The sequence below is a fragment of the Bacillus sp. FDAARGOS_235 genome (genome assembly GCF_002073415.2).
GTDB classification, from domain to species: Bacteria; Bacillota; Bacilli; order Bacillales; family Bacillaceae_G; genus Bacillus_A; species Bacillus_A toyonensis.
In genome coordinates this window covers 2,131,639-2,182,500 of sequence record NZ_CP020437.2, presented here as the reverse complement: position 1 = coordinate 2,182,500, position 50,862 = coordinate 2,131,639, and the positions used below count along the sequence as shown (strand labels likewise).

General features: G+C 37.3%; 54 protein-coding genes, 20 tRNA genes, 2 rRNA genes and 5 riboswitches (2 of these 81 cut by a window edge). Of the genes, 59 read left to right on the top strand and 17 right to left on the bottom strand.

The genetic code is table 11. The annotated features are described in order from the left end of the window. The 24 genes from A6J74_RS13240 to A6J74_RS13125 form a co-directional block, all read left to right on the top strand. A 23S ribosomal RNA gene (locus A6J74_RS13240) occupies positions 1-2,536 on the top strand (it extends 386 nt beyond the left edge of the window). A 101-nt stretch (positions 2,537-2,637) separates the two neighbouring features. Continuing rightward, positions 2,638-2,753, top strand: a 5S ribosomal RNA gene (gene rrf, locus A6J74_RS13235). A 4-nt stretch (positions 2,754-2,757) separates the two neighbouring features. Further along, a tRNA-Val gene (locus A6J74_RS13230) sits at positions 2,758-2,833 on the top strand. Between the two features lie 8 nt (positions 2,834-2,841). Beyond that, positions 2,842-2,925 (top strand) — tRNA-Tyr (locus tag A6J74_RS13225). A 12-nt stretch (positions 2,926-2,937) separates the two neighbouring features. Next, a tRNA-Gln gene (locus A6J74_RS13220) sits at positions 2,938-3,012 on the top strand. 4 nt (positions 3,013-3,016) lie between these two features. Next, positions 3,017-3,092, top strand: a tRNA-Lys gene (locus A6J74_RS13215). A 15-nt stretch (positions 3,093-3,107) separates the two neighbouring features. Next, positions 3,108-3,188 (top strand) — tRNA-Leu (locus tag A6J74_RS13210). A gap of 30 nt (positions 3,189-3,218) precedes the next feature. Further along, positions 3,219-3,293: transfer RNA gene (locus tag A6J74_RS13205), tRNA-Gly, on the top strand. Positions 3,294-3,309: 16 nt separating this feature from the next. Then, a tRNA-Leu gene (locus A6J74_RS13200) sits at positions 3,310-3,398 on the top strand. Between the two features lie 3 nt (positions 3,399-3,401). Beyond that, positions 3,402-3,475 (top strand) — tRNA-Arg (locus tag A6J74_RS13195). Positions 3,476-3,485: 10 nt separating this feature from the next. Beyond that, positions 3,486-3,559 (top strand) — tRNA-Pro (locus A6J74_RS13190). 15 nt (positions 3,560-3,574) lie between these two features. After that, positions 3,575-3,647 (top strand) — tRNA-Ala (locus tag A6J74_RS13185). 20 nt (positions 3,648-3,667) lie between these two features. Then, a tRNA-Ser gene (locus tag A6J74_RS13180) sits at positions 3,668-3,760 on the top strand. 56 nt (positions 3,761-3,816) lie between these two features. After that, positions 3,817-3,909 (top strand) — tRNA-Ser (locus tag A6J74_RS13175). Between the two features lie 20 nt (positions 3,910-3,929). Further along, positions 3,930-4,006: transfer RNA gene (locus A6J74_RS13170), tRNA-Met, on the top strand. Between the two features lie 3 nt (positions 4,007-4,009). Beyond that, positions 4,010-4,085 (top strand) — tRNA-Asp (locus A6J74_RS13165). Between the two features lie 8 nt (positions 4,086-4,093). After that, a tRNA-Phe gene (locus A6J74_RS13160) sits at positions 4,094-4,169 on the top strand. Between the two features lie 10 nt (positions 4,170-4,179). Continuing rightward, positions 4,180-4,252: transfer RNA gene (locus A6J74_RS13155), tRNA-Thr, on the top strand. Between the two features lie 6 nt (positions 4,253-4,258). Further along, positions 4,259-4,329: transfer RNA gene (locus A6J74_RS13150), tRNA-Trp, on the top strand. Between the two features lie 10 nt (positions 4,330-4,339). Further along, positions 4,340-4,416: transfer RNA gene (locus tag A6J74_RS13145), tRNA-Ile, on the top strand. 9 nt (positions 4,417-4,425) lie between these two features. Then, positions 4,426-4,500, top strand: a tRNA-Asn gene (locus tag A6J74_RS13140). A 1-nt stretch (position 4,501) separates the two neighbouring features. Then, a tRNA-Glu gene (locus tag A6J74_RS13135) sits at positions 4,502-4,573 on the top strand. A 132-nt stretch (positions 4,574-4,705) separates the two neighbouring features. Next, on the top strand, positions 4,706-5,125 hold the full coding sequence (locus A6J74_RS13130; RefSeq protein WP_000195540.1) for a CBS domain-containing protein: 420 nt from the start codon (positions 4,706-4,708) through the stop codon (positions 5,123-5,125). A gap of 476 nt (positions 5,126-5,601) precedes the next feature. Further along, positions 5,602-6,753 carry a DUF3965 domain-containing protein gene (locus A6J74_RS13125; protein WP_001203042.1) on the top strand — a complete coding sequence of 384 codons (1,152 nt, stop codon included), beginning with the start codon at positions 5,602-5,604 and terminating at the stop codon, positions 6,751-6,753. A gap of 240 nt (positions 6,754-6,993) precedes the next feature. On the opposite strand, the gene A6J74_RS13115 is transcribed toward A6J74_RS13125, so the two are convergent. Together A6J74_RS13115 and A6J74_RS13110 are read right to left on the bottom strand one after the other, a co-directional pair. Next, positions 6,994-7,326, bottom strand: coding sequence for a hypothetical protein (locus A6J74_RS13115; RefSeq protein ID WP_001137815.1), 333 nt, complete (start codon positions 7,324-7,326; stop codon positions 6,994-6,996). Between the two features lie 5 nt (positions 7,327-7,331). Further along, complete coding sequence (locus tag A6J74_RS13110) at positions 7,332-8,492, bottom strand: SH3 domain-containing protein (protein ID WP_001056042.1); 1,161 nt, start codon at positions 8,490-8,492, stop codon at positions 7,332-7,334. A 274-nt stretch (positions 8,493-8,766) separates the two neighbouring features. Beyond that, a riboswitch (TPP riboswitch) is annotated at positions 8,767-8,879 on the top strand. A 60-nt stretch (positions 8,880-8,939) separates the two neighbouring features. Beyond that, positions 8,940-9,043, top strand: a riboswitch (TPP riboswitch). A gap of 83 nt (positions 9,044-9,126) precedes the next feature. Here A6J74_RS13110 and tenA point away from each other — a divergent pair. The 18 genes from tenA to kdpDN all read left to right on the top strand — a co-directional run bounded on the left by tenA (position 9,127) and on the right by kdpDN (position 24,102). Continuing rightward, a complete protein-coding gene (tenA, locus tag A6J74_RS13105; RefSeq protein ID WP_000666915.1) occupies positions 9,127-9,822 on the top strand; it encodes a thiaminase II in 696 nt (231 codons plus the stop codon). Beyond that, the gene (locus A6J74_RS13100) at positions 9,791-10,540 is read left to right on the top strand and encodes an ABC transporter ATP-binding protein (protein ID WP_001256786.1); all 750 of its coding nucleotides are present in this window, start codon (positions 9,791-9,793) and stop codon (positions 10,538-10,540) included. Before tenA ends, A6J74_RS13100 begins: the two co-directional genes overlap by 32 nt. Further along, positions 10,540-11,292, top strand: coding sequence for an ABC transporter permease (locus tag A6J74_RS13095; RefSeq protein WP_002047254.1), 753 nt, complete (start codon positions 10,540-10,542; stop codon positions 11,290-11,292). Before A6J74_RS13100 ends, A6J74_RS13095 begins: the two co-directional genes overlap by 1 nt. Then, positions 11,289-12,290: an ABC transporter substrate-binding protein gene (locus tag A6J74_RS13090; protein ID WP_000670425.1), complete on the top strand. Its 1,002-nt coding sequence runs from the start codon at positions 11,289-11,291 to the stop codon at positions 12,288-12,290. The genes A6J74_RS13095 and A6J74_RS13090 overlap by 4 nt, the downstream gene beginning before the upstream one ends. A 10-nt stretch (positions 12,291-12,300) precedes the next feature. Next, positions 12,301-12,921, top strand: a complete 621-nt coding sequence (gene tenI, locus A6J74_RS13085) for a thiazole tautomerase TenI (protein WP_000787163.1) — start codon at positions 12,301-12,303, stop codon at positions 12,919-12,921. Next, complete coding sequence (gene thiO / locus A6J74_RS13080; protein WP_000333290.1) at positions 12,914-14,023, top strand: glycine oxidase ThiO; 1,110 nt, start codon at positions 12,914-12,916, stop codon at positions 14,021-14,023. Before tenI ends, thiO begins: the two co-directional genes overlap by 8 nt. Before the next feature lie 15 nt (positions 14,024-14,038). After that, positions 14,039-14,242, top strand: coding sequence for a sulfur carrier protein ThiS (thiS, locus tag A6J74_RS13075; protein WP_001049505.1), 204 nt, complete (start codon positions 14,039-14,041; stop codon positions 14,240-14,242). Between the two features lie 2 nt (positions 14,243-14,244). Beyond that, positions 14,245-15,015 (top strand): thiazole synthase, encoded by a 771-nt coding sequence (gene thiG / locus A6J74_RS13070; RefSeq protein ID WP_000932007.1) that lies wholly within the window; start codon positions 14,245-14,247, stop codon positions 15,013-15,015. After that, positions 15,008-16,027 (top strand): thiazole biosynthesis adenylyltransferase ThiF, encoded by a 1,020-nt coding sequence (thiF, locus tag A6J74_RS13065; RefSeq protein WP_001065430.1) that lies wholly within the window; start codon positions 15,008-15,010, stop codon positions 16,025-16,027. The genes thiG and thiF overlap by 8 nt, the downstream gene beginning before the upstream one ends. Positions 16,028-16,042: 15 nt before the next feature. Continuing rightward, positions 16,043-16,849 (top strand): bifunctional hydroxymethylpyrimidine kinase/phosphomethylpyrimidine kinase, encoded by an 807-nt coding sequence (gene thiD, locus A6J74_RS13060; RefSeq protein WP_000453552.1) that lies wholly within the window; start codon positions 16,043-16,045, stop codon positions 16,847-16,849. An 89-nt stretch (positions 16,850-16,938) separates the two neighbouring features. After that, positions 16,939-17,087: riboswitch (cyclic di-AMP (ydaO/yuaA leader) on the top strand. Positions 17,088-17,180: 93 nt separating this feature from the next. After that, positions 17,181-17,567, top strand: a complete 387-nt coding sequence (locus A6J74_RS13055) for a hypothetical protein (protein WP_000424095.1) — start codon at positions 17,181-17,183, stop codon at positions 17,565-17,567. Between the two features lie 13 nt (positions 17,568-17,580). Then, the gene (locus tag A6J74_RS13050) at positions 17,581-17,814 is read left to right on the top strand and encodes a hypothetical protein (protein WP_002109592.1); all 234 of its coding nucleotides are present in this window, start codon (positions 17,581-17,583) and stop codon (positions 17,812-17,814) included. Positions 17,815-18,076: 262 nt separating this feature from the next. Next, positions 18,077-18,222: riboswitch (cyclic di-AMP (ydaO/yuaA leader) on the top strand. 98 nt (positions 18,223-18,320) lie between these two features. Continuing rightward, the gene (locus A6J74_RS13045; protein WP_000887889.1) at positions 18,321-18,425 is read left to right on the top strand and encodes a SipW-dependent-type signal peptide-containing protein; all 105 of its coding nucleotides are present in this window, start codon (positions 18,321-18,323) and stop codon (positions 18,423-18,425) included. After that, positions 18,422-18,502 (top strand): K(+)-transporting ATPase subunit F, encoded by an 81-nt coding sequence (gene kdpF / locus A6J74_RS13040; RefSeq protein WP_000972378.1) that lies wholly within the window; start codon positions 18,422-18,424, stop codon positions 18,500-18,502. The genes A6J74_RS13045 and kdpF overlap by 4 nt, the downstream gene beginning before the upstream one ends. A 19-nt stretch (positions 18,503-18,521) precedes the next feature. Next, positions 18,522-20,189 carry a potassium-transporting ATPase subunit KdpA gene (kdpA, locus tag A6J74_RS13035; protein ID WP_000637779.1) on the top strand — a complete coding sequence of 556 codons (1,668 nt, stop codon included), beginning with the start codon at positions 18,522-18,524 and terminating at the stop codon, positions 20,187-20,189. A gap of 13 nt (positions 20,190-20,202) precedes the next feature. Next, positions 20,203-22,293, top strand: a complete 2,091-nt coding sequence (gene kdpB / locus A6J74_RS13030) for a potassium-transporting ATPase subunit KdpB (RefSeq protein WP_001247984.1) — start codon at positions 20,203-20,205, stop codon at positions 22,291-22,293. Positions 22,294-22,309: 16 nt separating this feature from the next. Then, entirely contained in the window at positions 22,310-22,891 is a 582-nt protein-coding gene (kdpC, locus tag A6J74_RS13025; RefSeq protein ID WP_001085547.1) for a K(+)-transporting ATPase subunit C, read from the top strand. Positions 22,892-22,947: 56 nt separating this feature from the next. After that, positions 22,948-24,102, top strand: a complete 1,155-nt coding sequence (gene kdpDN / locus A6J74_RS13020) for a KdpD-like non-kinase potassium sensor (protein WP_080609521.1) — start codon at positions 22,948-22,950, stop codon at positions 24,100-24,102. Between the two features lie 23 nt (positions 24,103-24,125). Here kdpDN and A6J74_RS13015 read toward each other — a convergent pair whose 3' ends face one another. Continuing rightward, a complete protein-coding gene (locus A6J74_RS13015; protein WP_000415973.1) occupies positions 24,126-25,307 on the bottom strand; it encodes an MFS transporter in 1,182 nt (393 codons plus the stop codon). A 139-nt stretch (positions 25,308-25,446) separates the two neighbouring features. Between A6J74_RS13015 and A6J74_RS13010 the strand changes: the two genes are divergently transcribed. The 3 genes from A6J74_RS13010 (at position 25,447) to A6J74_RS13000 (ending at position 27,222) form a co-directional block, all read left to right on the top strand. Continuing rightward, complete coding sequence (locus tag A6J74_RS13010) at positions 25,447-25,908, top strand: MarR family transcriptional regulator (RefSeq protein ID WP_080609519.1); 462 nt, start codon at positions 25,447-25,449, stop codon at positions 25,906-25,908. Positions 25,909-26,036: 128 nt separating this feature from the next. Further along, positions 26,037-26,891, top strand: a complete 855-nt coding sequence (locus A6J74_RS13005; protein ID WP_000892698.1) for a patatin-like phospholipase family protein — start codon at positions 26,037-26,039, stop codon at positions 26,889-26,891. A 127-nt stretch (positions 26,892-27,018) separates the two neighbouring features. Then, positions 27,019-27,222, top strand: a complete 204-nt coding sequence (locus A6J74_RS13000) for a hypothetical protein (protein ID WP_000432805.1) — start codon at positions 27,019-27,021, stop codon at positions 27,220-27,222. Between the two features lie 245 nt (positions 27,223-27,467). Here the strand turns inward: A6J74_RS13000 and A6J74_RS12995 are convergent, their stop codons facing one another. From A6J74_RS12995 to A6J74_RS12980, 4 genes are all read right to left on the bottom strand, one after another. Beyond that, positions 27,468-28,463 (bottom strand): ABC transporter permease, encoded by a 996-nt coding sequence (locus tag A6J74_RS12995; protein WP_001054978.1) that lies wholly within the window; start codon positions 28,461-28,463, stop codon positions 27,468-27,470. Further along, positions 28,447-29,934 (bottom strand): sugar ABC transporter ATP-binding protein, encoded by a 1,488-nt coding sequence (locus A6J74_RS12990; RefSeq protein WP_002105611.1) that lies wholly within the window; start codon positions 29,932-29,934, stop codon positions 28,447-28,449. The genes A6J74_RS12995 and A6J74_RS12990 overlap by 17 nt, the downstream gene beginning before the upstream one ends. Continuing rightward, complete coding sequence (locus A6J74_RS12985) at positions 29,931-31,043, bottom strand: sugar ABC transporter substrate-binding protein (protein WP_000732072.1); 1,113 nt, start codon at positions 31,041-31,043, stop codon at positions 29,931-29,933. The genes A6J74_RS12990 and A6J74_RS12985 overlap by 4 nt, the downstream gene beginning before the upstream one ends. A gap of 88 nt (positions 31,044-31,131) precedes the next feature. Next, positions 31,132-31,237: riboswitch (SAM riboswitch) on the bottom strand. Positions 31,238-31,328: 91 nt separating this feature from the next. Further along, the gene (locus tag A6J74_RS12980; RefSeq protein WP_000482720.1) at positions 31,329-32,630 is read right to left on the bottom strand and encodes an NCS2 family permease; all 1,302 of its coding nucleotides are present in this window, start codon (positions 32,628-32,630) and stop codon (positions 31,329-31,331) included. Positions 32,631-32,832: 202 nt separating this feature from the next. On the opposite strand from A6J74_RS12980, the gene A6J74_RS12975 reads away from it, so the two are divergent. From A6J74_RS12975 to A6J74_RS12965, 3 genes are all read left to right on the top strand, one after another. After that, the gene (locus tag A6J74_RS12975; RefSeq protein ID WP_001136297.1) at positions 32,833-33,699 is read left to right on the top strand and encodes an SDR family oxidoreductase; all 867 of its coding nucleotides are present in this window, start codon (positions 32,833-32,835) and stop codon (positions 33,697-33,699) included. A gap of 68 nt (positions 33,700-33,767) precedes the next feature. Continuing rightward, positions 33,768-34,529, top strand: a complete 762-nt coding sequence (locus A6J74_RS12970; RefSeq protein WP_000756371.1) for a L,D-transpeptidase — start codon at positions 33,768-33,770, stop codon at positions 34,527-34,529. A 103-nt stretch (positions 34,530-34,632) separates the two neighbouring features. Beyond that, positions 34,633-34,884: a hypothetical protein gene (locus A6J74_RS12965; protein WP_000834196.1), complete on the top strand. Its 252-nt coding sequence runs from the start codon at positions 34,633-34,635 to the stop codon at positions 34,882-34,884. 33 nt (positions 34,885-34,917) lie between these two features. On the opposite strand, the gene A6J74_RS12960 is transcribed toward A6J74_RS12965, so the two are convergent. The 9 genes from A6J74_RS12960 to A6J74_RS12920 form a co-directional block, all read right to left on the bottom strand. Continuing rightward, positions 34,918-35,133 (bottom strand): DUF1540 domain-containing protein, encoded by a 216-nt coding sequence (locus A6J74_RS12960; protein WP_001115393.1) that lies wholly within the window; start codon positions 35,131-35,133, stop codon positions 34,918-34,920. A 72-nt stretch (positions 35,134-35,205) separates the two neighbouring features. Further along, positions 35,206-35,661, bottom strand: a complete 456-nt coding sequence (locus tag A6J74_RS12955; RefSeq protein WP_000738448.1) for a thioredoxin family protein — start codon at positions 35,659-35,661, stop codon at positions 35,206-35,208. Positions 35,662-35,673: 12 nt separating this feature from the next. After that, positions 35,674-36,093, bottom strand: a complete 420-nt coding sequence (locus A6J74_RS12950; protein WP_000532269.1) for a disulfide formation protein C — start codon at positions 36,091-36,093, stop codon at positions 35,674-35,676. Between the two features lie 164 nt (positions 36,094-36,257). After that, complete coding sequence (locus A6J74_RS12945) at positions 36,258-36,506, bottom strand: YhdB family protein (RefSeq protein WP_001195459.1); 249 nt, start codon at positions 36,504-36,506, stop codon at positions 36,258-36,260. A gap of 117 nt (positions 36,507-36,623) precedes the next feature. Next, the gene (locus A6J74_RS12940) at positions 36,624-37,133 is read right to left on the bottom strand and encodes a PCYCGC domain-containing protein (RefSeq protein WP_000761017.1); all 510 of its coding nucleotides are present in this window, start codon (positions 37,131-37,133) and stop codon (positions 36,624-36,626) included. 45 nt (positions 37,134-37,178) lie between these two features. Continuing rightward, positions 37,179-38,288 (bottom strand): GerAB/ArcD/ProY family transporter, encoded by a 1,110-nt coding sequence (locus A6J74_RS12935; RefSeq protein ID WP_000840374.1) that lies wholly within the window; start codon positions 38,286-38,288, stop codon positions 37,179-37,181. Between the two features lie 13 nt (positions 38,289-38,301). Continuing rightward, positions 38,302-39,384 carry a spore germination protein GerYC gene (gene gerYC / locus A6J74_RS12930; RefSeq protein WP_000789833.1) on the bottom strand — a complete coding sequence of 361 codons (1,083 nt, stop codon included), beginning with the start codon at positions 39,382-39,384 and terminating at the stop codon, positions 38,302-38,304. Further along, complete coding sequence (locus A6J74_RS12925) at positions 39,381-40,886, bottom strand: spore germination protein (protein ID WP_000489316.1); 1,506 nt, start codon at positions 40,884-40,886, stop codon at positions 39,381-39,383. The genes gerYC and A6J74_RS12925 overlap by 4 nt, the downstream gene beginning before the upstream one ends. Positions 40,887-41,010: 124 nt before the next feature. After that, a complete protein-coding gene (locus tag A6J74_RS12920; RefSeq protein WP_000276986.1) occupies positions 41,011-41,607 on the bottom strand; it encodes a hypothetical protein in 597 nt (198 codons plus the stop codon). A gap of 234 nt (positions 41,608-41,841) precedes the next feature. Here A6J74_RS12920 and A6J74_RS12915 point away from each other — a divergent pair, with 234 nt between their 5' ends. Both A6J74_RS12915 and spoVR read left to right on the top strand, forming a co-directional pair. Next, entirely contained in the window at positions 41,842-42,402 is a 561-nt protein-coding gene (locus A6J74_RS12915) for a nitroreductase family protein (protein WP_002093832.1), read from the top strand. Between the two features lie 114 nt (positions 42,403-42,516). Further along, the gene (gene spoVR / locus A6J74_RS12910; protein WP_001202691.1) at positions 42,517-43,935 is read left to right on the top strand and encodes a stage V sporulation protein SpoVR; all 1,419 of its coding nucleotides are present in this window, start codon (positions 42,517-42,519) and stop codon (positions 43,933-43,935) included. Between the two features lie 55 nt (positions 43,936-43,990). Here spoVR and A6J74_RS12905 read toward each other — a convergent pair whose 3' ends face one another. Continuing rightward, complete coding sequence (locus A6J74_RS12905) at positions 43,991-44,464, bottom strand: MarR family winged helix-turn-helix transcriptional regulator (protein WP_001016383.1); 474 nt, start codon at positions 44,462-44,464, stop codon at positions 43,991-43,993. 145 nt (positions 44,465-44,609) lie between these two features. Between A6J74_RS12905 and A6J74_RS12900 the strand changes: the two genes are divergently transcribed. The 9 genes from A6J74_RS12900 to A6J74_RS12860 form a co-directional block, all read left to right on the top strand. After that, on the top strand, positions 44,610-45,194 hold the full coding sequence (locus A6J74_RS12900) for a DUF3238 domain-containing protein (RefSeq protein ID WP_000182096.1): 585 nt from the start codon (positions 44,610-44,612) through the stop codon (positions 45,192-45,194). A gap of 281 nt (positions 45,195-45,475) precedes the next feature. Further along, positions 45,476-47,140 (top strand): CoA-disulfide reductase, encoded by a 1,665-nt coding sequence (cdr, locus tag A6J74_RS12895; protein ID WP_000087575.1) that lies wholly within the window; start codon positions 45,476-45,478, stop codon positions 47,138-47,140. A gap of 240 nt (positions 47,141-47,380) precedes the next feature. Further along, positions 47,381-47,644: a metal-sensitive transcriptional regulator gene (locus A6J74_RS12890; RefSeq protein WP_000456206.1), complete on the top strand. Its 264-nt coding sequence runs from the start codon at positions 47,381-47,383 to the stop codon at positions 47,642-47,644. A 73-nt stretch (positions 47,645-47,717) separates the two neighbouring features. Further along, on the top strand, positions 47,718-48,293 hold the full coding sequence (locus A6J74_RS12885) for a sulfurtransferase TusA family protein (protein WP_015000162.1): 576 nt from the start codon (positions 47,718-47,720) through the stop codon (positions 48,291-48,293). 39 nt (positions 48,294-48,332) lie between these two features. Continuing rightward, a complete protein-coding gene (locus A6J74_RS12880; RefSeq protein WP_001101335.1) occupies positions 48,333-49,463 on the top strand; it encodes an MBL fold metallo-hydrolase in 1,131 nt (376 codons plus the stop codon). Positions 49,464-49,482: 19 nt separating this feature from the next. Next, positions 49,483-49,713, top strand: coding sequence for a sulfurtransferase TusA family protein (locus tag A6J74_RS12875; RefSeq protein WP_002038023.1), 231 nt, complete (start codon positions 49,483-49,485; stop codon positions 49,711-49,713). A gap of 37 nt (positions 49,714-49,750) precedes the next feature. Further along, the gene (locus A6J74_RS12870; protein ID WP_001092539.1) at positions 49,751-50,110 is read left to right on the top strand and encodes a rhodanese-like domain-containing protein; all 360 of its coding nucleotides are present in this window, start codon (positions 49,751-49,753) and stop codon (positions 50,108-50,110) included. Positions 50,111-50,126: 16 nt separating this feature from the next. Beyond that, a complete protein-coding gene (locus A6J74_RS12865) occupies positions 50,127-50,423 on the top strand; it encodes a rhodanese-like domain-containing protein (protein ID WP_000659152.1) in 297 nt (98 codons plus the stop codon). 73 nt (positions 50,424-50,496) lie between these two features. Beyond that, a protein-coding gene (locus A6J74_RS12860; protein ID WP_000437728.1) for a DsrE/DsrF/DrsH-like family protein crosses the window boundary here: on the top strand, positions 50,497-50,862 show its 5' portion. The gene runs 114 nt beyond the window's last position; the window shows 366 of its 480 coding nt (coding positions 1-366); it begins with the start codon at positions 50,497-50,499; its stop codon lies off the right edge, out of view.

Here is a 50,862-nt window from a genome sequence, read left to right as displayed (position 1 = left end):
CGAAACTTCGTTCTCTCTTGAATGTATCCTGAGTACGGCGGAACACGTGAAATTCCGTCGGAATCTGGGAGGACCATCTCCCAAGGCTAAATACTCCCTAGTGATCGATAGTGAACCAGTACCGTGAGGGAAAGGTGAAAAGCACCCCGGAAGGGGAGTGAAAGAGATCCTGAAACCGTGTGCCTACAAATAGTCAGAGCCCGTTAATGGGTGATGGCGTGCCTTTTGTAGAATGAACCGGCGAGTTACGATCCCGTGCAAGGTTAAGTTGAAGAGACGGAGCCGCAGCGAAAGCGAGTCTGAATAGGGCGTTTAGTACGTGGTCGTAGACCCGAAACCAGGTGATCTACCCATGTCCAGGGTGAAGTTCAGGTAACACTGAATGGAGGCCCGAACCCACGCACGTTGAAAAGTGCGGGGATGAGGTGTGGGTAGCGGAGAAATTCCAATCGAACCTGGAGATAGCTGGTTCTCCCCGAAATAGCTTTAGGGCTAGCCTTAAGTGTAAGAGTCTTGGAGGTAGAGCACTGATTGAACTAGGGGTCCTCATCGGATTACCGAATTCAGTCAAACTCCGAATGCCAATGACTTATCCTTAGGAGTCAGACTGCGAGTGATAAGATCCGTAGTCAAGAGGGAAACAGCCCAGATCGCCAGCTAAGGTCCCAAAGTGTGTATTAAGTGGAAAAGGATGTGGAGTTGCTTAGACAACTAGGATGTTGGCTTAGAAGCAGCCACCATTTAAAGAGTGCGTAATAGCTCACTAGTCGAGTGACTCTGCGCCGAAAATGTACCGGGGCTAAATACACCACCGAAGCTGCGAATTGATACCAATGGTATCAGTGGTAGGGGAGCGTTCTAAGTGCAGTGAAGTCAGACCGGAAGGACTGGTGGAGCGCTTAGAAGTGAGAATGCCGGTATGAGTAGCGAAAGACGGGTGAGAATCCCGTCCACCGAATGCCTAAGGTTTCCTGAGGAAGGCTCGTCCGCTCAGGGTTAGTCAGGACCTAAGCCGAGGCCGACAGGCGTAGGCGATGGACAACAGGTTGATATTCCTGTACCACCTCTTTATCGTTTGAGCAATGGAGGGACGCAGAAGGATAGAAGAAGCGTGCGATTGGTTGTGCACGTCCAAGCAGTTAGGCTGATAAGTAGGCAAATCCGCTTATCGTGAAGGCTGAGCTGTGATGGGGAAGCTCCTTATGGAGCGAAGTCTTTGATTCCCCGCTGCCAAGAAAAGCTTCTAGCGAGATAAAAGGTGCCTGTACCGCAAACCGACACAGGTAGGCGAGGAGAGAATCCTAAGGTGTGCGAGAGAACTCTGGTTAAGGAACTCGGCAAAATGACCCCGTAACTTCGGGAGAAGGGGTGCTTTCTTAACGGAAAGCCGCAGTGAATAGGCCCAAGCGACTGTTTAGCAAAAACACAGGTCTCTGCGAAGCCGTAAGGCGAAGTATAGGGGCTGACACCTGCCCGGTGCTGGAAGGTTAAGGAGAGGGGTTAGCGTAAGCGAAGCTCTGAACTGAAGCCCCAGTAAACGGCGGCCGTAACTATAACGGTCCTAAGGTAGCGAAATTCCTTGTCGGGTAAGTTCCGACCCGCACGAAAGGTGTAACGATTTGGGCACTGTCTCAACCAGAGACTCGGTGAAATTATAGTACCTGTGAAGATGCAGGTTACCCGCGACAGGACGGAAAGACCCCGTGGAGCTTTACTGTAGCCTGATATTGAATTTTGGTACAGTTTGTACAGGATAGGCGGGAGCCATTGAAACCGGAGCGCTAGCTTCGGTGGAGGCGCTGGTGGGATACCGCCCTGACTGTATTGAAATTCTAACCTACGGGTCTTATCGACCCGGGAGACAGTGTCAGGTGGGCAGTTTGACTGGGGCGGTCGCCTCCTAAAGTGTAACGGAGGCGCCCAAAGGTTCCCTCAGAATGGTTGGAAATCATTCGTAGAGTGCAAAGGCATAAGGGAGCTTGACTGCGAGACCTACAAGTCGAGCAGGGACGAAAGTCGGGCTTAGTGATCCGGTGGTTCCGCATGGAAGGGCCATCGCTCAACGGATAAAAGCTACCCCGGGGATAACAGGCTTATCTCCCCCAAGAGTCCACATCGACGGGGAGGTTTGGCACCTCGATGTCGGCTCATCGCATCCTGGGGCTGTAGTCGGTCCCAAGGGTTGGGCTGTTCGCCCATTAAAGCGGTACGCGAGCTGGGTTCAGAACGTCGTGAGACAGTTCGGTCCCTATCCGTCGTGGGCGTAGGAAATTTGAGAGGAGCTGTCCTTAGTACGAGAGGACCGGGATGGACGCACCGCTGGTGTACCAGTTGTTCTGCCAAGGGCATAGCTGGGTAGCTATGTGCGGAAGGGATAAGTGCTGAAAGCATCTAAGCATGAAGCCCCCCTCAAGATGAGATTTCCCATAGCGTAAGCTAGTAAGATCCCTGAAAGATGATCAGGTTGATAGGTTCGAGGTGGAAGCATGGTGACATGTGGAGCTGACGAATACTAATAGATCGAGGACTTAACCATATAATATGAAGCAATGTTATCTAGTTTTGAAAGAATATAAAAAACTTATTGACTTTAAAAGTTGAATAAGTTAAAATGATTCTTGTCTTAAATGAATATAGTCTGGTAATGATGGCAGAGAGGTCACACCCGTTCCCATACCGAACACGGAAGTTAAGCTCTCTAGCGCCGATGGTAGTTGGGACCTTGTCCCTGTGAGAGTAGGACGTTGCCAGGCAAATGGAGGATTAGCTCAGCTGGGAGAGCACCTGCCTTACAAGCAGGGGGTCGGCGGTTCGATCCCGTCATCCTCCACCATTTATGTCGGAGGGGTAGCGAAGTGGCTAAACGCGGCGGACTGTAAATCCGCTCCTTCGGGTTCGGCAGTTCGAATCTGCCCCCCTCCACCATTTCTTAATTATTGGGCTATAGCCAAGCGGTAAGGCAACGGACTTTGACTCCGTCATGCGCTGGTTCGAATCCAGCTAGCCCAGCCATTAAGAGCCATTAGCTCAGTTGGTAGAGCATCTGACTTTTAATCAGAGGGTCGAAGGTTCGAATCCTTCATGGCTCACCATTTTCAATAAAATATGCGGGTGTGGCGGAATTGGCAGACGCACTAGACTTAGGATCTAGCGCCTTTGGCGTGGGGGTTCGACTCCCTTCACCCGCACTTTTAATAAAATATCTCATAACATGTCTTGCGGAAGTAGTTCAGTGGTAGAATACAACCTTGCCAAGGTTGGGGTCGCGGGTTCGAATCCCGTCTTCCGCTCCAATTTTCAATATGACATGCCGGGGTGGCGGAACAGGCAGACGCACAGGACTTAAAATCCTGCGGTGGGTGACCACCGTGCGGGTTCGACCCCCGCCCTCGGCACCATATGCGCCCGTAGCTCAATTGGATAGAGCGTTTGACTACGGATCAAGAGGTTAGGGGTTCGACTCCTCTCGGGCGCGCTTTTATTAACGGGAAGTGGCTCAGCTTGGTAGAGCACCTGGTTTGGGACCAGGGGGTCGCAGGTTCAAATCCTGTCTTCCCGATTTTCCCAAAAACATGGGGCCTTAGCTCAGCTGGGAGAGCGCCTGCCTTGCACGCAGGAGGTCAGCGGTTCGATCCCGCTAGGCTCCACTTTATTTATTATATGTCTCGGAGGTATACCCAAGTTCGGCTGAAGGGATCGGTCTTGAAAACCGACAGGCGGTGAGAATCGCGCGGGGGTTCGAATCCCTCTACCTCCTCCATTTTCTTTTGAAATGGTTTAGCTACATATAATAATAAAATATTTTTTTTCCTTCATGGAGGTATACCCAAGTTCGGCTGAAGGGATCGGTCTTGAAAACCGACAGGCGGCGAGAGTCGCGCGGGGGTTCGAATCCCTCTACCTCCTCCATTTTTAAAATATTATATTGTCGCGGGGTGGAGCAGTACGGTAGCTCGTCGGGCTCATAACCCGAAGGTCGCAGGTTCAAATCCTGTCCCCGCAACCAAATGGTCCCGTGGTGTAGTGGTTAACATGCCTGCCTGTCACGCAGGAGATCGCCGGTTCGACCCCGGTCGGGACCGCCATTTATGTTGGCTCGGTAGCTCAGTCGGTAGAGCAGAGGACTGAAAATCCTCGTGTCGGCGGTTCGATTCCGTCCCGAGCCACCATTTTTTTTATGCCGGCTTAGCTCAATTGGTAGAGCAACTGACTTGTAATCAGTAGGTTGGGGGTTCAAGTCCTCTAGCCGGCATCATTTAGGGGCATAGTTTAAAGGTAGAACTGAGGTCTCCAAAACCTCCAGTGTGGGTTCGATTCCTACTGCCCCTGTAAAGTATATGGGCCTATAGCTCAGCTGGTTAGAGCGCACGCCTGATAAGCGTGAGGTCGATGGTTCGAGTCCATTTAGGCCCACCATATATTTATTCCGCAGTAGCTCAGTGGTAGAGCTATCGGCTGTTAACCGATCGGTCGTAGGTTCGAGTCCTACCTGCGGAGCCATGGCCCGTTGGTCAAGTGGTTAAGACACCGCCCTTTCACGGCGGTAACACGGGTTCGAATCCCGTACGGGTCATAAAGAAAGAGTCAGCAATATGCTGGCTCTTTTTTATTGTGTATAATCCTCTTTTTTATCATCTTATTTTCCTCAAATAAATAAAGGGATTTAGGAAAAACTATGGTATGTATTAAAAGGAGGAGATAAAAAATGACGCAAGTTAGAGACTTTATGAGTACTCATATTGTACATTGTACACCGTTAGATAATGTATATGAGGCTGCTGTAAAAATGAAGGAAGAATCAGTTGGATTGATTCCTGTTCTTGAAAATGAACAAGTCGTTGGGCTTGTTACTGATCGAGATTTAGTTGTTCGAGGGATTGCTGAAAAACATCCTGGGTCTAATAAAATTACAAATGTAATGACGACAAACATTGTTTCGGTTTCTCCAGATGATTCTATTGAAAAAGCTACAGAATTAATGGCACAGTATCAAATTAGACGATTGCCAGTAGTTGAGGGCGGTCAACTTGTCGGGATGCTAGCATTAGGTGATTTAGCTATAAGAGAAGCGGCAGATGATCAAGCTGGGTTCGCTTTAAGTGAAATCTCGGAACGTACGGAATAAAGTTAAACTTTAATTAGTGAAAGTGTTATTGTCCGCAAATAGTGGGATAAATGATGGATAAAAATCAGATACATTATTCTAGTATATGTGGATTAAACTAATATATTAGCGTGATGTATCTGAGACATTATATAATAAGTACATAGTTAAGGTTTTCGACAGTTTATTTAAATTTTTCATTCCTAATTTTAAATAAGAGAAAAAGTGATATACTGATAGATATAAGTATTATGATAGGTTTTGAATATAACAATATTTATTTTTAGTGTTGTAATAATGAATTAATATTTCCTACGTAGATAAAGTGAAACTTTAATTATTGGGGGTTTTGTCCATCCGCCAATGATTATTCGTTGAACCAATCGGGCTTTTATCGGCAGTTTTATTTCCCACCTAACTTCCTCGCATTCACTGGATTTTGAGGTGGGCGTCTTACTGCCCGGCAAATAGCGGGATAAAAAGGGAAGGGGAATTATATGAGGGCTGTACAGGGCGATCCAAATTGGAATTTGGTTACAGATACATATATAGAACCAAATAATTTTGCTGAATTATTATCTTTACTTGTACCTTGTCACCCAAAAGGTGAAGGAAAAGAGCGAACTATATTAGCATGGAAAGAAAAAGAATTTTATAAAGAAGAAAATTTAGCAGCAGTTATCGTTTATGGAATGAATAGAGTAAAGAATTTACCACAGTTTCATAAAGATGAAATTCCAACCTTAGTACGTATTCTTCGTTTATGTCAAGAGATTGGTTGGTATGAAGAGGCAAATACTTTTATGGTAACACAAGGGCTAGCTGAATTTGTCCAAACTTCATTGGAATATGAAACATGGGATCTTTTGACACAAGCAGTTGCTTTAAACTATTTAGTTATTAAATATCGTGTCGGGGAATTAACAGATGGGGATGTAGAAATTTGGGATAGAGTTAAATTTAATGAGAAATGTATAACAAATTGTAAACATCTATTATCTCAAAAAGAAATATTAGAGTTTACATTCTTCTATATGTGTAAGAGGGCTAAAGCACAGTCAAAAGAGCAGCTGAATAGTGATATGATGAGTCTAGCGATGTATTGTAATACTTTTGTGTATGATTTATATAGACATGACTTGTTGCGAAAGTATCGTAAGTGTACAGATTTTCTATCATATTATGGACCTAGTCAAGTAGTTTTAGCTTGTCAAAGAGCTGTACTTTCTCAAATTTCAGATCGATTAGATCCACTAAAGACAACTCATGTAGATGATTATTTATATGTGATGAAAGAAATGATGGAACATATGACAATAGGTATAATGGATCGATATAACCATTTTATCGGAAAGTTATTATCATACGTGCCATTTTTCGAAATGATTCAAGTTCCACAGCATGCATATTATTGTGAAGAATTACTGTATATTTGTAAGGGCATTGAATATAAAGAGGAAATACTACGCAATTATATATTTATACAATTACATGATTGTTTACCATCATTCTTTAAACTATTTCTTAAAAATAAGCGTTATGCGACGATTCATGATATTCTTTTCTATTGGTGTGACGATGAACAAAGAATGGGTTTAGAGAAAAAATATAATCTTAGTTTTATTTATGAAAAATATGCTTGTGGCTAAACAGTATTTTACATATGAAAAATTAATATAAATTAAAAAGGATCTCAATGTTATGTGAGATCCTTTTTTGTTAGTAAAACAAGGAGAAAGTGATTAAGATGAGAAATAGCATTCCATATAGGAGAAGTTGTGCAGTATAACTTCCTTGTATACCAAAAAAAGTATTTAGTTTTCCGTATAAATTCAATATATATTTCATTGTGTTATCTTTGAAAGATTGGTACACAGTGTCTCCTCTTTCTAAGCTTCTTGTTCATGTTTTTTATTATTAGGGACATTAATGTATCTAGCTATGAATAATAAAACAGCCATAAAGAATACGGGAATTATAGTAGATAAATAAAAGCCATTACTAATAACATTTGTTATAAGGGCACTTAATAGAAAAATAGCATTATAAACATGGGCAACTTTTTGCTTTAGTCGCACTTGAAATGACTCCATCATAATTTCTAGAGCAACAAAAGCAATGATAATAGATAAAAATACAGTGTTTGTATTGTAAATTATTAAACAACAGATTAAACCTAAAAAGGCTAAGTATTCAATGAAGAGAGGTATATTGCGTGGCATACAATTTACCTAACTAAATACGGCAGTGGATTTACTGCATTTGTTTTTTCAAAATTCCATTCTCCATTATGTAATTCGAAATGGAGGTGTTGTCCGTATGAATGACCTGTGTTACCCATATGACCTAGTAATTGTCCAGTTTGTATTTGATCACCAGCTTGTACAGTGCGATCTTTCATATGAGCATAAACTGTTGTATATAATTTCCCGTTTATTTGATGGGCGATGAACACTACATTGCCATAACTAGCTGAATAATATGATTTAATAACTTTACCTGCAGCGGCAGCTTGAATGGAGACGTTACCTTGTGCTGCAATATCTATTCCATAATGCATTTGTTCCCAGCGTATATCAAAGGTTGAGCTGATTTTTCCTTGGGTAGGGAATTTGAAAACTGCTGGAATAGCTGAAGATTGAGCTGTTTGAGCTTGTGATTGCTGTTGATTTTGTACCACATAGTGTTTGGCCACATACCCGTATCCTGTGCCAAAACGAATTTTATACCAAGTTCCTACTGTTTCTACTACTTGTATCTGTGTACCGTTTTGTAAAGAACCAAGTAGAGTACCATTTGTGCTAGCATTGTTACGTACATTTAATTTAGGTGTTGCAACAGTATATTTCGTATCATTTTGAACTGTGATTCCTTTTACTAAGGGCTGCGAACCATTAGATACGAATGCTTTTTGTACATAACCTGTTTGACCGTTATGTGAAATTTTATACCATTCGCCTTGTTCTCCTTGAATAGTCACGAACTTACCATTTGGTAATACATCTAAAATGGAAGATTCTAAATTAGGTTCAGAGCGAACGTTCAATGCATTAGCATTGACGATGTATTGATTAGTAGATTGAAGTTTGTTTTTTTGCAGAATAGCATCTTTTTGTACATAGCCTACTTTATTATTAACAGATACTTTATACCAATCCTTCGTTGTTTTAAGTATGTTAACTTTCGTATTAAAGCGAATTGTATCAAGGGATGTGCTATTTGTATTATCTTCTTTATGTAAGGCTACTTGATCGACTTTGACATATCCAGTTTTGACATTAGATAATTGTTCAGCGTTTGCTTTTTGTACATTTGTTTCGCCCATAGAAGGAAGTAATGAGGCGATTGCGACAGTAGTTGCTGTTAGAGCTGTAGCTTTCATATTCATATAATAGAGACCTCCTCTAGTTGTATAGTTAGTTGTAATTTTATTATAGTATAAAGATATAATATAGTGGGTGTATTCACATAAATGTAATATGAAATCAATATAAAAATAAATTTTTTCAGGATAATGATTCCTTTTTATGGAATTAATTGGTATTTTATTTTACGAAATAGAATAATAATTATTATATAACTCTGTAATTTCGTTGACAATTGAGAAAATTAAAACAGTTGATGATGTCTTATTAGGGTGTTATACTGACAGTGATAATTTTATAGTTTGCTAGGAGAGCTGGTGTTGCCAGCTGAGAGTAAGACCTTAAGTCTTTGATCCTTTTCATTACCTGATCTAGATTATGCTAGCGTAGGGAAGCAATTCGGACACTAATGATGAGTCCCCGTTTCTTTGCGTATAGAAACGGGGCTTTTTTATTTGAAAATTTTATATTGAAACCACTAGGGGTGCTTTTCGTGCTGAGAGAGGAATAATCCTTAACCCTTACAACACCTGATCTAGGTAATACTAGCGAAGGGAAGTGGAACAACGAATAAACTATAATTTTATTTGTTGTAACCACTTCTGATTATAGAAGTGGTTTTTTATTTAGATACATATATTGAAGGGGGAAATAGAAATGAAATTTTGTAATAGATTGTTAGAAGCTGTACAACCAGTTTGGGAGATGAGTCATAATCATCCATTTGTAGTAGGGATGGGGGATGGCACGTTAGAAAAAGATAAGTTTCAGTATTACATTATTCAAGATTATTTATATTTGTTAGATTATGCAAAGCTATATGCCATCGGTGTTGTAAAGGCAACGAATCCACAAGTAATGGGAAAATTTGCTGAACAAATTGATGGAATATTAAATGGAGAAATGACGATCCATAAACAGTATGCAAAAAGGCTTGGAATTTCTATAGAGGAGATAGAATCAGCAAAACCATCTGCTAAAAATTTAGCTTATACAAATTACATGATGTCTGTATCTCAAAATGGCACACTTGCGGAATTAATAGCAGCACTTCTTCCATGTATGTGGAGTTATTGGGAAATTGGAAAGCGTTTAAATGATATTCCTGGAGCGAGAGATCATGAGTTCTTTGGTGAGTGGATTCAAGGATATAGTTCTGAAGAATACGGTAACCTTTGTATTTGGTTAATAGATTTATTAGATGAAATGGCAATTGGAAAGTCAGAGCGAGAGCTAGAAAGATTAGAGGAGATTTTCTTATATTCCAGTCGATTTGAATATTTATTCTGGGATATGTCCTATCGTAAGGAGATGTGGGGATTTGAGGAGCAAGAACATACTACAGTTTCATAATGTTTCTTTTCATTATGATGAGAAGCCAATCATCGATGAATTAAATACTTCTATACAAGAGAAAGAGTTTGTAAGCATTATTGGGCCAAGTGGCTGCGGGAAAAGTACTCTATTTCGCCTTATTACAGGCTTAGAAGAAGTTAGTACTGGACGGATAGAGCTGACAGAAACAAAAAGTCATCCTGTAGGGTATATGCCTCAAAAAGATATGCTCCTGCCGTGGAGAACAATTATTGAGAATGCTGCTTTGCCACTAGAATGTCAGGGTGTACAGAAGAAAGAAGCACAAGTAAAGGCAAAGGAACTGTTACATAAATTTGGTTTACAAGGATACGAGGGAAAATACCCGAAAGATTTATCTGGTGGTATGAAGCAGCGCGTATCTTTTATCCAAACATTATTAACAGGCGGAGAGATATTATTGCTAGATGAACCGTTTAGCGCATTGGACGCTTTAACGAAGGCATCTTTGCAAGAATGGTTGTTTGAACAATGGAAAGAGTGGGAAAAAACAATTTTATTTATCACTCATGATGTGGAAGAAGCGTTGTTTCTTTCGAATCGAATTTTAGTGGTGGAACAGCAGCCGATAACTACTTTGACTGAACGGATTGTGCCGCTTGATCATAACAGAACACGAAAAGATTTATATAAACCGGATGTGTTAGCGCTGAAAGATGAGCTTCTTAGTATGTTACAAAGGCAGGTACTCGTATGATGAACCGATTGAAAGAATTAGTTCCTGCCATTACACTTTCTAGCATTTTACTCGTTATGTGGGAAATAGGAGCAAGAATTGTAGATGAAATGTACATTTTACCGTCACCGTCAGCAATTGTAATGAAGATATGGAAACTAAAAGACATATTATTTACGGTTCATTTACCGGCAACGTTATACGTCGTTTTAATAGGTGTTGTTATTTCTATCGTATTAGGTGTAGGGCTAGCGATGTTAATGAATGCGAGTACATGGATGGAAAGGGCATTTTATCCATTATTAGTTGCCTCACAAACGATTCCCATTACAGCGCTTGCTCCGCTTTTCGTTTTATGGTTTGGATATACCATCTGGAGTAAGGTTGTTGTTACAGTTTTAATTACGTTTTTCCCTATTGCGGTCAATACGTATGACGGACTGCGTAGTACGAAAAAAGAATGGGAGGAGCTCTTAGTTACATATGGAGCAACGAAGAAAGATGTTTTTCTTAAGTTAAAGTTACCGTCTGCTCTTCCTTATTTTTTTTCAGCTTTAAAAATTGCAGTTCCGCTTAGTGTAATTGGGGCAGCAATCGGTGAATGGCTCGGTGCACAAGCTGGGCTTGGTTATTTCAGTAAGAGAATGATGACACAGTTAGATGGAGCTGGTGTATTTGCACCCATTGTATTGTTATCATTATTAGCTATTTTCTTCGTCATACTTATTTCCGTATTAGAAAAGAAATTCATTAGTTGGAGGAAGCATTCATGAAATTTTTAAAACGCATCTTTGTGTTTACATTATTAGTTGCAATGATTGCAGGATGTTCGAGTAATTCAGCATCAGATAAAAGTAAAAAAGAGAAAGAAATAACGGTTATGCTCGATTGGTACCCAAATGCGGTACATAGCTTTATTTATGCAGCAATTGAAAAAGGCTACTTTAAAGAAGAAGGAATAAAGGTAAATATAAAATTCCCTTCTAATCCAACTGATCCATTAACTTTAGCTGCAGCAGGGAAAGTGACAGTTGGTTTGTATTATCAGCCAGATGTTGTTATGGCCAGAGCAAATGAACAAATTCCAGTGAAATCAATTGGAGCTGTCGTACGTTCACCGTTAAATCATGTCGTATCGCTGAAATCAGCAGGTATTCAATCACCGAAAGATTTAGAAGGAAAAACAGTAGGATATTCTGGAACTCCTTTAAGTGAAGCATATTTAAAAACGATGATAAAAGAAGCTGGTGGTAATCCTGATACGGTGAAAGTAGTTGATGTTGGCTTTGATTTAGTACCAGCGTTAATTACGAAAAAAGTGGATGCTGTAACAGGAGCATACATTAACCATGAAGTACCTGTTATGCGTCATGAAGGTCATGAACCAGCGTACTTTAATCCAGCAGAATATGGTGTGCCTAATTATCATGAACTTGTTTTCGTAACAGGTGATAAAACGTTGAAAAAAGATAAAGAAGCATTGCAAGCCTTTTTACGTGGGGCAAAAAAAGGGTATGACTTTATGAAGAAAAGCCCTGATGAAGCATTAAATATTTTATTAGATCATCAAGAAAAAGAAAACTTCCCGCTTGTACCAGAAGTTGAAAAAGAAAGCATGAAAATTTTATTAGAGAAGATGGAAACGAAAGATGAGCCATTTTTATCAGATTCAAAAGAGTCATGGGAGAAACAAAACAAATGGTTGAAAGACAAAGGAATGACGAAAGAAATTGTTCCTGCCGATGAATTATTCGAAAACATTTTAAAGTAGGCGAATGAATATGAAAAATGAGCTCCATGTAATCTCAAATGGCCATATGCCATTCGAAGAGTTAGTGAATGTAGCGATGCAAATTGAGAGTGAGATTGATTATTTGCATATTCGTGAGCGTGAGAAAAGTACGAAGGAATTATATGAAGGGGTGGAAAGTCTTTTGAAAAAAGGCTTTCCAGCATCTAAGCTTGTTATAAATGATCGAATTGATATTGCCATTTTATTAAACATTCCGCGTGTTCAACTAGGATACCGAAGCGCAGATGTAAGGTTAGTGAAAGAAAAGTTTTCTTATTTGCATGTCGGTTATTCAGTACACTCGTTAGAGGAAGCGATAGTAGCATTTAAAAATGGAGCGGATTCACTCGTTTATGGTCATGTATTTCCGACAGATTGTAAAAAAGGTGTGCCAGCGAGAGGACTTGAAGAAATTTCAGACATTGCAAGCTGTTTATCTATATCGATTACAGCGATTGGAGGAATTACCCCAGAAAACACAGTAGATGTTCTTACTAACGGTGTAAGCGGTATAGCAGTTATGTCCGGAATTGTAAGTAGTAGTAACCCATATAGCAAAGCGAAATCTTATAAGGAATCAATAAGAAAGTGGGCGGAAAAACATGTGTGAGAAGTATGATGTAGCGATTATTGGCGGTGGTGTAATTGGTAGCTCAGTTGCACATTTTCTAGCAGAAAGAGGACATAAAGTAGCAATTATAGAGAAGCAAAAAATTGCATCAGAAGCTTCTAAAGCAGCTGCTGGCCTGCTTGGTGTTCAAGCAGAATGGGATGCGTATGACCCGCTATTTGAACTTGCTAGAGAAAGCCGAGCTATATTTCCACAACTTGCAACAGTTTTACGTGAAAAGACGGGTATTGATATTGGATATGAGGAGAAAGGGATATATCGTATTGCACAAAACGAAGATGAGAAGGAAAGAATTCTTCACATTATGGATTGGCAACAGAAAACAGGTGAAGATTCATATTTTCTAACGGGAGACCATTTACGGGAAAAAGAGCCATTTCTATCCGAATCCATTATAGGAGCGGTATATTATCCGAAAGATGGTCACGTTATTGCACCAGAGCTTACGAAAGCATTCGCGCATTCTGCATCAATTTCCGGTGCGGATATATATGAACAGACAGAAGTGTTTGATATTCGTATTGAAAATAATAAAGTGACTGGTATTGTTACGAGCGAAGGTATAATCACATGCGAAAAAGTGGTGATTGCCGGTGGCTCATGGAGCACGAAGTTACTAGGTCATTTTCACCGCGAATGGGGTACATATCCAGTTAAAGGAGAAGTAGTAGCGGTAAGAAGTAGAAAACCACTTTTAAAGGCACCTATTTTCCAAGAAAGATTTTATATTGCTCCAAAGCGCGGCGGACGTTACGTAATTGGAGCAACGATGAAACCGCATACGTTTAATAAAACTGTACAACCGGAAAGCATTACTTCTATATTAGAGCGTGCTTATACAATATTGCCAGCTTTAAAAGAAGCAGAGTGGGAAAGCGCATGGGCAGGATTAAGACCACAATCGAATCACGAAGCTCCTTATATGGGAGAACATGAAGAAATAAAAGGTTTATATGCTTGTACGGGCCATTATCGAAACGGCATTTTATTAAGCCCTGTTTCTGGTCAATATATGGCGGATTTAATAGAAGGAAAGCAGGAGAATCACTTGCTAGATTCATTGCTTTCTAAAACGGTTTAGAAAGGGGATGGAAGTTTGAATTTAAAAATTAATGGTAACCAAATTGAAGTACCAGAGAGTGTAAAAACAGTAGCTGAGTTACTTACACATTTAGAGTTAGATAACAGAATTGTTGTAGTAGAGCGTAATAAAGATATTTTACAAAAAGATGATCATACAGATACATCTGTTTTTGATGGAGACCAAATTGAGATTGTAACTTTCGTAGGAGGCGGTTGATTATGTTAAACATTGGACCATTGTCATTTCAGTCTAGACTTTTATTAGGAACAGGGAAATTCCCTGATTTTGACGTACAGCAAAAAGCAATTGACGCTTCTGAAGCTGAAATTTTAACGTTTGCAGTACGTCGTATGGATATATTTGATGCAAAGCAACCTAATTTATTAGAGAAGCTTGATGTGAAAAAATATACGTTATTACCAAATACAGCTGGAGCAAAAAATGCTGAAGAAGCTGTTCGTATTGCAAAATTAGCAAAAGCTTCAGGGCTTTGTGACATGATCAAAGTTGAAGTTATTGGTGATGATAGAACGTTGTTACCTGATCCAGTAGAAACGTTAAAGGCATCTGAAATGTTACTAGAAGAGGGGTTTATCGTACTTCCGTACACATCTGATGATGTTGTATTAGCACGTAAATTACAAGAACTAGGTGTGCATGCAATTATGCCAGGAGCATCACCAATCGGTTCAGGGCTTGGTATTGTAAATCCGTTAAATTTAAGCTTCATTATTGAACAAGCGACAGTACCGGTTATCGTTGATGCAGGTATTGGTAGCCCAGCTGATGCAGCGTTTGCGATGGAATTAGGAGCAGATGGTGTGTTATTAAATACGGCTGTATCAGGAGCAAAAGATCCTATTAAGATGGCATACGCAATGAAGTTAGGTATTGAGGCAGGTCGCATAGGCTTTGAAGCGGGGCGTATTGCACGTAAACGTTGTGCAACTGCAAGCAGTCCTTTAGAAGGAATGAGTGTAGTTGAATAATCGATATTCTCGCCAAGAACTATTTTCTCCAATTGGGGAAGAAGGACAGCAAAAGATAAGAGAAAAGCATGTGCTTATTATCGGCGCAGGCGCACTTGGTAGTGCAAATGCAGAAATGTTTGTAAGAGCTGGTGTTGGGAAGATAACAATTGTTGACCGTGATTATGTCGATTGGAGTAATTTACAAAGACAACAATTGTATGCAGAGAGCGACGTGAAAAATAATCTTCCGAAGGCTATAGCGGCTAAAAAGCGTTTAGAAGAGATTAATAGTGATGTAACAATAGAGGCCCTCGTTCAAGATGTAACAGCTGAGGAGCTAGAAGAACTTGTTACAAACGTTGATGTAATGATTGATGCGACTGATAATTTTGAAACACGTTTTATTGTGAATGATATAGCACAAAAATATTCTATTCCATGGATTTATGGTGCATGTGTAGGCAGTTACGGTCTTTCTTACACAATTCTTCCTAGTAAAACACCATGTTTATCATGTTTATTACAATCGATTCCGCTTGGCGGGGCGACATGTGATACAGCGGGTATTATATCACCTGCTGTATCTCTTGTCGTTTCTCATCAAGTAACAGAAGCTCTTAAACTGTTAGTAGAAGATTATAAATCACTTCGAGATGGACTTGTATCGTTTGATATGTGGAAGAATGAGTATTCCTGTATGAATGTGCAAAAACTTCGCAAACATAATTGTCCTTCGTGCGGAGAGAATGCATTATATCCGTATTTAAATAAAGAGAACACATCGAAAACAGCAGTTTTATGCGGGAGAAATACAGTTCAAATTAGACCACCTCATAAAGAAGAAATGGATTTTGAACAATATAAACAGCTACTAGAAGGCCGTGTGAATAATTTAAATGTAAATCCATATTTACTATCTTTCTCTGTTGAAGAAAAGAGGTTAGTTGCCTTCAAAGATGGCCGTGTACTTGTACATGGAACGAAAGATATAAGCGAAGCAAAGACGATTTATCATCGCTATTTTGGATAGAAAAGGATGAGTGAGATGGAAGTGAATAAAGCTTTAACAATTGCAGGATCTGATAGCGGCGGTGGTGCTGGTATTCAAGCGGATTTAAAAACATTCCAAGAGCTTAGTGTGTATGGGATGACGGTTATTACGGCAATTACTGCTCAAAATACGCTTGGCGTTCAAGGGGTATATCCTGTTCCGTTAGAAGGTATTACGGAACAGCTGAATTCAATTGGTACGGATTTAACACCAGATGCAGTGAAACTAGGAATGTTATTTAGTAGTGAAATTATTCAAATTGTGGCAGAACAGATTAAGAAATTTGGTTGGAATAATATTGTGCTAGATCCTGTTATGATTGCAAAGGGCGGAGCATCATTATTACAGCAAGAAGCAGTTCAAGCATTAAAGGAATATTTATTACCAGTAGCAACAGTTATTACACCGAATGTTCCAGAAGCTGAAGTGTTAACTGGGATGGAGATTCATAATATAGAAGATAGTAAGAAAGCTGCGAAAGTATTGCACGAATTAGGTGCTAAATATGTGCTTATGAAGGGCGGACATGCGGAATATCAAGGTAATGAAGTAATTGATTTACTCTTTGATGGAGAAGAGTTTATTGAATTTAGAAGTGAACGAATTCCTTCGAAACAAACGCACGGAAGTGGCTGTACATTTGCTTCAGCAGTTACAGCTGGACTTGCGAAAGGATACTCAATGGACGAAGCAGTTCAAGAGGCAAAACGATTTATTAGTATAGCAATTGAAGAGCCATTGAATATTGGTAGTGGTCATGGACCAACGAATCATTTTGCGTATAAATTGAATAAAGCATAAGCATGAAGAATGAAAAGGCCAGTTTTACAACTGGCTTTTTTTGTTTACTTTTTCAAAATACAAGAGTAATATATCAGCCAGAATACATTTTTTGTAATACGCTGAGTCCAAATATATGGAGCGGAGGAACCAATTTTGTGCATCGTCACTTGGGGTGAATCTTTCAGTTTTGAAAGTAGGGCTACTCTCAAAGCCCGAATCCGACAGCTAACTTCGTAAGCGTTTTGAGAGAGGACGGTGCCATGATGGATACATCACTTCATCGATCCGATTAGTATAGGGGAATATCAATCTACGTTTGAATTCTTTTATGCTAAGGAGGATGAGGTACATGGAACTAACACTTATTTGTGTTGGAGAAAAAAACAAGGTAAAGAGTTTAAGAGAGCTAGTAGCATTTCAGCATGAGTTAATTATTTTTACAGCCAATGAAGAGATAGCGGCTGAAGTTAGAGATTATGGGTTTGAATCAGCTTATAGCTGTAATAAGGAGAAAGATTTTACTAGTATGTGCACACGAATTAAGAAGGTGATTTTACTAGGGGATGAGCTTCCAACAGTTAGTTTCTTCACAGAACACATTCGTTTTTCTTTTCAAGCGCCTATTACTGTTGTTACAAGGAATAAACGATATCCAGCGCGGCTCTATGAAACAATTGGAGCTAAATTTGTCGTGTTTACGAACTGTGATAATATTTCGTTTTTATTTTTTGAATAGGGCGGGGGAAGAAATGATGAAGGTACTACTATTTGGAGATATAGCAAATCGTTGGGCGGTATCGATCGAGAGGGTTCAAGAATTGGCACAGATTGATCCTATTTTTCCAGGGCCATATATTTTATTACCATCAAAAGATGCTTTGTATTTAGAGGCGGATATTACCGAGTATGAGCAGTTACATGCAGAATTATCACAAGTTTATATCCGTGGGAGAAATTTACGTGCTTTTTTATGTGGTAAATAAATTCTGAATGAAAACGAGAGCGAATGTTAAGTGTGCCTAAGTGGGGTGCTTATATACATTCGCTCTTTTTTTATATATAAAAGGTCATTTCTATGAAAAAGAAAGAAAAGACAAGAAAACAGATGAAAGAATATTAATAATACGTAATGTAAGCGTTTAAATAGCGTAATATTTTCTTATTTTAAGTAATTTACCTCTTTACAAGTGAAATATAGAGGAGTATATTTACTCTCATAAATCATTTATCAAATTTCCAAAAAAAAACCTAAAATCGCTGAGTTCCAGAAATGGAGCGGGGGAACCAATTTTGTGCATCGTCACTTGGGGTGAATCTTTCAGTTTTGAAAGTAGGGCTACTCTTTAGGCCCGAATCCGACAGCTAACCTCGTAAGCGTTTAGAGAGGAGGTTTACTTTTTGTTGTTCATTTTTTGAACACTGAGTAGAGCTCAGTGTTCTTTTTTAATATTTTAATGGTAAATTTTAACATTTAAAGTGAGGGATTGTTATGTTAGATGTTGTGATGATCGGAATTTTTGTTGTATTAGTAGCATCGATGGCAAGTCTTGCAAGTTGGTCAGATAAAGTTGTGAAAGAAGGGAAGCAATCATGATGATTGCCTTATCGGTTATTGTTGCAGCGATTACGGTGTACTTAGTATACGCATTATTAAATCCAGAAAAGTTTTAATTAGGGGGAATCATTCATTATGATTTGGATTGCAGTCATTATTACAATGCTCTTGTTTATTTTAGTAGCAAAGCCAACGGGGATTTATTTAGAGAAAGCCTTTCAAGGTAGCAAAATGCTAGATAAAGTATTCGGGCCTTTTGAGAAACTTATTTTTAAAATTACAGGTGTAAAAGGATACAATCAAACGTGGAAACAGTATGCATTATCATTAGTTCTACTCAACGGATTTATGATTGTCGTTGTATATTTCATTTTTAGATTACAAGGTGTATTGCCATTAAATCCAGCGCATATTGAAGGGATGGAGCCTACGCTCGCTTTTAATACAGCGATTAGTTTTATGGCTGATACAAACTTACAACATTACAGCGGTGAAAATGGTTTATCTTATTTATCACAATTAATCGGGATTACATTTTTAATGTTTGCGGCACCAGCAACGACGTTAGCGATTGTTATGGCTTTTATAAGAGGACTTGCTGGAAAAGAACTTGGCAACTTTTTCGTTGATTTTACGAGGGCGTTAACGAGAGTGTTTCTTCCTATCGCATTTATTGCAGCGTTAGTCTTTGTCGCACTTGGTGTACCACAAACGTTAGATGGGGCGGTTACAGCACAAACGATTGATGGAGCAAAACAAAGTATTTTACGAGGGCCTGTTGCATCATTCGTTTCTATTAAGGAACTTGGGAATAACGGCGGTGGATTTTTCGGGGCAAACTCTACACATCCTTTTGAAAATCCAGGACAAATGAGTAATATTTTGCAAATGATGCTTATGATGTTATTACCAACAGCACTTCCATTTACGTACGGACGAATGGTAGGAAATAAAAAACAAGGGCGTATCCTTTTCGTTTCACTATTCATGGTGTTTTTACTAGGATTTATAACGATTACGACATCTGAACTAAACGGGAATCCGGCATTAAATGGAATGGGTATCGAACATGTACAAGGAAGTACAGAAGGGAAAGAAGTACGATTTGGAACAGTATTCTCTTCACTATACGCAACAGTAACGACAGCTGCTGAAACAGGGGCCGTTAATACGATGCATGATACGTTAACGCCAATTGGCGGTTTAGTTCCACTCGTAAATATGATGTTGAATACAGTATACGGCGGTGTTGGAGCGGGCTTTATTAATATTATTATGTATGCAATTATTGCAGTCTTTATATCTGGATTAATGGTCGGAAGAACACCAGAGTTTTTAGGTAAAAAGATTGAAGGTAAGGAAATGAAATTAATTGCAGTAACGATTCTATTTCATCCATTACTTATCTTAGGATTTTCTGCATTAGCTCTTTCAACAAGTTTAGGAACGGATGCGATTTCTCATTCCGGTTTTCACGGTTTAACGCAAGTTGTATATGAATACACATCGTCAGCTGCGAATAATGGATCTGGATTTGAAGGATTAGCAGATAATACACCGTTTTGGAATATTACGACTGGTTTAGTTATGTTTTTAGGACGCTATTTCAGTTTAATTACGATGCTAGCTGTAGCAGCTTCATTGAAAGAGAAGACGGTAGTACCAGAAACAGTCGGAACGTTCCGTACGGATAATGGTTTATTTGGAGGAATCTTTATTGGAACGATTGTAATTGTTGGTGCATTAACATTTTTCCCGATGTTAGTACTTGGCCCAATTGCAGAATTTCTTACATTGAAGTAATGGAGGGTAAATAATGAGACCGGTAGTAGTAAAAGAAAAACAATTGAACGATTCACAAATACATGCTGTAGAAGATGAAGTTAGACAAGCGAAAACGTTGGATCGTGATATCGTGACGCATGCGATGAAACAATCCTTTGCGAAATTGAATCCGAAAGTAATGATAAAGAATCCGATTATGTTCATTGTGGAAATTGGGTTTATCATTACGTTCATTTTATCTTTTCTCCCAAGCAGTTCTAGTAGTGTACCAGGATGGTTTAATATAACAGTTTCTCTCATTCTATTATTTACAGTTTTATTTGCTAACTTTGCAGAAGCGTTAGCTGAAGGCCGTGGTAAAGCGCAAGCCGATTCTTTAAAACAATCGAAGAAAGATGTGTTTGCAAATGTCGTAAAAGAAAATGGAGACATTGTTCAAGTTTCAGCAACTGATCTGAGAAAAGGTGACGTTGTTATCGTAAAACAAGGGGAAATGATTCCAAATGATGGTGAAGTAATAAAAGGGTTAGCGTCTGTCGATGAATCTGCAATAACAGGAGAATCAGCCCCTGTTATAAAGGAAGCGGGTGGCGATTTTTGTTCCGTAACAGGCGGAACGATGGTCGTAAGTGATGAGATTACAATTGTTATTACAAGTAATCCTGGAGAATCATTTATTGATAAAATGATTTCATTAGTAGAAGGGGCTGCTCGTCAAAAAACGCCGAATGAGATTGCTTTAAATACAGTATTAACGAGTTTAACGCTTATTTTCTTAATCGTTGTTGTGACGTTGCCAATTTTCACGAATTATTTAGGGTTTCAAATTGATACAGCTGTACTTGTAGCATTGTTAGTTTGTTTAATTCCAACGACAATTGGTGGGTTATTATCGGCAATTGGTATAGCTGGGATGGACCGGGTGACAAAATTTAACGTGTTAGCGATGTCAGGGAAAGCAGTAGAAGCTGCGGGCGATATTAATACAATTATTTTAGATAAAACAGGTACGATTACTTTCGGGAACCGAATGGCACATACACTGCTTCCAGTAGGAAATGAAACGATTGAGCAAGTTGGAAAGTGGGCTGCTATTAGTTCTGTTTTAGATGAAACACCAGAAGGCCGATCTGTTATAGAATATGTGCAAACGAAATCTATATCATATAATCGAGAACTTGCAGAACAAGGGGAGTTCGTTCCGTTTAAAGCAGAAACAAGAATGAGTGGTGTCGATTTACAGGACGGAACGAAAGTGAGAAAAGGTGCTGTAGGTAGCGTGATTGAATGGGTTCGATCACAAGGTGGAAAGATTCCAAAAGATGTGAATCAAAAAGCAGATTTCATTTCAAAAGAGGGTGGAACACCACTTGTAGTGGCAGTAGATGATCGTATTTACGGTTTAATTTATTTAAAGGATACGGTAAAACCTGGTATGCGTGAGCGTTTTGAACAATTACGTCAGATGGGGATTAAAACGGTTATGTGTACAGGGGATAACCCATTAACAGCAGCAACAATTGCAAAAGAAGCAGGTGTAGATGAATTCGTTGCCGAGTGTAAACCAGAAGATAAAATTGCAGTTATTAAAGCAGAGCAAGATAAAGGGAAGCTTGTAGCGATGACAGGTGATGGTACAAATGATGCGCCGGCGTTAGCGCAAGCCGACGTTGGATTAGCGATGAATAGTGGTACGACAGCAGCGAAAGAAGCGGCGAACATGATTGATCTAGACTCGAATCCAACGAAAATTATTGAGGTTGTAGGAATTGGTAAGCAATTGTTAATGACGCGCGGGGCGTTAACAACGTTTAGTATTGCGAATGATATAGCAAAATATTTTGCAATTATTCCAGCGATGTTCACACTTGCGATTCCGCAAATGGAAGCATTGAACATTATGAAATTAACGTCACCACTGTCAGCAATTTTATCAGCATTAATATTTAACGCTGTTATTATTCCATTACTTATTCCATTAGCGATGAAAGGAATCGCATATAAACCGATGAGCTCTAATGCATTGCTTAGCAGAAACTTACTCATTTACGGGCTTGGCGGGGTTATCGTTCCGTTCATTGGAATTAAGGTAATTGATATGATTGTCGGCTTGTTCATATAAGGAAGAGGGGAAAAAGATGGCGAAGAAACAAAGTATACTATCACCAATTATTCGTATTACTTTTACATTTTTAGTTTTGTGCGGCCTCGTATACCCGCTTATTGTAACTGGTATTGCACAAGCGGTAATGAAGGATAATGCGGATGGAAGTCTTATATATAATGATAAGGATGAAATAGTTGGTTCGAAGTTAATCGGTCAAAATTTCACAGATCCACGTTATTTTCATGGACGTGTCTCTAGTATAGAATATAAAGCAGAAGCATCTGGTTCAAATAACTATGCACCGTCTAATCCAGATTTAGAGAAACGAGTAGAGAAAAGTATGGAAGACTGGAAGAAACAAAATCCAACCGTTCCAGTTACAGAAGTACCGATAGACTTAGTGACGAATTCAGGTTCAGGGCTTGATCCTGACATTAGTCCAAAGGCAGCGTCTGTGCAGGTAGATCGCATCTCTAAATTAACGAATATTCCGAAAGAAAAGTTAAATCAATTGATTAAGGAACAAACAGAAGGTGCTGCCCTCGGTTTATTTGGAGAAGATCGCGTAAACGTCTTAAAGTTAAACTTAGAATTACAGAAATTAATGAAATAGTAACAGTACTACCTCAATCTAACGGATTGAGGTAGTGTTGTTTCGCAAGAAGGGTTGTGAGTGTTTTGTATGCGGATGATTATAAACCGACGTTTCAAAGGCGAACGCCAGAGGAATATTTAGAATACATTCGTCAACAAAATTGTGGAAAATTAAAGCTATACGTAGGGGCTGCCCCAGGCGTAGGGAAAAGTTATAAAATGCTTTTTGATGCACGAGAGATGAAAAAAGACGGCATTGATATTGTAATTGGTTTAATTGAAACACATGGTAGAAAAGAGACGGAAGAAGCAATTGCTGATTTAGAAAAAGTTCCTTTAAAAGAAATAGAGTATAAAGGAAAAGTATTTTATGAACTTGATGTAGAAGGAATTATAAAGCGTGGCCCGCAAGTAGTTGTAGTGGATGAACTTGCACATAGTAACATTCCTGGGTCTAAAAATAAGAAGCGTTACATGGATGTGCAAGAATTGTTAGATGCCGGTATATCTGTATTATCTGCGTTTAATATTCAACATTTAGAAAGCGTTCATGACATTGTAGCTCAAATTACGAATGTAAAAGTACGGGAACGTATTCCAGATTTTATTTTACAAAAAGCAAATGAAATTCAGCTCGTTGATGCAACGCCTGAGGTATTAAGGAAGAGATTAATAGATGGAAAGATATATAAGGAAGAAAAAATTCAGCAGAGCTTACAAAATTTCTTTACGCTTAATAATCTAGGGGCACTTAGGGAATTATCACTTCGAGAAGTTGCTGATGATATGGACGAGAAAATTAGCCAAACAGTAATAGAACCAATTGGCGTAAAAGAAAAAATTCTCGTTTGTGTACAATACAGTTCAACAGCGGAGAAATTAATAAGACGGGGATGGCGCATGGCTGATCGGTTAAATGCTGAATTGTACGTATTAAACGTTGAGAGGGAAAATATAGATTCTATTTCAGCTGGAAAAAAGCAGACGATTGAAGAGTGGAAATCGTTAACCAATCAATTTGATGCGAGTTTTGTATTAGAAGAGGCGAAAGGGAGAAAACCAGCGGATGTTATTATTGAAGTCGCAAAAAGATTACAAGTGACGCAAATTTTACTTGGACAATCTGCAAGAACAAGGTGGGAAGAAATACGAAAAGGTTCTATTGTAAATGAAATTATGAGACAAACAAAGTATATTGATATTCATATTGTTGCGGATCAAAGAGCTTAAATAGAGCCCACCTTTCGGGGGCTCTATTTTGCCTTTTGTGCGGTAGAGAAACGTAACATTTTTATTGCGTATAAAACTATAAGTAGAAACGTAACTGCTCCTATAAAGAAAATCCAAAAGTAATTTTGATTAAATAAAAGAAACCCACCTACAATAGGTCCTGTACCCATGCCAAAATAGCGAATGAAGTTGTACATACCGATAGCTGTTGCGCGTTCTTGTACGAATTCTTCCGTTAATAAAGTAGTGTGAGTTGGCATAGAAAGTCCCATGCTAAAACCGTATAAAGAGGTAACGATAATGACGGTTGGGATATTGTTGCTATATGCTAAAGAGAATAAAGTGATACATATAATATTGAAGAAACTAGTGATGAATAAAGCTTGCTTTGTTGTGAACTGTTTTTGCAAAAATTTGTAGCAATAACTTCCTAACATAATAGAAAGGGACATTGGTACAAACATAAGACCAATTTCACTTGCGTGTAGATGATATATATTTGTTAATATGCTAGGCAAAAAAACTAGGAAACAGAAATACATACAAAATTGAATAAAGCCAATAAGTGTAATAGAAAATCCAGTTTTATTTTTTAAGATAAGCCAGTAATTCTTTTTTACTTTAGGTTGTTTAATTACATTTGGTTTTGTTTCTGGAAGTAGTGAAATGTTTATAATTAATAATATGATGCCAATTGTAGATAAAAACAGAAATACAGATAAGTGGCCGTGTATACTGCCGAGATAACCACCTATAAGAGGGCCGATCGCAGGTGCGAGAGCAAGTAACATTTGATAAAGGCTCATCGCTTCTCCGCGTTCTTTTCCTTCAAATAAATCACCGATAATCGTTGCTGCAACTACAGGTATAGCCGCTATTCCTATAGCTTGAACAGCTCTAAAAAATAGAAATAAGTAAATGTTTGGTGAGAAAGCACAACCAATTGAGCCGATTGTACTAATAATTAAACTAGGGATAAGGACAGATTTTCTTCCTTTTGTATCAATTAAAGGTCCGTATATGAGCTGCATAATCGCAAGAATGAATGTGAAAAGTGAAACGGTTAAACTTACAAGATAAAGAGAAGTATGAAACGAATTTTGAATCATCGGTAAGATCGGTGTGTAAATATTTTGAGCGAAGGAACTGAGTAAGGCACTCATACAGACAACATATAAAATGAAATTCAGTTTGGTTTTTTCCATAATGCTAACCTCCTTATTTTTAGTTTCCTAGGAAACTAAATTTATTTTAACATGATTTTCTCACTTGTAAAGATGGAGAAATGATTTTAAAATGGTATATAGTTAAATTGTTTCTTTGGAAACTTAGGAGGCGAATGGATTGGAACGTACAGCGAAACAAATGGAAATAATTTCGGATATTCGTACACTTTTTCATAAAAAAGAAGAGCATTTGAAAGAAAATAATGAGAAGTTTCTTCGTGAAACAGGTGTAAGTGGTATGTCTTTATCTGAGTTACATGTTATCGAGTGTATCGGACAAAATGGTCTCATGAATGTAACGGCTATTACGACAGAAATGGGAATGACGAAGGGCGCGATCTCTAAAATTTGTACAAAGTTATTTCAAAAGCAGTTCGTTGAGAAGATGCAAATGTTAGATAATCAAAAAGAAATTTTCTTCCGCTTAACGGAAAGAGGAAATGAAATATATAAAGCTCATGAAAAGTTGCATAAACAAGCGGAAGAAAAGTGGCTGTTACTTTTAGATGGATATACGAAAGAAGAGCAAGATTTTATTCAAAGGTTTATAAAGGATATCTCTGATCATTTGGAAATATAATTGGAAGAAAAAATACTTTTTTCTCAAGCCTTTTGAATATAATTTCTGAAAGAACTCATATATAATAGAAAAAGATACTTAACATAGTGAATAATTAAAGAGTCAATATATATAGAGGAGAGAGTAACATGCTTGAAAATACGGGGTTAGTATTAGAAGGCGGCGGTATGCGTGGTGTATATACGGGCGGGATATTAGAATATTTTATGGAACAAGATTTATATTTTCCATATGTGATTGGTGTCTCGGCTGGTGCTTGTCATGCAGCGTCGTATCTTTCCAGACAAAGAAATAGAAATAAAACAGTCAATATTGATTATGCATCACATCCACAATATTTATCGTATAAAAACTTGTGGAAAAAACGTCAACTATTCGATATGGATTTCATTTTTCATGAAATTCCAGAAAAGCATGTGCCGTTTGATTTTGAAACATACTTCAATAGTCCAGAGCGTTTCCTTGTAGGGACAACAGATTGTGAAACAGGACAATCTATTTACTTTGAAAAAGAGGGAACGAATGATGATGCGCTAAATTTATTACAAGCATCTAGTTCATTACCTTTCATTGCACCAGTAGTAAATTACCGCGGTAAGCAATTGTTAGATGGCGGGATTTCTGATCCGATTCCAGTTCGTAAAGCGCAAGAAGACGGATTTAAAAAATCAGTCGTTATTTTAACGAGAAATCATGGTTACGCAAAGAAAAAATCAAAGTTTGGATGGGTTGCAGCGAAAGCTTATAAAAAATATCCGAACCTTGTTAACACGATGCTGAATCGTTATGAGGTGTATAACGAAACGCTGCACTACATTGAAAAAGAAGAGCAAGCGGGTAATTTATTTGTGATCCGCCCAGAAGTGCCACTTCAAGTAGATCGTATGGAAAAAGATACAGCAAAATTACAAAGTTTATATGAGCAAGGCTATGAGGATGCAAAGAGACAATTTGCAGATTTACAGGCGTTTTTGCAAAAATAAATATTAGGCTGCGGAGAAGAATTTCTCTGCAGTCTTTTTTATTAGTGGTTTCAATACCGAATGTTGGTTATACAAATTTTCGTAATATGGTATAATATGGATAAAGGTATGTAGAGAGGTGATACATATGGAAAATGTATATAAAGGACTTAGACATACTGGATTTATTATGTTGCTTATTTTTGGTGGTGTATTTTTATTTCGTTTGCTCATGCATGATGAAATGTTATTAGATCAGCTTATTGGTTTTAGTATAGGAATGGTAATGATTATTTCATCAGTGTTCATTCAAAAGTATAGTAAAGAATTACAGGTAAATGAGAAATATTAAAGGTTTCTAACCTCTTTTAATTAGTTTGGTCGTAGAGGAGGTTTTCATTTCTTCTATTATTTATGTATTTAATAATGGAATGGGAGAGCTGATGATAGCAATCTTCTTAGGTGTTATAGCAATAGCGAACGGTCTTCTGCTCCTTGCGTTGAAAGTAGTTCGTGTGATTGTTGCAAAAGGAAAGTAGCGCATCGAATTCGATGCGCTACTTTTTATCCCGCTATTTGCCCGTAAAAGCCTTCACTTTATTTACGCTTCTTTTTAATAAATGAAAAGGCTAAAGCAGCAATTAAAATACTGCCTTTAATGATATCTTGTGCATAATAAGGAACGTTCATCATTGTAAGGCCGTTTAATATGATCCCGATTAATACGGAACCAAGAAATGTTCCGATGACATTTGGTTTCTTAGCACCGAACATTGCATAACCGATATAGGCAGCGGCAACTGCATCCATTAATAATGGGGCGCCAGCTGAAACTTGTCCTGTGCCAACGCGGCTACATAGAATAATTCCGCCAATAGAGGCAAGTAAACCGCTAATCATATAGGCATATACACGGTAACGATCAGTAGGAATACCAGCTAGTCTAGCAGCTTCTCGATTCCCACCTGTCATATAAAAGAAACGACCGTACGTTGTTTTTTCTAAAAATACATATGCAATCAAAACGACAATAAGCATGATAATGACAGGGACTGGAATTCCTAAGACAGAACCTTGACCGATAAATAAAAAGGATGGAATAAAATGTCCTTTGGCACCAGACATTCCTTCATAAATAGAAGATCCTTTTGAAAATGTTAAGTGTAGTCCATTCACGATATACATAATACTTAATGTAGCTAGTAAATCTGGTAGTTTAATTCGGATAACGAGTAGTGCATTTAATAATCCAACTAATAGCCCACAAAGAATAGGAACAAGGAGTGTGACTAATAGTTCTTGTCGATATAAAACGAGACAGGAAGCGGCTGCAATGGTTGCTAAACTAGCGGTAGAGCCGACTGATAAATCAAACCCATCTACAATTAATGTAAAGGTAACACCAATTGCAAGTAACGTTACGATAGAAATGGAGCGTAAAATATCACTAATATTGTTGTACGTTAAAAAAGAATCGTTGACGATAGAGAAGAAAATTGTAACACCTATAATGATAGCAATCGTACTAAATTGATAAAAAAGATGAGTAGGTAAATATAGTTTCTTAGTTTTTGTTTTATGAACGAGATTCAATGGAATAACTCCCTTCAGATAAATGTAAAAGCTGTTCAGGAGATAGTTCGTTTGGTAAGTATTCACCTACAAATTCTCCGTTTGCCAGTATAAGAATGCGATCAGCGATATGTAGTGCTTCATCTTGTTCTCCTGTGAAGTAAATTACGGAACTCCCGTTTTCAGTAATGTTACGAATGAATTGAAAAATGTCTTGTTTTGCAGCTATGTCTACACCTTTAGTTGGCTCGTCTAAAAGAAAGAGATTCGGTTTGAATCCATGCCACTTTGCAATCGAGACTTTTTGTTGATTTCCACCGCTAAGTGAATGAATAAAGGCTTTTGGGTCATTCGGTGAAATGCTGAAAGAAGAAATTGCCGCAGTAGCATTATTTAATTCGGTTTGTTTTCGTCTCCAACCTGATTGGTGTAAATTCGTGTGGCTTATAATATCTTCCGAAAGAAATACGCCTTGTTTTCTTCTTTCTTCTGGTACAAGTGCGATTTTCGCTTTAATCGCATCTCGCGGTGTTTTAATCGTTATATTTTGACCGTTTATTTCTGCGTGATAAGTATGATGAGCACCAAATAACGTTTCAGCAAGTGTTGTTTTGCCACTGCCAATTAATCCGTATATCACAACAGTTTCACCTTTCCGTACGGTGAGAGAAAGGGGAGAATGGTTTTTGTGTAATGGAAGTTCTTGTACTTTAAAGAATTCTTCGTTCCCTCGTTTTGGTGCTGCATTAATAGGAAGTGTAAGTTGTTTTCCAGTCATCGATTCTACAATTTGTTGATCTGTAACCTTTGTAATCGCATCAGAAAGTGCGACTTTACCATTATGTAATACAGTTACATCATCCGCGAAATTTCGAATCTCTGATAAACGATGAGAAATTAAGATGATGCCAATTCCTTTTGATGTTAAATCTTTTAATAGTTGCCCGAAGGTTTCAATTTCTTTCGGTCCAAGAGAAGAAGTAGGCTCATCTAATAAAAGATAATTTGTATTGTTGGATAAAGCTCTTGCGATAAGAAGTAATTGTTTTTCATGTAATGAGCAGTTTGAAACATCTTCAAAAATATTTAAATCAGCCTGTACAGTTTGCAAATGTTGTTTAGCGAGTGCGACTAATTTTGACTTTGAAAATAGTACTTTATTTTGCATTGCTAAATGATCGATAAGTACATTTTCTAATACAGATAATCCCGGAATAAGTCCGTGGTCTACTTCTTGTGTTACGAAAGAAATACCGTGCTTTTTTGCATCGCGTGGCGAAGGAAAGGAAACAGACTGATTATCAATTTTTATATCGCCAGCAACTGGTTGAATTTCACCAGTTGCTATTTTCAGTAGAGTACTTTTCCCAGCACCGTTCATTCCTAGTAGGGCATGAACTTTTCCTTTTTGAATATGGATAGAAACATCTTCTAGAACAGGTGTAGCGGCATGATAAGAATGTGTAATGTTTTGAAGAGAGAATGTCATCATTTTTTCTCCTTCTCTAATTTTTTCATCCAAGGAGAATACGCATCTTTCGAGTCTCCCCAACCGTTTATATGTTTTGATAATTGATCCATTGTTATATTTTCTTTTGGTAAACTATTTTTCTTTACTAAATAAGGTTCTAGTGAATAAATATCTGGCGTTTGTTCACCGGCAATTTTTTTGTATAAGAATCGTACTTGAACTTTCCCTACTTCAGCTGGATCCGTTGCAGCCGTAGCAGACCAAGGTGAGTTTTCTTTTTGCATAAGTTGTAAATCTTCATTACTTAAGTCAATGCTGTATACTTTTATATCTGTACGACCAGCTTGTTCAAGTGCTTTAACAGCTCCTTTAGCAAACTCATCCCACGAAGCGAAAATGGCTTGTAAATCTCCTTCTTTCGGATATTTTTTTAGTAAAGCTTCTACTTGTGTTTGTGTATCAAGTGGTGTGTTATTACTAGCAGTACCGAATCGCGCAACTTCTTTTATATTTGGATACCGTTTATAAAAAGCATCAATGATAACGTTACGACGTTCCATTGGAGCAAATCCGCCAACCCATACGACTGCGATATTTCCTTGTCCATTCAAATCTTCTGCTAACGTTTTTAATGATTTCCATGCAAGACTATAGTCATCTTGATCAATAATCGTTACACCTGGTAAGCGTAGATCGTTATCAAACGCGACTACGGGAATGTTCGCCTGTAACGCTTTTTCTACCCCAGGTTTTAATGCTTCAGATCGGCCATGATCAATTAAAATACCATCCACTTTTGAATTAATAGCAGTATCTAAATTTGCAGCCATTTTTGCTAAATCGTTATCAGAATTGTAGACTTGTACACTACCGCCAAATAGCTCGACTTGTTTTTTGACGCCCTCAATATATTGAGAGGAAAAAGTTCCGATAGACATTTGCATAATTAATGCGATTTTTAATGGCTTTTTTATTTGCTTTGGAATTTCTGTTTGTAAATGATTTTCAACTGTTGTAGTTACTTTTTTCACCGTTTGTTGCTTTTGTGAAGAGATAGCATCTTGTTCATTTGTACAAGCCGTCAATGTAAGTAATAGAAAAATAAGTACGATGGAACACAATTTTTTCATAAAAAAATCCCTCCTAAACTAAGAAGAGAGGGGAGGGAGTGAAAATAAAAAACGCCTTTTCATATAGAAAAGACGTCTTATCATATTACTCTTATCTTTCAACACAACGTGTTGTAAGAATTAGCACCGTGCCCATAAATGGGTCGGTTGCCGGGCTTCGTAGGGCTCATCCCTCCACCTGCTCTTGATAAGACATCGAATATTTAACTATTTTGAATTATTCCATGATTCTGTACAGTTGTCAAATGTTTTTTGAAAATAAAAAATCCCTCAGAAAGAGGGATTTTAATGTGGTAAGAATATCAATTGATAAGCGAACAAGATTCCGAATACATACACAAGTGGGTGAACAGAACGGAATTTACCTTTTGCCACTTTCATAAGTGGGTATGAAATAAATCCAAGTGCGATACCTGTTGCGATACTTGATGTAAGTGGCATGCTTAAGATTACTAAGAATGCTGGGAATGCTTCATCAAATGAATCCCAATCGATGTGGCGAACTGAACCCATCATAAGACTACCAACGATAATTAGTGATGGTGCAGTAATAGCTGATACACCAGATACAGCGCTCACTAATGGTCCAAAGAAAGCTGCTAATGCGAATAGAACAGCTACTGTAACTGTTGTTAAACCAGTACGGCCACCAGCTGCAACACCAGCAGAAGATTCAATGTAAGCTGTTGATGGTGTTGTTCCGAACATAGAACCGATTGTTGCTGAGAATGAGTCAGATAGAAGAGCTCGTCCTGCTTTTGGAAGCTTTCCGTCTTTCATAAATCCACCTTGTTGCGCAACGCCAAGTAGTGTACCTGTTGTATCGAATAGTGTAACAAGGAAGAATGAGAATACAACGCCGTATAATCCGTAGTTAATTACATCAGATACAGCAGTAATTGGATTTGATACGATAATACCTTCTGGTAATCCAGGCATTGATGTAACACCGTTTGAGAACGTTAATTGTCCTGTGAAGAAAGCGATAAGACCAGTTAATAGCATGCCGATAAATAGCGCACCATTTACATTTAAAGACATAAGGACAATTGTAATTCCAAGTCCAGCTAATGCTAGTAGAACTGGAGCAGAGTGAAGATCACCAAGTCCAACTAAGTTTGCATCGTTTTTTGTAACGATACCTGTTAAACGTAAACCGATAAAGGCGATAAATAGTCCGATACCAGCAGTAATTGCGTGTTTTAAGTTTTCAGGAATGGCTTCCATTAATTTTGTACGGAAAGATGTGAATGATAACAAAATTAAAATCATACCTGCTACGAATACAGCAGAGAATGCAATTGCGAAAGTCATGCCTTCATGAGCTTTTACAACAGAGTAAGAGAAGTAAGCATTTAATCCCATACCTGGTGCAATTGCGATTGGTAAGTTTGTAAAGATCGCCATAAATAATGTTCCGACAACAGCAGCGATAATTGTTGCTGTAAATGCTTGTTCAAATGGAACACCTGCATCCCCAAGGATGACAGGGTTTACGACAATGATATATGCCATTGTTAAGAAGGTAATAATACCTGCCATAATTTCAGTTTTAATAGAAGTTTTATGTTTTGAAAGGTTAAACATATAAACATCCTTTCTGTTTACGAATAATTTTCACAACAGTTATATATAATATTCGTTTTTTAACTATTTTGCAATAGTTTTGTATAAAAAGTTTACAACAATTCATATTTTGTGTCTTAAATTCGAATATTAATCGTAAAACTATGTGTGAATTGTAATTTTTTATTGTGCACATGATAAGGAAAAGGAGCTGAAGGAAGTTATGCCACAGCAAAAAAGCTTTTTAACAATGCCAGCCCAACATCAAAATAAACAGCCTGGTATTGAATCATTAATGAATCCACTTCCGCAGTTTGAAGATCCCAATTATAAGGGAAGTGAAAAGTTAAAGGGGAAGAATGTGTTAATTACAGGGGGAGATAGCGGGATTGGACGAGCTGTTTCCATCGCTTTTGCAAAAGAGGGTGCAAATATTGCAATTGCTTATTTAGATGAGGAGGAGGATGCGAATGAGACGAAACAACGTGTTGAAAAAGAAGGTGTAAAGTGTGTATTACTACCGGGAGATTTAAGTAATGAACAACATTGTAAAGATATTGTGGAAGAGACTGTTTCGCAGTTAGGTGGTTTAAATATTGTTGTGAATAACGTCGCACAGCAATATCCGCAGCAAGGACTAGAATATATTACAGCAGAACAGCTAGAAAAAACATTCCGTATTAATATTTTTTCTTATTTTCACGTTACGAAAGCAGCACTTTCTCACTTCAAACAAGGGGATGTCATTATAAATACGGCGTCTATCGTTGCATATGAAGGAAATGAAACTTTAATTGATTATTCTGCAACGAAAGGAGCTATCGTTGCTTTTACAAGATCTCTCTCTCAATCGTTAGTGCAAAAAGGAATTCGTGTAAATGGTGTTGCGCCAGGCCCGATTTGGACACCTCTTATTCCATCGAGCTTTGGTGAGAAGAAAGTGTCACAGTTTGGAAGCAATGTTCCGATGCAAAGACCTGGTCAGCCATATGAATTAGCACCAGCATACGTATACTTAGCATCGGACGATTCATCTTATGTTACGGGGCAAATGATACATGTAAACGGAGGCGTTATCGTAAATGGATAGTTTTCATTTATAAGAGCAAAGTAAAGCTAATTGCATTTATTATGATGTTAGTGCTAGGGAGGATTTAGATGAAAAAAGTATTGTTTATCGTAATCCTATTTTTCTGCCTACCAGCTAGCGTTTTTGCTAATACAGATCATTTAATATTAGTTAATCTTACGACGAATCAGCTGTCTTTCTTTGAAGAAGGAAACTATACGAGAACGTTTCCGATAACGACTGGAAGAGATCGTACACCTACGCCAGAAGGTAATTTTTGTATTATAACTAAATATAAAAATAAAGAATACCATCGAAAAAAGATACGTGGTGGTGCACCAAACAACCCTCTCGGTACGAGGTGGCTTGGACTAGATAAAAAGGAATATGCGATTCACGGGACAAATCGGGAATGGACGATTGGAAGTAGGGAATCAAATGGTTGTATTCGCATGCATGACAAGGATATACAATGGTTATATGACCGAGTACAATTACAAACAAAAGTAATCATTTCTCGTTTTCATATGAGTCCGGAATATGAGGCAAATACACTTGGTTATCGTGTTGTGAGTTGGAATGGTCGTAAAGTAGAAGAAGAGCAAATAGGAATACTTACGTTAGTAGATCGCGCGGATATATATTGGCAAGAACCGAATGGGCAGTTAACAAAAGTGAAAACGGTATTGCCGAATGAAAGATATACGGTGTACTCAAAACGAAAAAATGGAATATATTATATAGGAAACAATTTGTATATTGTAGATGAAACAGGAGAAAAAATTCGTTACGAGCAAATTCCTACTTCGACTTTAAGTAATATATATAAACGGAAATACAATGTTCCGTAATAGCTACCGTTTTATAGGCGGTAGCTTATTTCTACTTGGAGTTTAACTGCAACTATTGTATTTTGCTGAATATAATACAATACAGATAGGGGGCGGTTACATTATGAAAAGCGAATTTGCATTTAAAGTTTTCTTAGTAACGACCTGTTTATTCATTGTGTATTTGTATGCGTTTCTCGTCTTTTCCTTTTATGTTCCATATGTTGATTTAATATTGTTCTTCGGATTTATTTGGGCTTTTGTAAAAGCAAGGGAAGGAGAAAAGAGTATATATAGGCGCATTACCCTATGTGGGACGGTTGTCCTCGTTATTTTGTACTTTTTTATCATGCATGATTTTTGGAGGGGAATGTAAAAAAGCATACGATTCATCGTATGCTTTTTATGTTTAATATTTTGGTTTAAATGTATGGCAACAAGTTTCTACACTCGTTGCTACAGAGCTTTCTAACGTCTCGTTTGTTAAAACCGCGCTTGTATACGAATCATTTTCAGTTTGACCAGCTTCATCTGCATCAGGCTGAACGATGATAGCACTTGCTTGACAAAAGTTACCTTGTCCCCAAAATGAGCAATTGGAAACAGAGCATTTTACTTCTGGCATAAAACCCCCTCCTTATACATTAGTGTGAGGTTTTACGCCCATTTCATGTGTAGAAGGAGTTTCCTTTTCTCGTTATTTCTTCGTTTGCTCAAGCCATTCTTTTAATTTGTCTTTCGATTGTTCGCCGCTAATACGGCTCACTTCTTTACCATCTTTAAAATGAATGATTGTTGGTGTACCTTGAATTTTATATTCATCCCAAGGAGCATCTAATTTTTCAATATCCATAACTTTCATATCAACATTCAAGTCTTTAGCCATAGGTACTACGACAGGAGATAATTTTTGGCAATGAACGCAAGATGTTTGATAAAAGTATACTGTTTCTTCTTTTTTCTCTTTTAAATTCTTTTGGAGATCTGAAAGAGAGATTTTATTTGTGTAGTAGTCAGCACCATCTGTTTGACTACCAGTAGCATTATCAATTTTTTGGCTAGTTGAAGCATTTTTTTCTTCCATTTGTGTGACAGCGAAAATTGCTACAAACAAGGCAATAATAATACCGCCAAATATAAGCATTTTTTTCATTCTTTCATCTCCTTATTTGTTTTTGATTACGATAAAGCTACAAACAGCGATTGTGATAAAGCCGATAAGTGCTAAAAACGGGATGGTCACAAAGCCGAACCAGTTTATGTATTCTCCCGTACAAGGTACGCGGCCGCAAGCTGCCCCAGCAGCTGAAAATGCTGCGATTTTTTGAATTGCATAGTGATATAAAGAAATACAAGCACCAATACTTGCGATTGGTAAAGAATAACTTGCAATGCGATAGTCTTTCTTTACGACAGCGATACCAAGCCATAAAACAAATGGATACATAAAAATACGCTGATACCAACAAAGGACACAAGGCTCAAATTTCATGATTTCGGAAAAGTATAGACTTCCTAATGTAGCAATAAATGAAGCTCCCCATGCAGTAAGTAAAGCATATTCTTGCTTTTTTTCTCGTCCCATATTTTATACCTCACTTATAATAGTTACATACTAAATTATAGTATGAAGTAGTAGGGAAAAGAAAGAAAAAATATGTTTATCAATAAAAGTTTTATAAGGAGAAACATTTATTGATATCAACATTTTAAAAAGCGCCATTCTCATAAAGAGAATAGCGCTATATTTTACATTTGAATTTGCTCTACTTCTTCTACATGTGACTTTTGAGATGCGTGGTCAATATATTGAAATAGGAGCTGCAATTGTTTATCAACTTCTGGTAGCTCTTTACTGTATTGATAAGCATGTAAAAAATGCTCAATACGCTTAGAAAATAATTGATCGTTCGTCTGAACCATGAGAACGAGTAATTTATCCCAATTACAGCAATACGTGTAATAGAGAGCTTTATCATAGTCGTTATATGTTTGCACTGTGTACCCTCCTTACCGAGAGTTATATATAGTGTGTGATAAGTAAGGAGAAATACACTTGAAAGAATTTGTTAAGAAAAAAAGTGAATGAAAAAAAACGAGGTATTTCCTCGTTTTTTAAGCTTTTGGCATTGGCGTAGGTGTTGGTTTGCCATAGCCTTCTTTGTATTTATTGTCAATATAGTTACGAATTTCAAGCGTTGATTTTCCTTTTTGTTTCATCGTAGCTGATTTAACTGCGATTTCTAGGCAATTGACGCAAGTCGTTGCATGGGAATCCCAAACAACTTCACCATTCTTCTTAATTTCACGAATAAAGCAATTTTTATTGTTTTTATGTCCTACACTTTCACCGCAACCGCAGTAACATGGAATCCAATCTAATAGCTCTGCATTTTGTCCAGCGACAGTGTAAATGTCTTTCATTTGTGGATCAAGCTTGTCTAGGAAGGCAGGAAGTGTGTCGACTCCCTTTGTTTTTTCTTGAATGTCAGCTTGCTGCGTGTGCGATGCATGGTCATGCTCTTCTTTTGATTCAGATGATTTTTTTTCATTTGTACTAGTAGCTCCACATCCAGCAAGAATTAAACTCAGTACTGCAAGTAAAGAAAATACATATTTCTTCATACGCTTGTCCCCTTTACACATGTATTAATCAAATTGTATCAAATATCATGGTGTGTCGGGTGAAGATTCTTTCGACTTATTTTTGAAGCGCCACCGCAATGAATGGAATAGAAATAAGACTGGGATATAAGCGTATACAATATATAAACCAGCTTGAGACAGTACTGTATTCAATGTATTGATACTTTCGCGGTTTGTGAAATACAAGGATGAAATAAATATAGTTGCGATAAAAAATGGCAGTGTAATGTTAAATGGTATGCGAAAAGATTTCTTAGTAATGCAACAAGAAGACCAAATCGTTAAACAAAGGTTAGGTAAAATAATTAGATACCATAAGAAAATAATAATGTACTCAAACCTTTGGATAAAAGGAACCTTAATTATTTTTAGCATCGTTAATGTTGGCCAAATTGTATGATGTAGTTGCCCTTGGCTATAGTACATAAGGGACACAATCGCTAATATTACGTATAGAATGGTTGTAAAAGCAATACCGCTATGTGCCCATTTATTTAACGATTTTCCTTTTTTAATAAATGGATAAAAGATAAGGATTGCTTCAAATCCAAGAAATTCTAATGCAGATGCTTTCGCTGAAGTTAAAATGTCTAAAGGTGAATGAGCGAGAATTGGGAAAATGTTACGGACATGTGCGTATTTCATTGGGAAAACTAAGAAAAGTAGTACGAAAATCGGTATTATGACACCCCAAAAACATATTCCTGTTACAGAACGAAAGCCGCCTCTAATTATGTAATAAGTTACAAGTAAAAATAGTAAAGTTAATTTCCACGGTTTAATTGTAGGAAAGACCCAAACTTGAATGACTTCAATATATGTACGAAGAACAGTAAGACAAAATAATAGAAGGTATGCGGCAAAACATACGGAAAAAAATGTTCCAATCCACTTTCCAAAACATGTCGTATGAATATTCATTAAATCATTATCTTTTTCTAACATTTTAAGCATACAAAATAAAACGATATGAGTTGCAATACCAGCGATAATAAGAGAAATCCAAGCATCATAACCGGCATATTGCGCAATAATTCTTTGGTACCCTAACACACCTACTCCAATTTGAAGGGAGTGTAATAGAAGGAATGTGAAATAAGGGGAAACAGTATGTGTTTTATCTTGTTCAGCCATTATAGCACCTCCACTATTCTCCGATACCAGATTGCACGACATTGATTTGCACATGAACAGCAACGTCTACATTAGGGTACATTTCTTGAATTTGTTTTATAGTCCATTTTCTTGAATGACTACGAATTTCTTCTCGTATACCTATTGGATCAATTTTTTTTTCTTGGAATTGTTTTATTAATTCGTTTAAATGTTTCTCAAGCGTTTTTTCTACATGTTTTTTTACGTAAGTTACATTTTCGTTCTTAGATAAATCAAGCCAGTCGGGAGCATTTTTTATGAGTCCATTTAATTTTAAGTGAATGTTAACTTTCGGAATATCACCGTTTTGCGAAAGAGAACAAACACTTTTTCCAGATAAGTTTTGAGTAGCGATCAATCCTTTATGCTTACCTTGACGTATTGGAACTTCGTAGCGACCATTTTTCGTTGGATTAATAAGTAATTTTAATAAAAAAGATTCTTTTTTATCGGTGTACATAACCACTTTATCCTTTTTTAAAAAAGCGAGTCCTTTAATGGAAGCGGACTTGTCTTCATCAACTTTAATATAAGGAAGAAATGGATCGCATCCTGATGAATAAAAGTTATATAAAAAAATATTTAAAGCTGTCCGCGGGATTGTCTCGTTTTTTATATTTTGCTCCAGTAAATCAGATAGATAAAGTGATCCATTTGTTTTAACATGTTTAAGTAATTCTTCTGCTGAACCATCTACCAGTGCTAGCTGTACATCGCGGCCAATGTTAGGGTCACGTTGTAAGTTGTTAATAACATCTCCAATTCCACGTTCACCAAATGCTTTCCCAAATAGGACAACACGCATTTGACCTATAGCGATCGTATGTGGCGATTTTGCGTTTAGAAGGGACGATATAGTTTCAATTGTACCTGCATGAGTTGATTGAGTTTCTGGTTTCGATTGTACTCCTTTTGTGTAATCGGGATATAAAATTGTCCCGCGAAATTTTTTATCTTTCATTATATCGAATCCACCTACGTGAATCATTCGCTGTGTATCAACTATATTTGTTTCTGTACAACCAGATTGAAAAATTAAAATGATAATGGAAAAGCATAATAAAATATTTTTCATTTCTCTTCACCGTCACGTTTTTCTTTCGCTTTGTTTGGGTCATAGCGCCATTTCTTTTTTGGTCTCAGAAAAGAGGCACGCCCAGCAGTTTGACTAAACGGCAAACGAAGGAGTCCTTCTGCTGTCCCTAAACCGCGGAATGGATATAAAGGTAATAAATAAGGTGATCCGAGTGATTTAAGGCGAATTAAATGAGCTAATATGAATACAAATCCGACGATGAGACCAACGCCACCAAACGCTCCAGCTAAAATGATAAGAGGAAATCGTAATATCCGGATTGTAGAAGACATTTTTACTGTCGGTGTTGTAAAAGAAGCAAGCGCAGATAATGCAACCGCAATTAATAAAATCGTACTCGTTAAAGCAGCTTCAACAGATGCTTGCCCAATTACAATTCCTCCAACAATACCAATTGTTTGGCCGACTTTAGTCGGTAAGCGTGCTCCAGCTTCACGCAGTAATTCAATTGTAATTTCTAAAAAAAGAGCTTCCAAAACAGGTGGAAATGGTACATTGGCTCTAGAATAAATAATAGGGCCAAGTAAATCTGCAGGAATCATTTGATAATGATATGTTAATACAGCTGTGTAAATAGCTGAAGAAAATAGAGAGAAAGCTGCTCCAAAAAAACGAACTAATCTAAGAAATGAGCCTGCAATCCATGGTAAATAATAATCTTCTGGCGAGACGAAGAAATCAAGTAACGTCGCTGGTCCAGCTAATGCGTAAGGTGAACCGTCTGTTAAAATAACAACGCCTCCATTCAGTAATGCGTACACCGAGCGGTCTAGCCGCTCTGTAGGTAGTAGAACAGGGAAGGGTGAGTTACTATTATCGCTAATAAACTGTTCAATCATAGTTGCATCAAAAGGAACATCAAAGTCAACGTCTTGTAAGCGCTGCATTGCAGTATTGATGTGTTGTTCATTTGTAATGCCTTCGATGTAAGCAACTATAACCTTTGTTTTTGATATAGAGCCAACTATAACTTCTTTGAAAACTAATTGCTCTGTTACTATATTTCGGCGAAGTAAGTGTGTATTTGTATCAATATTTTCAACAAATCCGACTTTTGGACCGATTACACTATATTCATTTTCGGTATCGTTATATAATCGTGTACCTAAAACTGAACTTTCAGCACGAATAAGTGCATATTCTGCTGCTTGGGAATCGTTTGTTATCTGTATGAGTACATACCCAACTAATAATTTTTCACGAATATCATCAATAGAAGGACTGGTGATGATCCCTTCGAGTGTAACGATATTTGCTATGTCACTTATATTTTCAATGCGATCCAATTCTCTTTTTATAGGTGTTAAAATGAATCGATTAATGAGGAGTGATTCAGCTGTAGATTTATAATAAAACAAACATAGTGTCCCATCTTCTACGATGTTATAAGAAACGAAATCACTAGATTCTTTCATAGTGAGGATAAACTCTGGAATGGAACAGATTGTTTTTTTCTTCTTTTTAGACGATAAACGAAACACTTTCTCACCCCTTACTACATCATTTGTTTATGTTAGTTTTTGGGAAAGACGGGAATTTATACTTCAAAGTTGAAAGTTCATAAAGAAAAGGAAGAGCAGTGAATACCTCTTCCTTTTTTGCGTGTTAATTTGTTTGCTTCTCTTTAATAAGCTTCACTAATTTAATCATCTCTGCTCGTATATCTTCTCTTTTAACATTTAATTTTTCCGCGATTTGTTTAATATCCATACCGTCTTTTTTCATTTTTAGTACATCATCAAGAGGGGTATTACTTTTTTGAGAGATGATTGTTAATACCGTGAGCTGACGTAAGCCGATATTATATTCTTTCATTTTTTGTTTTAGTCCATCTGGTGTGGATTTTTGCATCGTTGCTAATTGTTGCAGTAATGCTTTTTTTGTTTCCTTATTCATATGATGCTTTTTAAGCTTACTTGGATCTACACCGAAATGTTGTGCGGTTTTCTCCCAAGATTTATTTTGCTTATAGTAAGCTAAAACGTCCTTAGTTTCTTTTTTGCTGATTCTTGCAATGTGGGCAGCTTTCCAAATTTCATGTTTATTATAGCCGAGTTTTTCGAGCGACTGCATTTCTTCTTCTGAAATAGGTTTATGATGATGCATTGCAACTTCCTTTGGCGTGGTAGCAGAAGCAGGGAAGGTAGATACCCCGCATAATAATGCGGCCATAGTCATACTTACTGCGATTTTTTTGTACATGTAAACTCCTCCTAGATGGATAATGTGGAAAACTTTACACATATCATTTCCATAAAATGTGAAAAACTTGTGAACAAGCTAAGTTTTTTTATTCACAGTAGAAAAAGAAGTTTTTTATATGTTTTCCAACATAAAACATTGATTAATAGTGAAAAACTAGGTTATAATCGAAATTGAAAATCAATATCAATAACAAACTTATACATATAGATGAAAAATAAGGGAGAGAAAAATATGACTACATATACTTCCATCGCAAATGTTATTAAAGAAAGACGATCTGTTCGTACATTTACAGATAAAGCAGTAGACAAAGAATTATTAATTGAACTATTAAACGATGCAACGTGGGCACCAAATCATAAACACCGAGAGCCATGGAATTGTAAATTATACATTGGGGACGGCCGTAAGAAATTAGTAGATGCGGTATTAAACTCTTTCACAGAAGAAGAAAGAGCGAAACGCGGTAAAATTTTATCTGATCGTTTCTTAAGCACACCTGCACAAATCGTTGTATATATGAATGAAGATCCGCGTCAAATTCAGCGTGACGAAGATTACGCTGCAACATGCGCATTTATGCAAAACTTCCAATTGCTTGCTTGGGAACGCGGCTTAGGCTGTGTTTGGAAATCAGGTGGATTAAACTATAATCCATTATTTATAGAAGGAATCGGTTTAACAAGAGGCCAACGTATCGTTGGAATTCTTCATATTGGTTATTTCGAAAAAGCGCCAGAAGGAAAAGCTCGTACACCGATTACGGAGAAGATGGAGATTATTGAAGATTAATAGATGAGACATTCTCGTTTTTACGAGGGTGTCTTTTTATTATGCAATCAATCCTCATGAAAGCTTGTTCTCCATCATACACTTTCTTAAGGGAAAGTGTAAGGAGGGAAAATAATGAGAGCAAGTGACGATAAAGCACTGCAATATGCGATTGCGGAAATTACGGAAATTGCGACTGGATTTGGGCTTGATTTTTATCCGATGCGTTATGAAATATGTCCAGCGGAAATTATTTATACATTTGGTGCATATGGGATGCCGACAAGGTTTTCACATTGGAGTTTTGGAAAACAATTTTTCAGAATGAAATTACAATACGATTTAGGACTTAGTAAAATATACGAACTCGTTATTAACTCTGATCCATGTTACGCATTTTTATTGGATACGAACTCTTTAATCCAAAACAAATTAATTGTAGCACACGTTTTAGCACACTGTGACTTCTTCAAAAATAATATTCGTTTTTCAAATACGAAGCGGGATATGGTAGAGAGTATGGCCGCAACAGCGGACCGTGTGAAAGCGTATGAGCATAAGTACGGAAAGGCAGAGGTAGAAACATTTTTAGATGCCGTACTTGCCATTCAAGAGCATATTGATCCGTCGCTTATGCGTCCGAAACTTGCATGGGGTATTGATGATTTAGAAGAGGAAGAAGTGGAAAAGAAAAAAGCATCACAATACGATGATTTATGGAATTTAGATGATCGAAATAAAAAGAGGGAACGATCGAATATACGCAAAAAGAAGAAGATTCCACCGCAACCAGAGAAAGATTTACTACTCTTTATTGAAGAATATAGCCGTGAGCTTGAAGATTGGCAGCGAGACATATTAACGATGATGCGTGAGGAAATGTTATATTTCTGGCCACAGCTTGAAACAAAGATCATGAACGAAGGCTGGGCTTCCTACTGGCATCAACGTATACTGCGTGAAATGGACTTAACATCTGATGAAGCAATCGAATTCGCAAAATTAAATGCAGGTGTCGTTCAGCCATCAAAAACAAGCATTAACCCATACTACCTCGGTATTAAAATGTTTGAAGATATTGAAGAACGCTACAACAACCCGACAGAAGAAATGAAAAGGCGTGGTGTGAAGCCTGGTTCTGGTCGAGAGAAAATGTTTGAAGTACGCGAAATTGAATGGGACGTATCATTCCTAAGAAACTACTTAAATAAAGAACTCGTAATGAGAGAAGATATGTACTTATTCCAGCGCCAAGGAAAAGAATATAAAGTAATTGATAAAGAATGGGAACATGTACGTGATCAGCTCGTAAATATGCGGACAAATGGTGGATTCCCGTACTTAGTAGTAGAAGATGGAGACTACTTAAAGAACGGAGAATTATACATTAAACATAGTTACGAAGGAATCGAGCTCGATTTAAAATACTTAGAAAAAGTATTGCCATATCTTCATCAGTTGTGGGGAAGAACGGTGCATATGGAGTCCATTGTGGAGAGTAAGGGCGTTGTGTTTTCTTATGATGGGAAGATGGTGCATCGGAAGTATGTGTGATGGAAAGAACGGACATAGCATGCTATGTCCGTTCTTTTTTATATAGAGTTTTTATTTACCAAACAGGTCGTATGTTGGATGATAATTTTCCTGCATCTTTTGTAGTAACGAATGTTGTCAAATCTTCTTTTAGCAATTGCATTCGATCCGCACCGATATTTTCAATCCATCGCTGTTCTATTTCAGCTACTATTTCTTCTTTTGCTTTCATTACTGACAAACCACGTTCGGTTAAAACGATGATTTTACCTCTTTTATCAGTAGGGTGCGTTTTGCGCGTGACATAACCACTGTTTTCAAGAGAATCCACCATTTTACTTACAGCTTGTTTGGAAACCCCTAAATATTCAGCTAGTTCAATACCTGTTGCTCCACTAGGAAGGATGCGTTTGAACATAAAACCGTGTGCGGGCCTAATATCTTCAAATCCCAATTTACTTAACCTGTCATGTAGTTCAGTAATTAATGTACTGAACGATAATGATAAAAGTGATGTCAGATCTAATTCGTTAAATTTTTGATGATTCATGTATATAACCTCCTCACTTATAGTCAATTAAATTGACTATAAGTGCAATTCATTGTACTATACACAATGCAGTCAATCAAGTTGACTAAATTATAGTGATAAAACAAATTATGATGTATTTAAATAGAATTAATGGAGGTTTCATATGACTAATATCGTAAAAATTAGAGCGAGTGTATTTATTCCAATGCCTTGGACGGAAGCTAAGAAGGATATGGAAACAGGAAAAGTAATCCAATTTGAAGGTGATTCACGTGAATTTACACCACATGCGGTAAATACTATGCGCTCTAGAGTGGAGCAAGAGGTTGTAGTGGATTTTTATAAAGAAGAAGTGTTTTCATATGCAAATACGGGTATTACGACAGAGAAGGTTACTAATCCAGACGGTTCTGTGAATAAAAGAACAGGAAAAGCGAGTACTGAAAATATTGTGTGTACTCATATTGTATGGAGTTCTAACGGTGTGCAATTCAAAATGAGTGCAAGTGCTAGTAATCCGCTAAATATGTATGCCCCTCCTGTGGACTATGTATTAACTGTATGTGTGAAAAGGGATGGTAGTATCGATATTCAAGGAGAACATGATGGATTCCCTTGTTTTGAATTTTATAAGCAAGTAGATTTCGGTTCATTTGAGAAAATTTATACACATGATTTTAGAGAAACTGGTGATACAGCTGCAGCGTTAGGTGGCGATATGGATTATAATTTTGCAAAGAGATTATAAGAATTATAACAATGGAACGATAGGTTATTTCATTCGTAAATGAAATTCAGCCGCCAAAAATAAGTCAGAACTCATACTATGCTGCCTTTAGGCATTGACTTAATCATATAGAAAGGAACTTGGAGATATCTAGGTTCTTTTTTATTTGTTTCAAATTTGTGAAAGAAAGATATATGTATTGAAATTAAATTTTTTATATTTTATCATATACCCATACAGGTATAGGTTTTATGTGTGATGGATGAGGAAATTGAATAATAAATAATATGGAGGTTTGAAATATGTCTAGAAAAATTGTAGTAGTAGGCGGAGTTGCGGGCGGGGCATCAGTAGCTGCAAGGCTTCGTCGTTTAAGTGAAGAAGATGAAATTATTATGGTGGAGCGCGGTGAATATATTTCATTTGCAAATTGTGGATTACCGTACTATATTGGCGGTGTCATTACAGAAAGACAAAAATTATTAGTACAAACTGTTGAAAAGATGTCAAAGCGTTTTAATTTAGATATACGTGTATTGAGTGAAGTGGTAAAGATTAATAAAGAAGAGAAAACAATTACTATAAAGAATGTAACTACAAATGAAACATATAACGAGGAATATGATGTGTTAATCCTTTCACCAGGGGCGAAACCAATTGTTCCACCTATTCCGGGTATTGAAGAAGCGAAGGCGCTGTTTACGTTACGAAATGTACCTGATACAGATCGTATAAAAGCGTATATTGATGAGAAGAAACCGCGTCATGCGACGGTTATTGGTGGCGGATTTATTGGTGTTGAAATGGTTGAAAACTTAAGAGAACGAGGGATTGATGTTACTCTTGTAGAGATGGCAAATCAAGTGATGCCACCGATCGATTATGAAATGGCAGCATATGTACATGAGCTTATGAAAAATCACAATGTTGAGCTTGTTTTTGAAGATGGTGTAGATGCTTTAGAAGAGGGCGGGACTGTTGTACGTTTAAAAAGTGGTTCAATCATAAAGACAGATATGATTATTTTAGCAATTGGTGTGCAACCAGAGAGTAGTTTAGCAAAGGATGCAGAATTAGAACTAGGAGTTAGAGGAACGATAAAGGTAAATGAGAAATTCCAAACATCGGACCGCCATATATATGCAATTGGTGATGCAATTGAAGTGAAAGATTTTGTTACAGAAACAGAAACGATGATTCCTTTAGCGTGGCCAGCTAATCGTCAAGGTCGCATGTTAGCAGATATTATTCATGGTCATACGGATTCTTTATATAAAGGTACGATGGGAACTTCTGTAGCTAAAGTTTTTGATTTAACAGTTGCTTCGACTGGAGTAAATGAGAAAATATTAAAACGATTAAATATACCCTATGAGGTAGTACATGTACAGGCAAATTCTCATGCAGGGTACTATCCGAATGCTACGCCAGTGCTAATAAAATTAATCTTTAATGAAGAAAGCGGAAAAATTTATGGGGCACAGGCTTTAGGGCGTGATGGAGTGGATAAGCGTATAGATGTTATTGCAACGGCAATGAAGGCAAATTTAACTGTAATCGATTTACCAGATTTAGAATTATCATATGCTCCGCCCTATTCTTCTGCAAAAGACCCAGTAAACATGGTGGGGTATGCGGCAAGTAATATAGTAGATGGTTTTGTAGAAACGATTCAATGGTATGAAATAGATCGTATTGTTGAAAATGGTGGATATCTCATTGATGTTCGAGAGCCAAATGAACTAAAACAGGGAATGATTAAAGGCTCTATTAATATTCCGTTAGATGAATTACGAGATCGTTTGGACGAAGTTCCGGTAGATAAAGATATATATATTACTTGTCAACTTGGTATGAGAGGGTATGTTGCAGCGCGCATGTTAATGGAAAAAGGATATAAGGTAAAGAATGTAGATGGTGGCTTTAAATTATACGGGACAGTATTACCAGACCGTATTGTATATTGAAATTTATCTTAATAGTTACAGGCAGTGAGTCTCCCATTTTAAAAATTGGTGGGAGATTGCTGCTCGTGAAATTCAGTTTTGTATAGGCTACAAAAAATAAGGATAGAAGTCTCACTTTATGTCTTTTTTCACATGTAGGTTAAAAATTTTAAATTAAGGGGTTTACAAGATACCCTATAGGGTATAATATATTGTTATAAGATATAAGTAGTAACATAATGGTAATGAGGTGATTATAGAATGGAATACAATCAAGATATGAAAAATAGATTAAAACGTATTGAAGGCCAAGTGCGCGGTGTGCTTCGTATGATGGAAGAAGGAAAAGATTGCCGAGAGGTTATTACACAGTTAACGGCATCTCGTTCTGCATTAGATCGTACAATTGGATTAGTTGTTGGAACAAATTTAGAGCAATGTTTGCGTGAACAGTTTGAAAGTGGCAATGGTTCAAATGAAGAGTTAATTAAAGAAGCCGTTCAATTACTTGTAAAAAGCCGATAATCTGTCAAACATAAGTGTTGACAGATTTTCAAAAACGTTTTAATATACCCCTACAGGTATAAGTATGTGAAATATGGAGGAATCGATAATGAGTATAAAAGTGGATATGAGTTTAGATTGTAAAGGTTTGGCTTGTCCGATGCCTATTGTAAAGACGAAGAAGGCGATGGAAGGATTGGCATCAGGGCAAGTGATTGAAATTGAGGCAACAGATAAAGGATCTACGGTAGATATACAAAGTTGGGCGAATAAAATAGGGCATCAATATATCGGGACGAAACACGAGGGTGCTATATTGATGCATTATGTGAGGAAAGCGCATGAACATGAAGTGAATGAAGTTGTGAAATATCCTCATACAATTACGAATGCGGAATTACAGGATATATTATCTCACGGAGAAGAGTGCATTGTATTAGATGTTCGCGAAGCAGCAGAATTTGCTTTTGGTCATATTCCATCTGCTATTTCGGTGCCACTAGGTGAACTAGACAGTACATCGTTAGATCAGACGAAGCAAATTTATGTTGTTTGCCGAACTGGTAACCGCAGTGATGTAGCTTGCCAAATGTTGAAAGAGAAAGGTTTTTCAAATGTGAAAAATGTCATTCCTGGTATGTTAGGGTGGCAAGGGAATATAGAGAAGTAAATTTTTTTTGAACGAAAATATACCTATGGGGGTAATAAAATGAATGTTAAACCGTTACAAGCAAAAGATGTCGCAGAGAAAGTTTTATTCGGAGAGTTATTCATTTTAGATGTTCGTAATGAGACGGATTATGAAGATTGGAAAATTGAAGGGAAACAAGTTTCTTCTATTAATAAACCTTATTTTGACTTGTTAGATGGTGTAGACCATATTGTAGATGAATTACCGAGAGAGAAAGAGATTTTAGTCGTATGTGCAAAAGAAGGTTCTTCGCAGTTTGTCGCGGAGCAATTGTTGGATGCTGGCTTCAACGATGTTTCCTATTTAGCTGGTGGGATGAAAGCTTGGAGTGAATATGTAAAGCCGCTCAAAGTAGGAGATGTACAGGGCGGAGGGAGTATATATCAATTTAATCGTCTTGGAAAAGGCTGTTTATCTTATATGGTCGTTTCTAACGGTGAAGCAGCAGTTATTGATGCAGTAAGAACGATTGAATCATATGAGGAGTTTGCGGAAGAGCATGGAGTTACTATTACGAATGTAATGGATACACATTTACATGCAGACCATATTTCTGGCGGTCGTAAGTTAGCTGAAAAAGTAGGTGGTACGTATTGGTTACCTCCAAAAGATGCGGAGGAAGTCGTTTTCTTATACGAACCACTTGTAGAAGGATCTGTTATTACGGTAGGGGGTACCAAAATCGAAATTGATGCGCTATACTCACCAGGGCATACGATTGGGAGTACATCATTTATTGTAGATAATTCCTATTTATTATCGGGCGATATTTTATTTGTAGATTCAATCGGGCGTCCAGATCTTGCTGGTAAGGCTGAAGATTGGGTGAGCGATTTACGAAATACATTATATAAGCGCTATAAGGAATTATCTCAAGAGTTAATTGTTTTACCAGCTCATTATTCAAAAATAAGTGAAATGGATGAAAATGGGGTTGTGAGTGCTAATTTAAAACAATTGTTTGAAGTGAATGCAGGGTTAAATATGAAAGATGAGAATGAATTTCGCAAAATTGTAACGGAGAATCTACCACCTCAGCCGAATGCTTATCAAGAAATTCGTCAAACGAATATGGGGGAAATTCATCCGAGTGTGGAAGAAGAACGTGAAATGGAGATTGGTCCAAACCGCTGTGCAGTTCATAATTAATAACAAATTGGAGGAATAGATGATGAATATAAAACAAGTTTTAGATGCGAAAGATTTAGCATGTCCAATGCCAATTGTAAGAACGAAAAGAGCGATGGATACTTTACAATCGGGCGAAGTGTTAGAAGTACATGTAACGGATAAAGGGTCAATTAAGGATATTCCAGCGTGGGCAAACAAAACTGGTCATGACATCGTAAAGCATGCAGAAGAAAGCGATGTACTAAAGTTTTGGATTAAGAAGGCGTAGTAAAGAAATAATTTTATAAATGTAGAGGGGGAGTTATATGAACACAATAGTAAGTACGCTTTTCGTTGTATTGGCTGCATGGTTTGTTATTTTACGGTTCTTACCGGTGAAAGGTGTTCAAAATATAAATGGAAAAGAATTAAAAAGTATAGTGGGAAAACAGGGGAAGTACTTTATCGATGTTCGTACAGTAGGCGAATATAGAGGGAACCATATGAAGGGCTTTCAGAATATCCCGCTAAATGAGTTAGTTAGTAAGGCAAATCAATTAAATAAGAATAAGGAAGTAATCGTTATTTGTCAGAGTGGGATGAGAAGTAAGCAAGCAGCAAAAGTATTAAAGAAATTAGGATTTCAGCGCATTATAAATGTTTCAGGTGGTATGAACGCTTTGTAAGGAAAGGAATATTAAGATGAAAGAAATTACAGCGAGAGAAGTAGAGGAAAGATTGTTACGAAATGAAGAGATACATGTAATTGATGTTCGTGAAGTGGAAGAAGTGAGGGAAGGGAAAATTCCAGGCGTGCTTCATATTAGGTTAGGCTTACTAGAGTTTCGAATGCATGAGCTTGATAAAAATAATGAATACATTATCGTTTGTCGCTCGGGAGGAAGAAGTGCAAGAGCAGTTCAATTTTTAGAAGGTTACGGTTTTCAAGTGATCAATATGGTAGGTGGTATGTTAGCTTGGGAAGGTAAAGTCATATAGCATAGAGATAAAAGATTTGAGCCTTTTTATAAACAATTAAATACCCCTATAGGTAATTTAGAGGAGGAACAAAATGGAACAACAGAAGAAAACGACAATCGTGTTATTTAGCGGAGATTATGATAAAGCGATGGCTGCCTATATTATTGCAAATGGTGCAGCGGCTTATGATCAAGAAGTGACTATATTTCATACTTTTTGGGGGTTGAATGCTCTTAGAAAAGATGAGCATGTGAAAGTAAAGAAGACTTTTATAGAGAAAGTATTTGGGAAGATGATGCCGCGCGGTGCCGATAAGATGGGATTATCCAAAATGAATTTTGCTGGCATGGGGCCGAAGATGATTAAAGGCATTATGAAAAAACATAACGCAATGCCTTTGCCGGATTTAATTGATTTGGCGAAAGAACAAGGAATTAAACTTGTAGCTTGTCAAATG

Bases quoted from the DNA above. Each gene is read 5' to 3' on its own strand.
- A6J74_RS13130 (WP_000195540.1), top strand. From the start codon at position 4,706: ATGACGCAAGTTAGAGACTTTATGAGTACTCATATTGTACATTGTACA.
- A6J74_RS13125 (WP_001203042.1), top strand. From the start codon at position 5,602: ATGAGGGCTGTACAGGGCGATCCAAATTGGAATTTGGTTACAGATACA.
- A6J74_RS13115 (WP_001137815.1), bottom strand. From the start codon at position 7,326: ATGCCACGCAATATACCTCTCTTCATTGAATACTTAGCCTTTTTAGGT.
- A6J74_RS13110 (WP_001056042.1), bottom strand. From the start codon at position 8,492: ATGAATATGAAAGCTACAGCTCTAACAGCAACTACTGTCGCAATCGCC.
- tenA (WP_000666915.1), top strand. From the start codon at position 9,127: ATGAAATTTTGTAATAGATTGTTAGAAGCTGTACAACCAGTTTGGGAG.
- A6J74_RS13095 (WP_002047254.1), top strand. From the start codon at position 10,540: ATGAACCGATTGAAAGAATTAGTTCCTGCCATTACACTTTCTAGCATT.
- A6J74_RS13090 (WP_000670425.1), top strand. From the start codon at position 11,289: ATGAAATTTTTAAAACGCATCTTTGTGTTTACATTATTAGTTGCAATG.
- tenI (WP_000787163.1), top strand. From the start codon at position 12,301: ATGAAAAATGAGCTCCATGTAATCTCAAATGGCCATATGCCATTCGAA.
- thiO (WP_000333290.1), top strand. From the start codon at position 12,914: ATGTGTGAGAAGTATGATGTAGCGATTATTGGCGGTGGTGTAATTGGT.
- thiG (WP_000932007.1), top strand. From the start codon at position 14,245: ATGTTAAACATTGGACCATTGTCATTTCAGTCTAGACTTTTATTAGGA.
- thiD (WP_000453552.1), top strand. From the start codon at position 16,043: ATGGAAGTGAATAAAGCTTTAACAATTGCAGGATCTGATAGCGGCGGT.
- A6J74_RS13055 (WP_000424095.1), top strand. From the start codon at position 17,181: ATGGAACTAACACTTATTTGTGTTGGAGAAAAAAACAAGGTAAAGAGT.
- A6J74_RS13050 (WP_002109592.1), top strand. From the start codon at position 17,581: ATGATGAAGGTACTACTATTTGGAGATATAGCAAATCGTTGGGCGGTA.
- A6J74_RS13045 (WP_000887889.1), top strand. From the start codon at position 18,321: ATGTTAGATGTTGTGATGATCGGAATTTTTGTTGTATTAGTAGCATCG.
- kdpF (WP_000972378.1), top strand. From the start codon at position 18,422: ATGATGATTGCCTTATCGGTTATTGTTGCAGCGATTACGGTGTACTTA.
- kdpA (WP_000637779.1), top strand. From the start codon at position 18,522: ATGATTTGGATTGCAGTCATTATTACAATGCTCTTGTTTATTTTAGTA.
- kdpB (WP_001247984.1), top strand. From the start codon at position 20,203: ATGAGACCGGTAGTAGTAAAAGAAAAACAATTGAACGATTCACAAATA.
- kdpC (WP_001085547.1), top strand. From the start codon at position 22,310: ATGGCGAAGAAACAAAGTATACTATCACCAATTATTCGTATTACTTTT.
- A6J74_RS13015 (WP_000415973.1), bottom strand. From the start codon at position 25,307: ATGGAAAAAACCAAACTGAATTTCATTTTATATGTTGTCTGTATGAGT.
- A6J74_RS13005 (WP_000892698.1), top strand. From the start codon at position 26,037: ATGCTTGAAAATACGGGGTTAGTATTAGAAGGCGGCGGTATGCGTGGT.
- A6J74_RS13000 (WP_000432805.1), top strand. From the start codon at position 27,019: ATGGAAAATGTATATAAAGGACTTAGACATACTGGATTTATTATGTTG.
- A6J74_RS12990 (WP_002105611.1), bottom strand. From the start codon at position 29,934: ATGATGACATTCTCTCTTCAAAACATTACACATTCTTATCATGCCGCT.
- A6J74_RS12985 (WP_000732072.1), bottom strand. From the start codon at position 31,043: ATGAAAAAATTGTGTTCCATCGTACTTATTTTTCTATTACTTACATTG.
- A6J74_RS12980 (WP_000482720.1), bottom strand. From the start codon at position 32,630: ATGTTTAACCTTTCAAAACATAAAACTTCTATTAAAACTGAAATTATG.
- A6J74_RS12975 (WP_001136297.1), top strand. From the start codon at position 32,833: ATGCCACAGCAAAAAAGCTTTTTAACAATGCCAGCCCAACATCAAAAT.
- A6J74_RS12970 (WP_000756371.1), top strand. From the start codon at position 33,768: ATGAAAAAAGTATTGTTTATCGTAATCCTATTTTTCTGCCTACCAGCT.
- A6J74_RS12965 (WP_000834196.1), top strand. From the start codon at position 34,633: ATGAAAAGCGAATTTGCATTTAAAGTTTTCTTAGTAACGACCTGTTTA.
- A6J74_RS12960 (WP_001115393.1), bottom strand. From the start codon at position 35,133: ATGCCAGAAGTAAAATGCTCTGTTTCCAATTGCTCATTTTGGGGACAA.
- A6J74_RS12955 (WP_000738448.1), bottom strand. From the start codon at position 35,661: ATGAAAAAAATGCTTATATTTGGCGGTATTATTATTGCCTTGTTTGTA.
- A6J74_RS12950 (WP_000532269.1), bottom strand. From the start codon at position 36,093: ATGGGACGAGAAAAAAAGCAAGAATATGCTTTACTTACTGCATGGGGA.
- A6J74_RS12940 (WP_000761017.1), bottom strand. From the start codon at position 37,133: ATGAAGAAATATGTATTTTCTTTACTTGCAGTACTGAGTTTAATTCTT.
- A6J74_RS12935 (WP_000840374.1), bottom strand. From the start codon at position 38,288: ATGGCTGAACAAGATAAAACACATACTGTTTCCCCTTATTTCACATTC.
- gerYC (WP_000789833.1), bottom strand. From the start codon at position 39,384: ATGAAAAATATTTTATTATGCTTTTCCATTATCATTTTAATTTTTCAA.
- A6J74_RS12920 (WP_000276986.1), bottom strand. From the start codon at position 41,607: ATGTACAAAAAAATCGCAGTAAGTATGACTATGGCCGCATTATTATGC.
- A6J74_RS12915 (WP_002093832.1), top strand. From the start codon at position 41,842: ATGACTACATATACTTCCATCGCAAATGTTATTAAAGAAAGACGATCT.
- spoVR (WP_001202691.1), top strand. From the start codon at position 42,517: ATGAGAGCAAGTGACGATAAAGCACTGCAATATGCGATTGCGGAAATT.
- A6J74_RS12905 (WP_001016383.1), bottom strand. From the start codon at position 44,464: ATGAATCATCAAAAATTTAACGAATTAGATCTGACATCACTTTTATCA.
- A6J74_RS12900 (WP_000182096.1), top strand. From the start codon at position 44,610: ATGACTAATATCGTAAAAATTAGAGCGAGTGTATTTATTCCAATGCCT.
- cdr (WP_000087575.1), top strand. From the start codon at position 45,476: ATGTCTAGAAAAATTGTAGTAGTAGGCGGAGTTGCGGGCGGGGCATCA.
- A6J74_RS12890 (WP_000456206.1), top strand. From the start codon at position 47,381: ATGGAATACAATCAAGATATGAAAAATAGATTAAAACGTATTGAAGGC.
- A6J74_RS12885 (WP_015000162.1), top strand. From the start codon at position 47,718: ATGGAGGAATCGATAATGAGTATAAAAGTGGATATGAGTTTAGATTGT.
- A6J74_RS12880 (WP_001101335.1), top strand. From the start codon at position 48,333: ATGAATGTTAAACCGTTACAAGCAAAAGATGTCGCAGAGAAAGTTTTA.
- A6J74_RS12875 (WP_002038023.1), top strand. From the start codon at position 49,483: ATGATGAATATAAAACAAGTTTTAGATGCGAAAGATTTAGCATGTCCA.
- A6J74_RS12870 (WP_001092539.1), top strand. From the start codon at position 49,751: ATGAACACAATAGTAAGTACGCTTTTCGTTGTATTGGCTGCATGGTTT.
- A6J74_RS12865 (WP_000659152.1), top strand. From the start codon at position 50,127: ATGAAAGAAATTACAGCGAGAGAAGTAGAGGAAAGATTGTTACGAAAT.